Below are 57,671 nucleotides of genomic sequence, written 5' to 3' on the forward strand. Positions count from 1 at the left end.
TATCATATGTTTGAAAGACTTGTTTGTTCTATATAAACCACACCTTTTAACCTTCTTTTTATATTTAAAGAATGTAGTATATACTTCATATCAGTCTCCCGATTGAAGAAACTTTTGTGCATAAATCGCATGAATTTTTTGATTTCTTCTCAAGACGGAAGGCTTGACAAATGCCTGTCTTCTTTTGAGTTCTTTTGAGACACCAGTTCTTTCAAATTTTCTTTTGAATTTTTTTAACGCTTTCTCAAGGTTTTCGCCTTCCTTTAATGAGACAATAATCATGGCTTCTGAACTACTAATTTGAATTAATTGATTAATTGAAGGTTAAAACTTCTTCATTATCTCAAAGATAATGAAAAGTTTTTGATTATAGGAACTAAATTTATAATTCTATTTTTGGTTTTGTAACTATATAATTTTGTACGAATAATATTGTTTTCAAAACGGCGTGAATTGGATAAACTTTATCTTTGAATGGCGAAGGATATGTGTAGGAAATTCTATTGTCACAGAAGACAAGTTGGAACTCTTATCGTAAGAGGTAAGATGATCATTTCTAATGGCTATAATGGAATATCCTCCTGTTTTGAAAACAATTGTGAAGACGAAGGGGGGGGGAACTAAACTATATGTTTTATATATGTTTTACACGACACGCAAATGCAAATGCAAATGCAAATGCAAATGCTATTGATTACTCGTTCTAGTAATAGTAATAGCAGTAAAAATGCAACTTTGTATGTTACAATATTTCCTTGTATAGAATGTGTTAAACTGATTATATAAGGAAAAATCAAGCGGGGGTTTGGTTGTTCATTCTGATAAGTACAGTTTGATAGATAGTATAGATTTACTCAAAGAAGTAAATATTGGAGTTGTTTTGTATAGATAAGGTAAAGTTTTAATTCATAATGTCATATCATAATGGAATTGAAAAAAAGAGTTTGCTTAGTACTAAGCTTGGTTACAGGTTCGTTAATTATAGGTATTATTATCGGCAATTTTATTTCCGGAAGGTCTCTGGGTAGAAAATTATTTTTAACCCCCTATAATAAGTTTAATGTTGTTTTGGATATTCTTAGTAAAGAATATGTTGATCCTATTCGCATGAAGGATGTTACTGAAAGTGCTATTTTACATATTATAAATGAACTTGACCCTTATTCTATTTATATTCCTAGTGAAGAGCTGAAACAATTTGATGAAGATATGGAAGGATACTTTGGTGGAATTGGAATAAACCATCTTCTTTTTAAAGATACTGTTGTGATTGTAAATGTAATAAAGGGGAGTTCAGCTTCGCAAGCTGGGCTACTGCCGGGAGATAGGATTGTTTATATCAATGATTCTATTTTTGCCAGCAATGGTATTACAGAAGAAAAAGTTGTGAAAGCCTTACGAGGGGGAATAGGTACTTGCCTAAAGTTAGGTATTTGTCGAAATTCTTCTGATCAGATTATTGAGTTTCGCGTCAAGAGGAAAAACATTTTGTCAACCACTGTTAAATCTTTTTACGAAATTGAAAAGGGAATTGGATTTATTAAAATCTGTGACAGATTTACTCATTCTACCTATAATGAATTTATGCATGCTATAATGAATTTATTATCATTAGGTTGTAAATCGTTCATTGTAGATTTGAGGATGAATAGAGGTGGAGCGTACGATTCTGCGATTAAGATTGTTAATGAATTTTTACCTGGAAACAAAGTGATTGTTTATGCTAAAGGTAAATCATTCCCCCGTATGGTGTCTGTTTCTAATGGTAATGGCATTTTACAAAATAGTCAAGTTGTGATTTTGATAGATAAAATATCAGCTTCAGCAAGCGAAATTGTTGCTGGTTCTATTCAAGATAATGATAGAGGACTTATTATTGGTCAGTGTTCTTTTGGTAAAGGGTTAATTCAAAATCAGATTGGATTATCTGATGGATCCGCTATTAGGCTTACCGTTGCTCGGTATTATATTCCTTCAGGTAGGAATTTGCACCGTGAGTATGAATTAAAGAAATTGGGGGATCAAATTCATAGTGATAAGAGTTATTACGGAAATAATGCTAAAGTAGATTCAACTTTTGTTTATCATACTTTGCATGGAAGAAGTGTGTATGGGGGAAGAGGTATTATACCTGATATTTTTTTTCTTTCTTCTAATGCTTCACGTCTTTCTTCTTATTATCTGGATTTGGAAAAGAAAAACATTTTCAATCAGTTTGCTTTTGAATATTCAGATGAAAACCGTAGTATGTTGAATCAATTTAAAGATTATTCATCTATGTTAGAGTATTTGAAGAAACAGCCTATACTTGAAAAAATTGTTAATTTTGCCTCCAATAATGGAGTAAAGAAAAGAATTTTATTAATCAACTATTCTGCTACTCAAATTCTTAATACTGCTTATGCTTGGATAGTGAGCAATTTTTTGGGGGATGATGCTTTTTATCCGGTTTATTTGAATAACGATCCTGTCATTATTCAGGCAATTGAAGCTCTTAGAAAAGGATATGCCTATCCTGAAGCAGTTGAAACAATGAAGTATAAGGAATTAATTCGATATTAATACAAATGGTTTGTTATGTACAATAGGGCATGTTTTTCTTCCCATTAAATCTTAATTATTTCACTCTAGATCTCTTTAATTTGCTTTTGAGGGGATAAATTGTATTGTCCTGTCCTGTCCTGCTTTTCCCCTATGATTTGGGATGAATTTGTACTCACAAATATTTGAAGATTACTTATCATATTTTCTCTCTATTTATTATTGTTAGTTACTTGATTAAGAGTAGTGTGTATATAGGACTTAAAGTTGAGTTATGAGTGAAATAGAAGATAAAAGAGTACAGAAAGCTTACGAAACCTTATTGAACAGTTATGCTCATTCGGTACACCGTAAGAAATTTGATATTATAGATAGAGCTTTTAGGTTTGCTAATGAAGCTCATAAGGGAGTTCAGCGATATTCAGGAGAACCTTATATTTTGCATCCATTAGCTGTTGCTTTGATTGTAAGCAAAGAGATTGGTTTAGGTTCCACTTCTATTTCTGCTGCTTTATTACACGATGTTGTGGAAGATACGGATTATACAATAGAAGATGTAAAAAAACTTTTTGGAGAGAAAATCGCTCAGTTGGTAGAAGGACTAACTAAGATTTCTGGAGGAAATTTTTCTAAAAAGGTTTCTATACAAGCAGAAAATATGCGAAGGTTATTATTGACTATGTCGAGTGATATCCGAGTAATTCTCGTAAAAATTGCTGATAGACTTCATAATATGAGAACTTTAAGTTCACTTCCCCCTGTTAAGCAGTATAAAATTGCAGGAGAAACTTTGTATTTATATGCCCCTATGGCACATCGTTTGGGTTTGTTTTCAATTAAAACTGAATTAGAAGATTTAAGTTTTCGGCACGAATATCCGGAAGAATACAAGCAAATAGAACAACAATTGGAGGCTAGTGCTCAAAATCGGGAAAAGATATATGAACAATTTACAGCTCCCTTGAAAAAAGTGCTTACCCAATTGGGATATTATTATAAGATACAAGGAAGGACAAAATCTGTCTATTCTATTTGGAATAAAATGCAGGCTAAAAAAGTAAATTTCAGTGATATATACGATATCTTCGCTGTTAGAATTATTTTTGAGCCTAGGAATGATCAAGCAGTAAAGAAACAGTGTTGGGATATTTATTCTATAATAACGGATTTTTATCAGTTACGCCCTGATAGGCTTCGTGATTGGGTTAGTCATCCAAAAGCCAATGGTTATCAATCGCTTCATTTAACTGTAATGGGTCCAGATGGACAATGGATAGAGGTACAAATTCGTAGTTTTCAAATGGATGAGATAGCAGAAAGAGGATTTGCAGCTCATTGGAAATACAAAGAACAAGTTGGTAATGCTGCTTCTCATCAAAATGAATTAGACCTTTGGTTGGGGAAAATACAGGCAATTTTACAGTCTCCAACTCCGAATGCCATGGATTTTTTGGATACAATTAAATTAAATCTTTATAATGATGAAATATTTGTTTTTACACCGAAAGGTGAAATTAAAACTTTACCACAAGGTTCAACTGCTTTAGATTTTGCTTATGAAATACATTCAGATATAGGTCATTATTGTATTGGAGCTAAAGTCAATCATAAATTAGTCCCTATTAGTTATGAATTGGTTAGTGGAGATCAAGTAGAAATATTGACATCTGATTTTCAACAACCTAAAGAAGAATGGTTCAATTTTGTTACAACAGCTACTGCTAAAACAAAAATAGAATCTGCTATAAAAAAACGAAAAAAAAGTCAGATACAGGTGGGAGAAGAGTTATTGAATAAGTATTTTACTTCTTTTAGTATTGAAGTTACTATTCGAGTTTTAGATAAACTTTGTGCTTTTTATGGATATTCAAAAAAAGAGCTTCTATTCTATGCTTTGGCAGAAAAGCAGATAAAATTGCCAGAAAATCCATATTCAATATTAAAAGATAAAACTAATAGTTTCTTTTTCCATTATGTAAAACAAGCTCTTAGTACGGTATTGCCTTTACAAGAAATAAGCAATTCATCTGAAAATTCTTTGAAGAAGATAGACCCGAAGGTAACTTATGTATTAAATGAAGAAGAGTTTCAACAAAATTTTATCACGAAATCTTGTTGCAATCCTATACCTGGAGATGAGGTTTTTGGTTTTATTTGCGATGACGGACGATTAGAGGTGCATAAAAGATTATGTAAAAAGACACTGGTATTCAAAACACGCTTTGGCAATCGTCTTATTTCTTGTAATTGGGCAGGACATAAAATTTCTTCTTTCCTTGCCACAGTTGAGTTAAAGGGTATTGATAGAATAGGAATATTGAGCGACATTATACAAATTATTACTCATAATCTAGTTATGAGTATACATAAAATATCCCTTGCTGCTAAAGATGGTATTTTTGGAGGAACAATTGAAGTCTTCACCCATAATGTAGATGATATTAATACTCTTTCTACCAAATTGCAAAAAATAAAAGGAATAGAAAATGTTGTTCGTGTTGACAATTAAGTAAAAACAATACGGTTAATAATATTCCTTCCTGCCACTTTGTTAAGTTCTACAACTTTTTTTTCTCGTTGCATCATCAGCTCGTTTTTTAGTACTGATGAATTTATTTTGACATAAAAAACACGATTTTTGATAAATAAATTACACGTGTAGCGACTGATATTGGGGGTTGTATTACTGTTCCAATAGTCTATTATACGAGCTTCAGCTAGTTTATCTGCCATTTGAAGATTAGCTTCAAGGAACTTTTTTAATATTTTTCCTATTGGTTGAGGATCTGTTCGTTGCATATATGCCAAATATAAAAAAGTTTTTTTGTTTAAATGGGCTATGAGTATTATTTTAATCAATTGAGTATTTTTTATGTCATTTGCGATATGAAAGGAATTATTCTATTCGTACGTTAAAGACATATTGTGATGATTTGGTTCAATTCGAGCGATTTGTTTTTTGTAGTGAGGGATTTGATATGAGAACGATTACTTCTTCTGTTATTCGTGAGTGGATTGTTTTTTTGATGGATAGGAATTATTCTCCTCGTTCTGTCAATAGGAAATTAAGTACATTAAGGTCATTTTTCGATATTTATATCGGAATGGACAGATAGAAAGTAATCCTGTCAAGGGGATTGTTGGAGTAAGGCCTGGTAGGCCACTTCCTTATTTTGTCAGAGATAGAGAAATGAATACGCTGTTGTTGGATTTATCTAAAGGAGAAGGCTTCGAAGATGAACGGGGTAGGACTATTCTTGAGGTTTTTTACTCGACGGGTATTCGCTGTTCAGAGCTAGTAGGATTGAATGATGAAAGATATTGATTTTGAATCATGTTTGATAAGAGTGACTGGTAAGGGAAATAAACAGCGATTGATACCATTTTCAAAAACATTAGAGAAGTGTCTTTTTGTTAAAAACAAAGTAATTTTTTTAACAAAGTTTAAACAGGGTTATTGTTTAGGATCGTATTGTAACAATATTTGGAACTTATTGCATAAGGATTTTGTAAAATATTCATTTTTAGTTATGAATTCTTTTTATAGGAGATTATAGAAGACAGCTAGTACTTTTGAGGAATCCATTAACTGTTTTGTAAGATTGGAAGTGACGAAATATTAGTGTAGATTAGGAATTTTAATTTCTCTTTCAATTGAGAATAAGAGTTCTAGTTTTTACATGAAGGAGTTTCTCTGTCGTATGGCTTCAAATGTAATGATTGCAACAGAAACTGAAACATTCAATGAATCTATAATACCTTGCATCGGAATTTTGATTCGTTGGTGAGCGTTATCCAGCCAAAAATTGGTCAGGCCATTCACTTCTGCTCCTATTACGATAGCTGAAGCAGAAGTAAAGTCTGTATTGTAGTATTGTTTAAAAGCAGTAAGCTCGGCAGCAAATATTTGAACAGATTTGCTTTTTAGGTAAGCAAGTGTTTCTTCATTTGAAGCTACAGCAATTGGATTGCTGAATAAGCATCCTATACTTGAGCGAACAACATTTGGGTTATAAATGTCAGTAGAGGGGTTGCAAATTATTGTCGCGTCAATTTTGGCAGCTTCGGCTGTTCGAAGTATAGCTCCAAGGTTACCAGGTTTTTCTATTGATTCTAATACAATAATAAGAGGATTGTTTGATAGATTTAAATCTGCTAATAGGTGTAATTTGGGTTTAGCCAGTGCTAATATTCCTTGGTGATTCTCTCGGCAAGCAATTTTTTGGAAAACAGCTTTACTGACTTCGTAAATTATATTTGAAGGAATGATATTGATGATTTCAGAACTATTAGACTTTTCAAGTAACTCGAAGCAAATATATACTGAATCCAATATATAGTTACCAACTAAAGATAAATTGAATTCACGGATACCTTCAATAATGAAAAGTTTTTGCGATTTCCGTTCATATGCTTTTATTCTCAGTTTTTGAATATTTTTAATGCGGGGATTATGAGTACTTGTGATAATTCTTGATATTTTATTGTTGTAAGATTTCATTTAAACTATTATTTATGATGGGAAGAGGTCAATTAAAATAAAATAATTTTTTAATATTTATATTTTTTATCTAGGATCATTCACAATCTAGGATCGTTCACATAAAAATCTATATATCCCTGTCACACATAGGTATGATCTTGTTATTATAAACAGGACATGTGCTTGTGTTTTGTAAAATTTGAAAAGGTAAAATTTTGTTATTGTTTTTATATTTATTCTTGCTTATTCTGATTAGAATCACATAATTGCTCAACTGGATAATTTCTTCCTTCTTTTCTTTCCATAGTAGAATGTCTTTAAAGGATTACAAAATTTTATTCTTAACTATTTTTTACTCCTAAATAATTTGGTTTTATTCCACTTTATGCGTTTAAGCACCATAGCCGTTCTTGCTGGCAAATATAGTTTTAACCATTCTTTTTTTTCTTTTTCATAGAGTTTGTCATAAGTGGTGAAATGTTCAATTTTATCATCTATTAATCCAAAACCTCCGAATTGAGGAGAATCAGTATTAAGGATTGTTTGATATTTACATGGTGCTACTAAAAAACCATAATCTGTAAATGATTGAACAGGATTAAAATTGAATACGAAAACTAAATCGTTACGACAGAAAGCTAATACTTGATCTCCTTCACTATCCCATATTTTTTGAAGTGGAGTTGCCTGAAAGTCTTCTATACTGTTAATTAGAAGGATCATGTCTTTATCAAAATTATATAGATACTTATATTTTAAGTTGTTATCATCAGCCAAATGCCATTGTCTGCGTGCATATTTGTATGACCAACTATTACCTTGACGAGGGAAATCTATCCACTCTGGATGTCCAAATTCATTTCCCATAAAATTCAGGTAGCCTCCGCATATAGTAGATGCCGTAACTAATCGGATTATTTTATGTAAAGCTATGCCTCTATCTATCAACAAAGAATCTACTTTATGTATTTCACTCATTCCATTATACATTTCTGCATCTATCAGTCTAAAAATTATTGTTTTGTCTCCTACTAATGCCTGGTCATGACTTTCTACGTAACTAATAGTTTTTTCATCTGTCCGGCGATTAGTTAATTCCTCCCATATATTTAAAGGATGCCAATCTTGGTCTTTCTTCTCTTTGATTAACTTAATCCAATAATCCGGAATATTCATTGCTAAACGATAGTCAAATCCATATCCGCCTTGATTTATTTTAACTGCTAAGCCAGGCATTCCGCTTACTTCTTCAGCAATGGTAATAGCATGTTTGTTGATTGTATGTATTAAACGATTGGCAAGTGTGAGGTAACAAATGGCATCACCATCTTGGTTGAGATTAAAATAATCATTATAACTAGTAATTGTTTCTCCTATTCCGTGACTTTTGTACAACATGGAAGTTACTCCATCGAATCGAAATCCATCAAAATGATATTCTTCTAACCAAAACTTGCAGTTGGATAATAGGAAATGTAAAACTTCATTCCTTCCATAATCGAAACAAAGAGAATTCCACACAGGATGTTCTCTTCTTTCTCCTTGATGGAAATATTGGTTGTAAGAGCCATCAAATCGCCCTAATCCTTCCACTTCATTTTTTGCTGCATGAGAATGAACAATATCCATAATTACTGCTATATTCATGGAATGAGCCGTGTCAATCAGTTCTTTTAAGTCATCTGGAGTTCCAAAGCGTGAAGAAGCAGCAAAAAAATTTGACACTTGATAGCCAAATGAACCATAAAAAGGATGTTCTTGTATTGCCATAATTTGAATAGCGTTGTATCCATTTGTTTTTATACGTGGAAGAACATTTTGTATAAATTCTTGATAAGTTCCAACTCTTTCTTTATCAGTTGCCATACCGATATGACATTCGTAAATTAACAAAGGAGTAGTCTTAGCTTGGAAGGACTTATTTTTAAATTGATAAGGATTATTAGGTTCCCATACTTGAGCATTGAAAATGTAGGTTTCTTTATCTTGGACAACGCGTTTTGCCCATGCTGGAATACGTTCACCTGCTCCATTTTCCCAGTATAATTTTAATTTATAAAGATCTTTGTGTCGGAGAGTATCTTTAGGTAAATGAAGCTCCCATGTTTCATTATCTAATCTTTTGAGTTGAAACTCTTCTTTTTCTTGCCAGTTATTGAAATTGCCTATTAGATAAATTTTTGTAGCATTTGGTGCCCATTCTCTAAATACCCATCCTGAAGACGCATTATGTAATCCAAAGTATAGATATCCCGATGCAAAATTACTAAGAGTCATTTTATGATTGTTTGTTAATTCCTTTTCTCTTTGAAGGAAATACTCATAACGACCTTTTATTGCTTGCTGATAGGGATTAAGCCAAGCATCGTTTTTAATAAGTTCAAGCGATTCCATAATTTTTAAAATTATTGTGGGTAAATTTATATTGTGCTATTCCTGTTTTGCATAATTCAAGCAGGTAGCACCCTAATGTTTTTAATATTGCTTTTTTCTTTCACTTTTAATAAATATCAACTCTAGAAATCTTCTTTTCGTTTGGCTTGAGTTTTCTTTTGAAGAATAACATTTTAAAATATCATTTGGGTTTGAAATTTACACAATTGCTGTTGTTTTCTTACCTTGCAGGTAAGGTTCTTGTAAGTTTCGTATTTTGAACGGTTGTATAGCCAAGAACTTCGCGATTCATGTGAATCACAAGTGAATTAGAAATTAGTTCAGACGATGGGATTAAATTGACTGTTGGCTTTTGCTAAGGTGAATGGCATCATCTCAATAAAAGTAATTTTTTATTTCAATTTTTATTGTTGGTTGTATCATTTATATAAATAGCTTTCACAAAAAAAGATATATGGATTACTTTTAAGGTGGAGTGTCATCTTTCTTTTGGTTATTTTTTGTTTTCTCTTTTAAAAAAAATCGGGATTTTTTATTAAAAAGTAAGTTGGGAAATCAATATTGCTAGTCATAAATATTACTAGGAAGACTTCTAACTTTTATTAATTTTTTAGTTCTTCATTAATGTTCATTATGTCGTTATTTATCTTGTAGCTGCCGCCTATAACGGGAAACGACATGGCTTCAAAAGTTGCCTAAAAGATCCCAAATCGGCAAACAATCCAAAATATATTGTACATGAATCCTGGTCACAAATGTAGTATTTTTCATATAACGAGGAAATATTTTTTAATTTGAAAATATTAGTTGCTATATTAGAGGACAGTATTAAAGCTGGACAATTGACAAATTGATTGACAAATTGACTTAAATGATCTACAAGGATTTAGATAGTAGCAAGGCTTCTATATTCAATGTTCATTTTGTTTTTCTAAATAACGAGTTGTACATTCGAGCCATAGGGTTTTATAAATCCTATAATTTTAGAGGAATATGACTAATTCTGCTTTGTTTGTTGTTGTCTTTCTGACAGCCATTTTTATGGTATTAGCTGCACTGTTTATTGCAAGGTTATTATCTCCAAAATCTACCAATCCCGTAAAAGGGGAACCATATGAATGTGGTATTCCTACGAGAGGAGTTTCATGGTCTCAGGTTAAGGTAGGTTACTACCTTTTTGCTATTTTATATTTGGTATTTGATGTTGAAACTATATTGTTGTTTCCTTGGGCAAGTATTGTAAGAAGTTTGGGAATAAGAGGTTTGGCCTGTATGACATTCTTTTTTGTTATACTGGCATTTGGTTTGATTTATGCGTGGAAGAAAGGAGCTTTGCAATGGAAGTAAGAGATATTTATATTCGGAATATGAAAACTGAAGATTTTAGGGATAATGAATATCTTGAGGAGTATCTAAAGGAATTGTGGGGGAATGGTGCTAATATTGCTATAGCCAAATTAAATGATTTGATAAATTGGGGCCGTTCTAACTCGGTATGGCCTTTAACATTTGCGACGAGTTGTTGTGGTATAGAATTTATGTGCTTAGGTGCTGCTCGTTATGATTTCGCTCGTTTTGGTTGGGAAGTTACTCGTAATAGTCCGCGTCAAGCAGATGTGGTTTTTTGTTGTGGTACTATTGTTCATAAGATGGCACCAGTATTAAAGCGTTTATACGACCAAATGTCTGAACCTAAATACGTTATAGCTTTGGGCAGTTGTGCAATTAGTGGTGGACCATTTAAGAGTTCGTATCATACGATTATGGGGATAGATAAAATTATTCCTGTAGATGTATATATTCCTGGCTGTCCACCTCGTCCAGATGCTATGATTTATGGAATGATACAGTTAGCACGCAAAATTAAAGTGCAGAACTTTTTTAAATTGCCGAATCTGTCTCATATAGAAGGAAATAGCCTTAAGAAAGGAGAAAGGCAATGAAAATTATTGATGAGTTGTTGCTGCAACTTTCTTTTGTTACGATGGAAGTGGTCGGTAAAGCTTATATTGTTTCAATCCCAAAAGAAAAACTTCGCCATGTAGCTGTTTTATTAAAAAATAATAGCAGACTCTCATTTAATTTCTTGATAGATATTGTTGGAATAGATTATATAGATAGTTTGGCAGTTATTTATTATTTGTCTTCTACTCAGTTTCCTACTTATATAATTGTTTTAAAAACTTATACGAACGATAGAGAAGATCCACAAATTGATTCTGTGTGTGACCTGTGGCAATCGGCAGGATTGTATGAGCGAGAGGTTCACGATTTTTTTGGTATCCGATTTATAAAAAATATGGATATGCGTCGTTTGTTTTTGCGGCAAGATTGGAAGGGATATCCCTTGCGAAAAGATTATAATGCTGATATGGAAATAAATCCTATGCCACTTCTTAATGAAGATTTGATTGTCATGGAAAAGATGGATGGTGGTAGTAGTGTGTTTGAGAAAGATGATTATGTAGTAAACTTCGGTCCACAGCATCCGTCTACGCATGGAGTACTTCATCTTCGTGTTGCATTAGATGGTGAAATTATTAAGAAAGTAGATCCAAATTTTGGTTATATCCACCGGGGTATTGAAAAGATGTGTGAGACTTATACTTATTCTCAAATTCTGCATTTAACAGAACGTTTGGATTATCTTTCTGGGACTATTAATCGTCACGGAATGTGTTTGGCCATAGAAAAAGGTTTAGAATTGGAAATTCCTAGACGAGCACATTATATTCGTACTATTATTGATGAGTTGACGCGGATTGCCTCCCATTTGTTAGGGTGGGGATGTATGGCAATGGATATGGGTTCAATTACAGCTTTTGTCTATGGAATGAGAGATCGAGAAAAGATCATGGATATTTTTGAGGAAACTTGCGGTGGTCGTTTAATGGCTAACTATAGTGTAATTGGTGGTGTAATGAATGATATTCATCCAAATTTTCAACGAAAGGTAAAAGAATTTATTCTTTATATGCGTAAAAGGTTAAAGGAACATCACCTATTGTTTACAGATAATCCAATTGCAAGAGGTCGTATGGAAGGTGTAGGTTTTTTAAGTAAGGAACAAGCTATTTCATTAGGAGCAACTGGTCCTACAGGACGAGCTTCCGGCTGGAGTAATGATATTCGTAAAATAGAACCATATGCTGCTTATAAATATGTTGAATTTAATGAAATACTTCGTACAGATGGATTAACTTTTGATCGTTATATCATTCGTTTAGATGAGATAGAGGAATCTTTAAAAATTATAGAGCAATTGATAGACAATATACCAGGCGGTGCTTTTTCGACGAAAATAAAAGCTATGATTAGACTTCCTGAAGGGGAGTTTTATCAGCGAGTGGAAAGTGCAAGAGGGGAATTTGATGTATTTATTTATAGCAAAGGGGATAAGTATCCCTATCGTGTTAAGTTTCGTTCTCCTTGCATGACTTTGGTAAATACTTTGGGAGTCATTGCTATAGGTGTAAAAATAGCAGATTTAGTTATGCTAGGTGGTTCTTTGGATTATGTTGTCCCTTGTATTGATCGGTAATTTATGAAGAGACTAATACATATTTAAAATTTATACATGTTAGTCTAACATAGTCTAACAATTTTATTTATATAGTCTAACAATTTTATTTATACTCCTCTTCTTTATTTGTATCCCTCTTCATTTTCAAGCTTTTTGTTTATGGAGCTATGATGTTGGAATGTTTAGAAGAATTCAGGATAATAAGAACAATAGATAAATAAAAAATAATATTAGTGGGGTTTCGTAACTATATCCTTTGTTGATGTCTAGGATCTTATGGTATGTAAATATTTGTTATGTTTCAAGTAAATTTCAAAATACACATGATGGATATAGTGTTTGATAAACAAGGGGAATGATAAAATATTAAAATTATGTTTCATTTGGATTTTGTGACAAACTGGATAAATAAGTTTCTTCAGAAATATTTGATAGATGGGTGGGTATTGCTTGTTGAGTTTGTTTTGATAGCTTTTGTCATTTTGATAGCTTATGCTGTATTAGCTCTTTTGCTTATTTATTTAGAACGAAAAGTTTGTGCATTTTTTCAATGCCGTTTAGGGCCGACACGTGTAGGTCCTTGGGGGATTTTTCAATCGGTAGCTGATATGATTAAAATATTGTTAAAGGAGTTAATCAGAATAAATAAAGTTGATGTTTGTTTATTTCATTTGGCTACTTATATAGTGATTATTGCTTCTATATGTACATTTGGAGCTATTCCCTTTGATAAAGGGTTGCATGTGGTGGATTTCAATATAGGGGTATTTTATTTATTATCAGTTTCTTCGATAGGGGTGGTCGGAATTTTGTTGGCAGGTTGGGCCTCTAATAATAAATACACGATAATTGGCGCAATTCGTTCAGGAGCACAGTTAATTTCTTACGAGCTGTCTTGTGGGTTATCATTAATGACAGTTGTTATGCTTTCTGGCTCTTTACAACTGTCCTCTATTGTGGAACAACAGTCTTGCGGATGGAATATAGTTAGAGGTGGTATCCCTGCAATTATTGCTTTTATTATTTATCTGATAGCAGGACATGCTGAAACTAATCGCGGACCTTTTGATTTGCCGGAAGCTGAATCAGAATTAACAGCTGGTTATCACACAGAATACTCTGGTATTCAATTTGGATTTTTCTATTTAGCTGAATATTTAAACATGTTTATTATTGCTGCTATTGCAACTACATTATTTTTGGGAGGGTGGATGCCATTGCATATTCCAGGTTGGAATTTGTTTAATGAAGTTATGGATTTTATTCCATCAATATTGTGGTTTTTTGTTAAAACATTTATTTGTATATTTTTAGCTTTATGGGTACGATGGACAATGCCTCGTTTAAGAATAGATCAACTCTTGAACTTGGAATGGAAGATTTTAATGCCTATTAGTCTAATTAATATTATATTGATGGCTTTTTGGATAATATATTTATGAATCAAATTAAAAATATAATTAAAGGTATCTGGCATTTAGTACAAGGGATGTATATCACAATGCTTAATTTTCTTCGTAAGAAAGTAACAGAACAGTATCCTGAAGATCGAGCGAAAGTATTTCGTTATGAACGAATGCGAGGACAATTAGTGATGTCCCATAATGAAAAGAATCAGCATAAATGCACAGTTTGTGGTATTTGTCAAGCAAATTGTCCGAATGGAACTATTCGAATAATCACGAAAAAAGAATTAGATGAGGTTACAGAAAAAGAAAAAAAAACTTTGGATAAATATATATATGATATTGGAAGTTGCACTTTTTGTTCTATTTGTACCATTTCATGTCCACAAAACGCAATTTTATGGACAACTAATTTTGAACATGCAACTTTTACTCGCTCTAAACTATATATGAAACTAAATAAAGAAGGTTCTACACTAACTAGGGAATAAAAATATGAATCCAGTTGTTAATTTGATTATATTTATTTGTTTAGGCATAGCAAGTTTGCTATTCTCCATATTAGCAGTTTCTTCTAACAGTTTATTGCGTTCAGCTACTTATCTGTTTTTAGTATTGTTATGTACAGCAGGTTTTTATCTATTTCTGAATTATCATTTCCTTGCTGCTGTCCAAGTATCAGTATATGCAGGTGGAATTGTTGTATTATTCATATTTGCTATTTTTCTTACTAATGATAAAAGTGAAGTTTTAATAAAAAAATGGTGGCAAAGATGTACGATGAGTGTATTGGTTATATTGGGTGGAATTGCTACTACTGCATTTGCTTTATTAAAACATAGATTTATTTATATAAATAAATCTATGTTAGAAGGTGATAGGGAAATCGATATGCATCTAATTGGCAAGGCTTTAATGGGAACTGGAAAATATCAATATCTTTTGCCTTTTGAAATTTTGAGTCTACTTTTATTAGCTTGTATTATTGGGGCAATATTGATTGCGAGAAAGAGATGAAATAATGAATCTTGATGTTTAAAAAGTTGAAGTCAAAGTTGTTAACTGATTTTGGGAAATTAGCTTCGGAAGCTTCTAGGTATAAGGTAAATAATTTCAGAAAGAACAAGCTTTTCAATATGGGATTTTAGATTTTTAGTATGGAAATGTGTAACAGAAATCAATATAAAATGATGTTTACGTGTACATGTGATTAAGCTTTTTGGTAAATTATTGAATGAATTTAAAATGAAATCAGTTTTTAAAAAACTACAACTACTGAAATTTATAATCAATGTTAAAATTGCTGATTACTCAAAGTGATGAAAAGGGCAACAACTCTGAAGTTATTTCAAAGATGTATTTAGATGTCATACCTGAGTAAGTATGGAGTGTTTAAAAAATCTTTTAACGACTTGCGGAATTTTAGTAGCAGTTATCATTGGAATTATTGTCTTAGATTTTAATCTAAAAAATTATTTCGGAAGAACTTTGATCGGGAGGTAAAACTGTGGATAAAAGAGAAGCTAAAAAATTCTATTCGTCCGATCTAAATATGTGAATAGGCTCTTCATCTAAGAAGAATCTATCGCAGATTTTATCTTTAGAGATATCTGTGTGCGGTAAATAGTTTATAATGGTGTAAAAGAAAAATTTTATGATACGAATGGAATATTATTTGGTAGTCAGTACATTGATGTTTTTCCTTGGGATTTACGGATTTATTACTAGGAAAAATATGATTGCTATTCTTATTTCGTTGGAATTGATATTAAATGCGGTTGAAATAAATTTTGTTGTATTCAATCGGTATTTGTTCCCTGAACAATTTGAAGGGATGTTTTTTACCCTTTTTGGAATAGTTGCTACTGCTGCTGAAACAGCAGTAGCTTTGGCAATAATTATCAATGCTTATCGTGCAATTGGTAATATTGAGATTAAAAATTTCAGTAAAATGAAAAAATAGAATACTACAAATGTTCTTTTTTGAAGAAAAAATTTTATCCAGTTCTCTAGCTTCCAATTGTTGGAATTGTGGGTATTCAGTTGGATTGATATAGAATATACTTTTTCGTAAAAAGAAAGATTGTGTTTTGCAATGGTGATGGTGTGCAACTATAAATATTCTCTGTTTCCCTTTCCTCTCTTTTAACTATGGCGGCTGTCCAGCTTTGATTAGTCTAGAGCTGTCCCCGGCTTAAAACAATATTCCTTTCCCAAAACTAGCTAATGCTAGCAACATATTCGTTTTTTATCTTTTGTCTACTTGTTTTTTTTATCATTCAGCACAAACTTGGTTCAAGTTGATTTTATTAAATTTGTGTAATAGAATGGAAATGGTCGAAAAATCGTGTAAATTTTGCGAGGTAAAATAGAGTGATGATAGGAAGAAGCAGAGAGAAGTTACACTTTCCCATTTTAATAAAGTTGATGAAATCATCACCTAATAATTTCAATTTAAATGCTTTTTGTACTTTTGCCAAAGTATGCTGTTGTTTTCACAACTATTATAATTAGTCAAATTCGTAATTGACCATTGTCAATGTATTCCTATACCCTTTCTAGGAAAGTACTCTATATGGCTTTAATATTAAAAATGGTTAGAAATATTTGTTCAAGTGATGTTTATACTCTGTTTTATTCTTTAAGAGAATAGCTTTTGGTTTGGAATACTTTTGTAAAGAGATTTATGATGATGAATTTTGATTTAGTTATACATATATTTGTTTATAGTACGTAAAAGATGTGTATGCCGATTAATTTTATAGAAGAGTTGAGATGGCGAGGTATGATTCATAATATAACGCCAGGCACAGAGGAGCAATTAGAGAAAGAGATGACCGTGGCTTATATGGGCATTGATCCGACTGCTGATTCTTTGCATGTTGGTCATTTAGTGGGAGTGATGATGTTAAAGCATTTTCAACAGGCGGGTCATTGTCCCATTGTTTTGATAGGAGGAGCTACAGGGATGATTGGTGATCCGTCAATGAAATCACAAGAGCGTAATTTATTGAATGAAGAAACTTTACGAAAGAATCAAAATGGAATAAGAATCCAATTAGCTAAACTTCTTGATTTTGATTCTAATATTTCTAATATCGCCATTTTAGTTAATAATTATGATTGGATAAGAGACTACTCTTTCTTGAATTTTATTCGTGATATTGGTAAATATATTACAGTAAATTATATGATGTCGAAAGATTCTGTTAGAAAACGATTAGCTGCGGATGCAAAAGTTGGTATGTCGTTCACAGAGTTCTCTTATCAATTGTTTCAAGGCTATGACTATCTTTTCTTATACGAAAACTATAATTGCCGTTTGCAAATGGGAGGAGCTGATCAGTGGGGAAATATTACAACGGGAATAGAATTAATTCGAAAAAAGGTAGGGGGTAAAGTTTTCGCTTTAACTTGTCCTTTAATTACAAAAACTGATGGCAGTAAATTTGGTAAGACAGAAGCGGGGAATATTTGGTTGGATAAACGATACACTTCACCTTATAAATTTTATCAATTTTGGTTAAATGTAAGTGATATTGATGCAGAAAAATATATTAGAATTTTTACAGTTTTATCCAAAAAAGAGATAGAAAATTTAATTTCAAAACACAAATTGGCCCCTCATCTCCGCTCTTTACAGAGGAGCTTGGCAAAGGAAGTAACTATTATGGTTCATTCGCAGGAAGATTATGAAATGGCAGTAAAAACATCGACTATTCTTTTTGGGAATGCTACTTCTAGCTTTTTAAAGCAATTGGATAAGGATACATTAGAAAATATTTTTGTAGGTATTCCCCAATTTGAAATATTCAAAGAATCATTATCATTAGGAATAAAAGCAGTTGATTTATTAGTGGACAATATTCATATTTTCTCCTCCAGAGGAGAAATGCGTAAATTGGTTCAAAATGGTGGAGTGAGTATCAATAAAGAAAAATTACCTATATTTGATCATTTAATTGATTGTTCTTACTTGTTAAGAGGAAGATACATACTAGTTCAGAAAGGGAAGAAAAACTGCTTTTTATTGAAAGTAAAAAGCAGTTGATTATTTAGGAATTTATATAAAAGAATGCTTGGATAGTTTTAGAGGAGTTGTGTATTTGTCCCATGGTGTAATGGTAGCACATCTGATTTTGGTTCAGCCAGCCTAGGTTCGAGTCCTGGTGGGACAACGACGGGGGTGTTGTCGAAATGTTAAAGAAAATCATTGGGTGATACGGATAAAGGTTGTTATATATTATCTGTAATGTGGGAGGTTTGTTATTTAGTGGGCAGTCCAACACAATATGGTTGCTCCAAGTTCCTATCATCTAAACAAATTGGAATAATTATGCAATAGTTGTTGTTTGTTTTTTCCGTGTTTGCATGTTCACTCAAATATAAAAAAGTTTTTTTGTTTAAATGGGCTATGAGTATTATTTCAATCAGTTGAGTATTTTTTTATGTCATTTGCGATATGAGAGGAATTATTCTGTTCGTACGTTAAAAACATATTGTGATGATTTGGTTCAATTTGAGCGATTTGTTTTTTGTAGTGAGGGATTTGATATGAGAACGATTACTTCTTCTGTTATTCGTGAGTGGATTGTTTTTTTAATGGATAGGAATTATTCTCCTCGTTCTGTCAATAGAAAATTAAGTACATTAAGGTCATTTTTTCGATATTTATATCGGAATGGACAGATAGAAAGTAATCCTGTCAAGGGGATTGTTGGAGTAAGGACTGGTAGGCCACTTCCTTATTTTGTCAGAGATAGAGAAATGAATACGCTGTTGTTGGATTTATCTAAAGGAGAAGGCTTCGAAGATGAACGGGATAGGACTATTCTTGAGGTTTTTTACTCGACGGGTATTCGCTGTTCAGAGCTAGTAGGATTGAATGATGAAGATATTGATTTTGAATCATGTTTGATAAGAGTGACTGGTAAGGGAAATAAACAGCGATTGATACCATTTTCAAAAACATTAGAAGAGATTTTGTCATATTATAAGACTATTAGGGATGAAACGATTTGGGATGTAAGTAAAGCTTTTTTTGTAAGAGAAGATGGACGTTCATTGAATTATAATATCGTATATCGCATTGTTAAAAAGAGACTATCTGATATTCCAAATTTACCTAAAAGAAGTCCTCACGTATTAAGGCATACATTTGCGACAAGCATGTTGAATAACGGAGCGAATTTAAACGCTGTCAAAGAATTGTTGGGGCATTCGAGCCTTGCTTCCACTGAGATCTATACCCATCTAACCTTTGAAGAACTGAAGAAAACGTATAAGCAAGCCCACCCAAGAGCTTAAAATTGTATTAGTTGAGAATCGTATTAAAAAATACCTTGTGAACCACAAGGTATAACAGCATAGCTCCTGAGTTTTTGTTTTGGTGAGATTTTTGTCTATTTCTATTGATTATAGTTTTTTGTACTATAATTTTCCGCTTTTAGATTTAACTTTTGCCTCATTTTTACAACATAGATACATTTATATATATAAATTATTTTTCTTTCAAAGAAGTTCGCTTGAAAACTTTTGAGAGAGGAACATTTGAGTATACTTTTTATATATTTTATCATTTACAATTTTGCCTTCTATTAATGATATTTTCTAGAAAAAAGATTTTGTCGGTGTTGGTAATTCTTTTTATTGAATTATTTTTTATGGTCGTAATAACTTATTTTGTGCTTTGTAAAAGCATTACAAATAGCTCTTGCATATCTTTTTTGTCCATCTTCACTCAATAAATACATTTCGGCCTCTGGATTGGTTATAAAATCAAGTTCTATTAGTATGCGTGGCATACTCGTTTTTCTTAAAACTAAGTATTCAGCTTGTTTAATTCCCCTCTCTGGCCATGGTACACAAGATTTCAATTCTGATTGGACACTCAGAGCAAAATCAAGACTTTGATAAACAAATTTGTTTTGCATGAATTCAAAAATAATATAAGATTCAGAAACGTTTGGATCAAAGCCTTCATATCTTTCTCTGTAATTACTCTCGTAATAAATGACAGAATTTTCTCTTTTGGCTATTTCCAAATTTTCTTTGGTTCTCGAAACTCCAAAAGCATACACTTCCGAGCCATGAACATTCGTATTGGTTGAAGCATTAGTATGAATGGAAATAAATAGATTAGCTTTAGATTTGTTGGCAATTTCAGCTCGTTTCCATAAATCGACGGACTCGTCTTTGTCTCGTGTATAGATAACTTTCACATTTTCGTGTTCCGCTGTAATATACTTTCCTGTAAGCAGAGCTACGGCGAGTGTAATGTCTTTTTCTTTACTTCCTTTACCTTTACTAATTGCACCTGGATCTTTCCCTCCATGGCCTGCATCAATGACTAGTATAAAACTTTCCTTTTTAGCAGCAAAAGATAAGGTAGCCATCGAAAAAGTAAAAAATAAAAACACTATGCAAAGTGATTGTTTCGACGACATTGACGATTGTCATGATTTGACGATCAAAATTACAAAAAATGTTTTTTAAAACAAAATTATTGTCTCTTTGATTCAAAAAGATAGATTCTATTGCATATTGAATAAGTGGAAATTTGTATGATATTTCTTAGTTCAATAAGCCATGTATGAACGATTTAATTAATAATTCAAATAATGATGTAAATATTGTTATGTAAATATTTGTTAAAAACAAAAAGCTTTTTACTCACTTATAGAGTATAATAGAATTATAGAAATATGAGTCTTTTCTTGAATGGCTTGTATAATTTTCTACTATTTTTTCATTGAAGTAGGTCTTTGCAAAAACATTTAAAGTGGGAAATATGTTCACAAAGAAACTATAGTGGGTAGAATTAGTTTTTTTCATTTTAAACGTTAAACGGTAAAATTTAACTTGTCTTCATTGCATTTCGTATAATTTCTTGTAGAGGCTTCATTACAAAGTCTCTTTTTCTGTAAAGAGGATGAGGAATAGTTAGTTCTTCAGATTTATAGACAATGTTGTCGTACAGTATAATATCAATGTCAATGATTCTGTCTTGATATTGGTGTTGTTTTACTCTTCCCATTTGTCTTTCTATTTCTTGCGAGGCTTTCAATAATTCAACAGGTTGGAGACTTGTTTCTACTCTTAGAGCCATATTTAGAAATAAATTAGCAGATTGAAATCCACACGCTTGAGTTTCATAGACAGATGAAATAGCTGAAAGATTCCCTATTCTTTCAGCTATAAGGGCAATAACTTTCAGTAGATTTAGTTCCTTATTCCCCAAGTTGGTTCCTAATGATAGATAGGTAGTCATTATATTATTAGCATAGCATCTCCATAGACCCCGAAACGGTATTTTGCTTCAATAGCTTGTTTATACACATCCATAATCAGATCAAATCCTCCAAATGCTGCCACTTGAAGTAGCATAGAAGAAAGTGGTAGATGGAATCCCGTAATCAAACTCGTTGAGGTAATGAAATTATAAGGAGGGAAAATAAATTTATTTGTCCAACCGGTAAATGGATTCAAGTATCCTTGAGAGGTTACTACATTTTCTCTATCTTCAATTGTTCGGAGTACAGATGTTCCTACTGCACAGATTTGTTTGCGGTTTTGCTTAGCTTGATTAATTTTAGTTGCCGTTTCCGTATTGATTACGATTCGTTCAGATTCCGATTTGTATTTGAATAAGTCTTCTACATCAATGGCACGAAAATTTCCCATCCCAGAATGAACAGTAATAAAAGTCAATTCGCAGCCTTTGAGTTCCAAACGTTTCATCAATTCATGGCTAAAATGTAATCCTGCCGCCGGAGCGACTACTGCACCTTCATTCTTTGCATAAATTGTTTGATATCGTTCACGATCTTCTTTAGTCACTTTTCTATCCAGATAGTCAGGAATGGGCATGTTTCCCAAATTGTATAATATTTTCTTGAATGATTCATAAGGTCCGTCGTATAAGAAACGTATGATTCGTCCTCGTGAAGTTGTGTTATCAATTATTTCTGCTACGATTGTGTCACTATCCTCATTTTCGAAATACAATTTGTTTCCAATACGAATTTTGCGGGCAGGGTCTACTAAAACATCCCAGATACGTTGTATTGGGTCTAATTCTCGCAATAAAAATACTTCTACTCTTGCTCCTGTTTTTTCTTTGTTCCCATTCAAACGTGCTGGAATAACAGAAGTGTCGTTGAAAATGAAAGTATCCTTTTCATTAAAATATTGAATAATATCTTTAAAAATTACGTGTTCTACTCTGCCTGTTTTATGATAAACAACCATCAACCTTGATTCGTCTCTATCAACTGAAGGGAATAGGGCAATTAGTTCCTGTGGAAGGTGGAATTTGAATTTTGAAAGTCTCATTTTAAATTATTAAACTACAAGCATTTTATCTAAATTCTCTATTTTTAAGCAATCATCTAGTGTTATATTACCTATTCTTGTTCGTGTGAGTTTTGTTAGATATGCACCAGAATGTATTGTAATTCCGATATCACGAGTTAAAGCACGGATGTAACTTCCTTTACTGCAAACTACGTGTATTTGTATTTCTTTAGGTTTATATGAGAGCAGTTCTATCTTTTCAAAAAAGACCAACTTGGGTTTTAACTCTACTTTCTGATTTTTTCTTGCTAATTCATATGCTTTGCTACCATTAATTTTACACGATGAAAAAGTTGGTGGAGTCTGCTCTATATTGCCAAGGAATTTTGACAATGTTTGTTCTACTAATTTTCGGGTAATATGCGATGTTTCGAAGATATTGTCTATTGGTGTTTCCAAATCAAAAGAGGGGGTTGTCGCTCCTATGTGAATTGTAGCGATATATTCTTTGGTTTGATGCTGAAATGCTTCAATTTTCTTGGTTGCTTTTCCTGTGCAAATAATCATCACTCCCGTTGCGAGTGGATCTAATGTACCTGCATGTCCTACTTTTATTTTTTTTAGACCTAAAAATTTAGAGATTACATGCCTAACTTTGTTTACCAAATCGAAAGATGTCCAATATAGTGGCTTATCCAAATACAGAATCTCTCCTTTTTGAAAATTCATATCCAAAAAGTTTCTATTTTGGTTTTTTAAGAATAGCACAAATCACCAACCCAAAACCTGATATAATTATGACAGGAGCTATTAAAATTCTTCTTGTACTGAATATGCTTGGATCAAATCCAGTCTCTTCTGAAAATTTCCCTTCTGCCATTACAATAAATCCGATGACAATAACAATAATGGAAATAAATAGAAGTATGAAATTTTCTTTCCCAAATGCTAATCGCTTCTTATCCATTTCAAGAATTTATTATGTTTTATAAAGTTCGTTTATATCAGCACTTATATATTTACTTACAGAGAAATAGGTAGCAATGGAAGAAATAAGGATTCCAAATACAAATACACTTCCAAATGTAAGTGATAAGGAATTTGAATTTAGTAATTCATTTGTATTTAGAACATTATTTCTTGTATAATCAATTAACCAATATAACAATCCACAAGCGATAACTGATGCGATAATTCCGACAATAATATTTGATATTATGAATGGCTTGCAGATAAATCCTTTTTTTGCACCAACCAATTGCATAGTACGGATGAGAAAACGCCTGGAATATACTGTCAAGCGAACAGTATTACTAATAAGTGCAAAAGAAATAAATAATAATCCACAAGCGATATTCAAAAGAACAAAACTTATTTTAGTAATATTGTTAGTTACCGTTTTTAATATTTTTTCGCGATACTCTACTGTTTTAATGTTACTATTAGAGATTTTCTTAAGGTAAGTTTTTATAAACTTCAAACTATCAGGGTTAGCATATTGCCATTTTAAATGAATAACAATTATGTCAGGCAATGGATTAAAGCCTAAAAATTCTTCGGGATTTTCCCCCAATTCTATTGATAACTTTTTGATGGCCTTTTCTTTTGGAACATAATTGACTTTTTTGGTAAAAGGAGATTTTTCCAATGAGTTTTGTATACATTGGATTTCTTTTTTATTTGTATTGTCCTGTAACACTATATCAAAAGATAGATTTTCTTTTATAAAATTGGACAGATCATTCGCAAATAAAGATAGGAAAACAACTAAACCTAGTAAAACTAGTACTAATGACATACTAATCGTGGTTATGACTTTGGAGTTTATAAACGTACTAGGGAAAAACTTGTTATTTTTTCTCATTTGTATTTGTATGAGCTCCACTACTAGTAGTAGTGGCTAGGATAGATTGCAAATCTAGAGATTTTTTTGCAAATTTTTGATTAAAATTGGAAAATTTTATCTGTGAAAATTTTGTATATTCAGTTTCTTTTTAAGCACTAAAAAAGTTGAAGCCCGAGTGGTGGAATTGGTAGACACGCCACTTTGAGGGGGTGGTACTGGGTATTTATGGTGTATGGGTTCAAATCCCGTCTCGGGCACTGATCTACAAATATTTGTGCATGGGAAGTCTTTGTTAGAAATAGTGAAATTTTAATATCATTAGAAAAAAAATCATGTGATGTATGAAAAAATTGACAAATTCTAATGTCGATAGGTAGATTTTTCTATTTCTTTACTACTACTCCCAAGTGGGAGTGTAATGCTCATATTGCTTGAAAATGTATATTGTAAGTGATTGAATTAATAATGAGTTATAGTATAAGAAATAAAGAAAAAAAACTTTTTTTTAAACTTTTAGAGTTTATGAAATAGTAAAATTATTTCTTTAAAGATTACAGAACAAGAAAAAACAATTAAAGAATTCAAAGAAATCAGTACGAAACTCTCAACTTTTTGGATTTATTCTACCGGAAGAGTAGGGATTTTTTCCTTTTGTCAGACTTTATCGAAAAAGAGTTGAAAAACAAGTATTACGATTTAATCGTTTATAATAGTCAGATCGAAAAATAGGGAGAGATCATTACGAATATGTTTTTGGGCAAGATTCAAGGGGGGGGGGGGGATATCAGAATACGAAAGTATATGACTTGATTTTGCGTCTAAGCTTATGCCTGATCATCATCAGGTTATAGTCGAAGAAGTTGTTGTCTATTGTTATAGACATATTTGTATACAAAGTTGGCCAGTGCGATACAGGTGACAGCGAATGCTTTTTCGCAAGGATTTCGTTGTGTATCAGCCGCACTTTTCTCTCGCTTTGCTTCAAGATGTCTTTTGGCTTTTGTTGGTTTTCAGGTTATGTTTAATCTAGTTTTCTCCTCCCTTCATTTGGTAGGGAGGTTCAGGTCTATACTTAAAAATAGTAACTTGTAGACAAATAAATTCTTTTTGTAACAATTTTCGAAACAAAATGAAATTTTTGACAAATTTAAATAAATCGTTTCAACTGAAAAAAGATGAAAAAGACTCTTATATTCTGTATGGGTTTTTTGATATGTTTTGTCTGCTTTTTTGCAGAAAATGGTATTGCAACAGGGTTACTGGTACTGTTACTTTCGTATGTGTTAACTTTAAGTGAAATGTAAGAACACTCAATCTCAACAGATTGTTTCCAACAATAGAAAGAATTATTCTTGCATCGATTTTTCAAAAAATAGAAGCACCCTCATTACTTTATTATTAAAGTATTACTTTATTATTAAAGTACTTAAATTAGACAGGAGAAGTTAGCATTTTGTTTGTTCTTTTTTGTTTATATCACAAGGTAGAAAATCCGCTATGAATCCGCTATGAATATGAAGAGGCTGATTAAAAGACTGATTATATTGCTTGGACTCTGGAGTTGGAGTAGCTTTGGCTTTTTTCTGATATTGGCCTAACTGTTAGTGAGGGACATACGGCTTTCTGGTTTATTCTGGGTGTATCGTCTCTCACAGGTATTGCATAAATAATGCTAGTATGAAGATAGCAAATAAAGAAGAATGATATGTAGTGGAAATTGCTGATAATATGTGGATAAATAATAGATTGTAGAGATAATGGATGTAAAACGATCAGATAAAACAAATAAACAGGACTTACTGCATTATTAAATAATGCAGTAAAAAATGAGAGCATTGAGAAAAGTAAAGGAGATGGAACTCAGAATGGATTTTGAGGACAGTAAGTCCTGCGACAAATCCGAAGAACTATAACTGGCTCTTTAAGGTTGGGCAAGTCTCTTACAGGAGGAAGTAAACGTCATACAAAAGAATGATGGAAACGATTAAAAAACAATGAAACTAAACTGGGTTCAAGTTTGAATGAGAATCCTATAGTAGAACGGAAAGATCTGTACCTGTATTCGGTTGGAGAATTAGGTTGGAAAAACAAGAAAGAAGAGAATGTAAAACCATCCCTTTTGATGAAGTTTTTGAGGAAGAAATGAGACAGTTGTGAAGAATATGTAAAAAGTGGGAAGGAAATATAGGCATTAAATTAGGTATGTTTACACTATAAATTATTTCCTGAAGTGAAAATGGATTACAAGAAGTATATTAAAGCTGCAATTTTCTTGCGGATAAAAATTGATTCCTTGTTGAGTATGAACTGGGTGCAATAGATTCATGTAATGAAATAGAGAAAACTACACCCCAATGTACGAAACTGGGAAAGTTTAGTCGTGAAAGACCAGAGATTGGTATCGTAGTCTCTGAAAGCAGAGGAAGACAATGGTTATGACTACGGCTATTACCCTGTAAAAAAGTATGGAGACAGATAATTTTTCAATTTTATTCGAAATATTTTGTTTTTATTTTTCGTTTTCTTTTTTTCTTTTTGAATTTGGTAGAATTCCAGTTCTACCCCCCCCCTTATTAGTTATAATAGTAGAAAATAATTCAGTATAAAAATTATTATCATAGAGAAATGTAAATTGTTGTCAATTCATGGAATTGATACCATTTCCTGAATAAAGATAGATAGATTGAATAAGAGTCTCTCTTTATAATATCTAGGGGGGGGGGAAATGGCTGGGAATCTGAAAAAACCGTGAAGTTACGCATAATATGAATGCTGGAATTTATATTCACATCCCCTTTTGTAAAAATCGTTGTATTTATTGCGATTTTTTTTCTACTACGCATTTAAATTATAAGACACATTATGTTAATGTCTTATGTAATGAGTTGGAGCAGCGAAAAGATTATTTGAATAAACATAATATTGGGACAATTTATTTTGGTGGAGGAACTCCATCGCTTTTGTCATTTCCAGATTTTGAAAAAATATTCAGAACAATTCAAGAAAATTTTCTTATTGAAGGATTTGAAGATAAAGAGATTACTATTGAGGCAAATCCAGAAGATGTAAATGATAGATTTTTAACTTTGATAAATTGTTTTTCTTTTAATCGAATTTCGTTGGGGGTGCAAAGCTTTCGAGATGAAGAGTTGATATTTTTGGGTCGAAAGCATGATGCTTATTCTGCAGTGAAAGCGGTCGAAAATTGTCAAAAAAAAGGTTTTCTAAATATAAATGTTGATTTAATTTATGGTTTACCTGGTCAGTCTTTGAAGGCATGGGAAACAACAGTTCAACAAGCTATTTCGTTAAATATTTCGCATATTTCAGCTTATCATTTAACCTATGAGCAGGGGACAAAACTTGATTGTATGCAACGACAGGGACTTATTAGACCTGTAGACGAGTTGGAGAGTTTGGAAATGTTTGAAATTCTAATAGATAAATTACTTACTGCAGGCTTCGAGCACTATGAAATTTCTAATTTTGCTAGTCCTACTTATTATTCCATGCATAATATTGGTTATTGGAATGGCAGTCATTACTTGGGTGTTGGTGCGTCGGCACATTCTTATAATGGGAAAACGCGTCAATGGAATCGAGTAGATTCTGGTAGAATTTTCAATTATCTCCCCGAGATAGAGATTATGAATGATAAAACTACTTATAACGATTTTATCATTACACGTATAAGAACTATGAAAGGCATTGATTTAGATGAATTATTATTACTCTGTGGAGAAGAGAAAAAACTTTATTGTTTAAATCGAGCAGAGAAATATATGAATAATCACTTACTACAAATTATCTCTAATCATTTACAGTTAACAAGAAAAGGCTTGTTTGTATCTGATGGTATTATGTGCGATTTATTAAGTTGACATTACAGTATTTCGGATTTTTTGTAACTTCCCTACCTAACCATTCAGGTAGCTCAAAAGGTGTGTTTTCAGATGGGAGTTCAAGCTCGGCAATTATCAATCCTTCGTTTTGACCATGGAATACATCTACTTCAAAAATATGATTTTTGAATGGGATATGATATCTGTCTTTTTCAATCTTTCCGGGTAAGCATAGCTGAATTAATTTTCTTGCCTCGTCTACTGGGATAGAGTATTCATATTCATAATGAGAAAAGTTATTAATATTATTTGCCCCTTTGATGGTAAGAGAAGCAGATGTATCTTTTATTCTGACACGAATGGTTCTTTGTGGAGAGATCATTAAGTATGCTTGAATAATTCTTTCTTTTTTTGCTACATAAGGATAGAAATTTCCAGCTACTAAAAATTTTCTTTCTATTTCTATATTGTTTTCTTTCATTACTTATCGTTTAAGTGTATTCGTTTTTTTGTAAAAAATGTTAGCATTGTTATGACTTATTGAGTTAGTAGGCTGATTATAAATTGTAAGATTAATTGTAAATGTAATAATAGCTATTATAGAAATAGCTATTATAGAGAGTATAAATATTTAGTAAAAAGTATTTAGTAAAAAGACCCAAATGCATGATCAAAGTCAATTTTCTCCAGCACGAAAACTGGAGGGTTCTAAAAAACTATAGGGAAGGTGGTAATCGATTGTGAATTCCTATTCATTTTCATTTTTTGTAAGGTCAAATTCTGATTTCAAATAAATAAATAAATAAATAAAAGGCGAATAAGCTTATCACTTAAATTTATGATTATATTCGTATAGATCTGTGTTGTGAAGGGTTATAATTAGTGAGTCAATTTTTACCCGAAAGTAAGGAAAAAAAACAGTAGTTGTAACTTGTTGTCTTATCCTTTCCTTTCTTTTCTTTCGATAAAGGTACATATTTGGAAACTTCTTTATTTATCATCAAAATTACTGAATTTTGTTTTTGAATGGATACTGATTTTATTGATACACTTATACTTACAGGCAAATTAGCGTCTATTACTACAGTATGTCTTTTATTAATAGGTGTATGGATCGCTTATGCCTTAGCTTATTCGAATTCACGTTTCAAAGTAGTTTTCGAGGCACTCATTTGTATGCCAATGGTTTTGCCTCCTACTGTAATTGGGTATTATTTGTTAGTAGCATTTGGTCCTAAAAATATATTTGGAAAATTTTTAGAAAATTCATTTGGCATTCGTTTAGCATTTTCCTTTGAAGGTGTTTTGATAGCAAGTATTATAGCTGGCTTACCTTTTATGATACAACCTTTACAAAATGGATTTTCTGCTCTTCCTGTTAGTTATCGTGAAGCAGCTTATACTTTAGGTAAATCCAAAATAACTACTTTCTTTAAAGTCCTATTGCCAAATATTAAACCTTCTATAATTACAGGTATCGCATTGACTTTTACACATTGTATAGGAGAATTTGGGATTGTATTGATGATAGGTGGAAATGTATCTAATGAAACTCGTATCGCTTCTATTGCTATTTATGATGAGGTACAGACCTTAAATTATACAACTGCAAATCTTTACTCTTTGATATTATCTTCTGTTTCATTCTTTTTTTTAATACTCATTTATAGTATCAATAAGAAATTTACAATCAGTTCAGGAATATGATTTATATAAATATAGAGCAGACGTTGCTTACTTCCGAAGGAAAACATAAATTAATATTAGATGTTAAAATTCCAAGTAGACAACTTGTTTCTTTATTTGGAAAATCAGGTAGAGGAAAAACTACGATACTTCGTACAATAGCAGGACTATTGAAACCAGAAAAAGGTATTATTCAAATAGATAATACAATTGTTTTTAATTCTTTTCAAAAGATTAACATCAATCCACAAAAAAGGAATATCAGTTTTATGTTTCAAGATTATGCTCTTTTCCCTAATATGACTGTAGAAGAGAATATTCTTTTTGCTCAAAAAAAAGATAAAGCATTCATTAATCGTTTGATAGATGTTTTTGAGTTAGGGACACTTCGGAAACAAAAACCTGATAAATTGTCTGGCGGACAAAAACAAAGAGTGGCATTAGCTCGTTCTTTAGTAAGAAAGCCAGTTGTACTATTGCTCGATGAGCCGCTTTCGGCACTTGACGAAGAAATGCGTCGATCCATGCGGACAGAAATATTAAAAGCACATCAGATGTTCGATTTTACTACATTGATGGTTAGTCATGATGAAGAAGAAATCAAACAAATGTCAGATTATGTTTTATATATCGGTGAATGTTGTAGACTTGTTAAAAATGAAATCTTTTAGAAAAAATATTATTTTTGTATCAACTCTTATAGAGTTGTTGTTTTTTCTTGAATAAAAGGTGAGTGTTTGCCAGTTTTATTTATCAATATTGCTCAATGATGATATGTTTTATAGAAAAATAACGGCGGAGGAAGCTGCAAGCTTGATTAAAAATGATGATGTGATTAGTTTGAGTGGTTTTACCGCAACTGGTTGTCCTAAGGCTATAACGAGAGCTTTAGCGGCAAGGGCGGAGGTAGAACATGTTAGAGGGAATCCTTTGAAAGTGGGATTATGTACTGGAGCTTCTACAGGAGAATCTGTTGACGGTGTGTTATCACGTGTTAATGCTATCAAATTTCGTACTCCTTATCAATCTAATGTAGATTCAAGAAAGGCATTGAATGACCATGATATTCATTACTTTGATTTGCATATTTCGGAACTTGCGCAATATTTGCGCTATGGTTTTCTTCCTAAACCTGATTATGCTATTTTGGAGGTTTGTGATATTACTGAAAGTGGTAAAATTGTTCTTACTTCTGCTGTTGGGGTTGCTCCTACTATCGCTCATTTAGCCGATAAAATTATTATAGAATTCAATCGGTATCATCCCAGAGAATTGGTTGGTATGCATGATATTTATGAACCTATTGATCCTCCTTATCGTAAAGAAATTCCAATATATTCTGTAAGTGATAGAATAGGTGTTCCGTATGTGCAGATAGATCCTAGGAAAGTAATGGGGATTGTTGAAACCGATCTTCCTAATGAGATATGTTCATTTACCCCATTAGATAAATTAACGGAACAAATAGGTAAGAATACAGCTGATTTTTTACATGGTGAGATAAAGATTGGCCGCATTCCTCTTTCTTTTTTACCGATACAATCAGGGGTAGGAAATGTTGCCAATGCAGTCTTAGAAGCTATGGCTTTGAACAAAGAAATTCCTGCATTCGAAATCTATACGGAAGTAATCCAAGATGCTGTTATTGGATTGATGAAAAAGGGGAGGGTTAAATTTGCAAGCGGTTGTTCATTATCGCTTACTACCCCTGTGTTAAATGAAGTATACGCTGAACTGTCTTTTTTCAAACAAAAATTTTTGCTTCGTCCGCAAGAAATATCCAATAATCCAGAGATAATTCGTCGTTTGGGATTAATTTCTATTAATACAGCTTTGGAAGCAGATATATTTGGAAATATCAATTCTACACATATAGCAGGAACTAGAATGATGAATGGCATTGGTGGAAGTGGCGATTTTTGTAGGAATGCTTACCTTTCTATTTTTACTACACCTTCTACAGCTAAGGGAGGCAAAATATCTTCTATTGTACCTATGGTGTCGCATGTAGATCACAGTGAACACTCTGTTAAAGTTTTGATTACAGAACATGGTGTAGCAGACCTACGAGGACTTTCTCCTATTCAGCGAGCAGAAACAATTATCAGTAATTGTGTGGATGACCAATACAAGGATGTTCTATGGAGGTATTTAAAACTTGGGCAAAGAGGGCATACTCCTCAAAATATAGATGTTGCTTTATCTTTCCATGATGCTTTCAATAAAACTGGAGACATGAGAAATGTACAATGGTAAATCTCTTAAAAAGAGAAAATTAGTTTTTATTTATTTTTAGTATTGAGACAATTGCTTGTAATATCCCATTGATGAAAGAAGTACTTTTAGGAGTACTGTAATAGCGTGCTAGATCGATATATTCATTTAAAGTTACTTTCAAAGGGATAGCAGGGAAGTTGTTGAGTTCGGCGAGTGCCATTTGCATAATGATAAGGTCTAACAAAGCTATACGTTTTTTATCCCAGTTTTTCATTTGAGTATCGATTAGATCGGAATTCTCTTCTGCTTCTATGATTGAAGAACGTAAAAGTTGTATAGCATACTCCTGAGTTGTATTATCTTTAAATAAAGGGAGTAAAACGGGTTCAGCAATAGATCTGTTTTGAAATTGTTTGAGAGTTTTTAGTACGAGCATGGTAGTTGCCTCTAAATCGTCATTCCAATAGATACTTTTTTGTTCTAGCCATTCGGATACTATTTGGCTTTTTAGAATAATTTGTTTAAAAATAGCTTCCCAAAATTCGTAATTATTTTTATAGGCGTTATCGGAAGAAATATATTTTGTATAATTATCAGACTGCTTAATTTCATTGAGCAAAAGTTCAATAAAATCGGTTTCACTATTGGTTCGTAACCAATTACTATGTTTATTGGCAAATTGTATGAGAGCAATATGATTTCGTAATTTTTTTGCTAAAAAATTATCGGCAAATTTTCTATTTATATATTGTTCCTTAAACAAAAGAGAATGTTTATGTTTTTGTTTATCTAATTTTTTTTGTTCAGCATTGGTAAGTTCAATGATGATTAGAAGAAGATAATAATATAAGTAACGTGTTTTTTGCAAACTAAGATTTAATTCATTCTCTGCTTCCATTAAGTCTTCATTGCCTTTTTGGTGGTAAGCGTATAAAATTTGAAGTACTTTGGTACGTATAAAAGTACGATTGATCACTGTATAGAGTTTTTTTTTAGAAACGAGAATAAAAGATATTATTAGAGATAATAAAGAGAAATTATTTTTATGAGTGTTATTAAGAGCTCTTCCATATTTCTATGGCAATTCGTTTAGTAACAGAATTGAGTGGAAAATCTCTTTTCATCAGTAAAAAACAATTTAAAAAACCTTTCGCAAAAATTATACTAAAAATGGTGGGAATTAAACTTTCTTCACCAATTCTGAAATTTATTGTAAGACGTTTTTTACTCTCTGTATTGCCTCGGTCAATCTGTCGTCATTGATAGCATAAGAAAATCGGATATAATTAGGAGCACCAAAAGCATCTCCGGCAACAGAGGCTACATGTCCTTCTTCTAAAAGATACATTGCCAAATCGACAGAGTTTTCTATTTTCTTCCCCCGAAGAACCCTACCTAGATATTCTGAACAATCAGGGAATAAATAAAAAGCACCTCGTGGACGATTTATCTTGAACCCTGGAATATCCAGACAAAGCTTTATCATCAAATTGAGACGACGTTCGAAAACTTTACACATAGTTTTTACACAATCTAAATTTCCGTTATACGCAGCTTCAGCTGCTTTTTGGGCAATGGAACTTGCCCCGGACGTGTATTGTCCCTGTAATTTGTTACAAGCAGAAGCTATCCAGGTAGGAGCAGCTATCCATCCTAATCTCCAACCAGTCATGGCGTAAGCCTTGGATACTCCATTGACAATTACCACTCTTTCACGAATGTTTTCAAATTGTGCAATACTTTCATGTTTCCCAACATAGTTTATGTGTTCATAAATTTCGTCAGAAATGATGATTATATTTGGATATTTTATTAGTATCTCAAATAAACCTTCTAGTTCTTCTTTTGAATAAACACTTCCAGTAGGATTGGATGGAGAACAAAGAATAATGGCTTTGGTTCGATTGGAAATAGCAGCTTCTAGCTGAGCAGGAGTAATTTTAAAGTCTTGTTCAATATTTGTATGGATGATAATATTAATCCCCTCAGCCAATTTGACCATTTCTCCATAACTAACCCAGTAGGGTGCAGGGATAATTACTTCATCCCCTCTATTGATAATAGATAGTACTACGTTGCATATAGATTGTTTTGCTCCATTGGAGCAAACAATCTGTTCTGGATTGTAATTCAGATTATTTTCACTTTTCAATTTTCCAACAATTGCATTTCTTAAAGAGAGATAGCCTGGGACAGGAGAATAAAAAGAATAATTTTCATCAATTGCTTTTTGAGCAGCTTTTTTAATAAAATCGGGAGTAGCAAAATCAGGTTCTCCCACACTTAAGTTGATAACATCAATGCCTTGTATTTTTAATTCATTGCTTTTTTGGGACATTGCCAATGTCTCAGAAGGAGACAGGGCAGTTAAACGTTTAGATACCATGGATTAAGTCTTTAAATATTCAATTAATAATTATTAATGTTTCATTTCATTTAAATATCTTTCTACTTCAATTGCTGCCATACATCCTGCTCCTGCTGCTGTAATAGCTTGCTGATAATTAGGATCGGAAACGTCCCCTGCTGCAAATACTCCTGGTAAATTAGTTTTAGTAGTACCATGTTGTGTTTTAATGTAGCCGTTTGAATCGGTAGAAATATAAGTTCTAAAGATTTCCGAGTTCGGTTTGCGCCCAATAGCTAAAAAGAATCCATCAATGGTCATATCTATTTTTTCTTCATTAGCTTCTCCCCTATATTTAATTAAGTGAATGCCTTCTACAAATTCTTCTCCAAATAACCCTATCACATTTGTATTAAAATACACTTCTATTTTAGTATTACTTAATACTCTGGTTTGCATAATTTGAGAAGCACGTAAGTGATTTTTTCTTACAATTAGATATACCTTATTTGCTATACTTGCCAAGTATAAAGCTTCTTCACACGCTGAGTCGCCTCCACCTACTATAGCGACTATTTTTTTTCGGTAGAAAAAACCATCGCATACGGCACAAGCAGAAACACCTCTCCCAATATATTTTTGTTCATCTGATAAACCTAAATATTTGGCTGTAGCTCCTGTGCAAATAACCAATGTATCTGTTTCAATTGTTTGTTTATTGTCAATAACAACTTTATACGGTTGTCGAGACAAATCGCAGGCAGTAACTGTTCCTTTACGAACATCAGTACCAAATTTTTGGGCTTGTTTCTTAAAATTTTCCATCATCTTAATACCGGTAATTGCATCAGGATATCCGGGAAAATTTTCAATTTCGAAGGTAGTGGTTAATTGTCCTCCCGATTGAGTTCCTTCATATAAAATTGGAGATAAACTGGCACGAGCCGTATAAATAGCCGATGAATAACCGGCAGGTCCAGAACCAATTATCAAGCATTTTACTTGCTCTTCATCTTGAAGAGATGATTTGTTATTTGTATTGTGTTTCACAATTTTTGTTTAACTAATTTTATTATCCAAGAATTTTTTTTATGTTTTTTGCGTGTATCTTACATGGATTGTCATAAGCTCACATTTTTCTATTGAAAAATCATTTAATAATTCAAGAGTCTTTTTTAGAAAAAAAGTTAACAATTCCTTCTAAATATTTCTCATCGAAATTAGGTATGGGATTTGTTTTATACAAAAAAATACAAGTAAAAATATTATCATATCATAATATCATAATAGAATAGGGTGCCTTTAATGGCATTTGATTGATAATCCTAATATCAGTTTATTGATTTGTCTTGGATTATACCAATTATGCAATTCCTATTGAGATTAAACTTATCATCCTATATTTTGATGTTTGATTTTTTGTCAAAAACAAAATGTTTACCGTTGAAAGTGAACATTTGTTCTGTATTTATTACATCACAAGCGATGCTTTTCAGCTTTTTTTTGAAAAAATGTGAATTTGTCACAGACAAAAGAGATCTTCAAAAATAATCTGCATTACAAAATTTTATTAATATTTTTGTTTTTCGTTTGTTGTAGTATTAGCTCTATCTCATGTATCATTCTTTTATTTATTCCTAATATTATCTTCGTACTTCCAATTTTATTATGATTCTTCACTGATTCTTTCCATCGAACCATATTTTTATACCTGATGATATTTTTTGTTAAATGACAATTTGTTATCATCGCATGATTTTCATTATTCTAATTCTAAAATTTTATCTAAGTGATATTCATCACTGATCAGTACTTCACGTGCTTTACTTCCTTGTGCCGATCCTACAATGCCTGCATCTTCTAATTGATCCATTAATCGTCCAGCACGGTTGTATCCAATTTCGAATTTACGTTGAATAAGAGAAGTAGAACCCTGTTGATGAGTAACCATTAATCTGGCTGCTTTGTTAAACAGAGGGTCTCGATTAGATAAATTTGTCGTATCGCGTTTTTCAATATTGTCTTCACTGGTATATTCAGGTAATATTTCAGCATTAGGATATCCTTGTTGATTACTAATGTATTCAGTTATTTTTTCTACTTCTGAAGTATCTACAAAAGCACATTGGATACGAGTTAAATCATTGCCTTGCGAAAATAACAAATCGCCCTTTCCAACCAAATGATTAGCTCCTGAGGTGTCGAGAATAGTACGAGAATCCACCATTGCTGAAACACGAAATGCTATGCGAGCAGGAAAATTCGCTTTGATAATTCCTGTAATAATACTTGTGTCAGGCCGTTGAGTTGCGATAATCATGTGTATCCCTACAGCACGTGCCAATTGAGCTATACGGGCAATAGGTAATTCTATTTCTCTCCCGGCCGTCATGATTAAGTCACCAAATTCGTCTATAATCACTACGAAATAGGGCATATATCGGTGTTTTTTTTGTGGGTTAAGCTGACGATTTACAAATTTTTCATTGTATTCCTTCATGTTACGAACATTTGCTTTTTTCAATAGATTATAACGTTCATCCACCTCTTTAGTTAAAGAATTAAGTGTTTGAACAACTTTGGTGACATTTGTAATAACAGGATCTTCTTCATTTGGTAGTTTGGCAAGGAAATGTTTTTCTATTTCAGAATAAATATTAAACTCTACTTTTTTAGGATCGATCAGAACAAATTTTAATTGAGCTGGATGTTTTTTATAAAGTAATGAAGTTATAATAGCATTCAATCCAACAGATTTTCCTTGTCCTGTAGCTCCGGCTACGAGTAAGTGAGGCATTTTACAGAGGTCAAAAACAAAAGTTTCGTTGGTAATCGTTTTACCCAAAGCGATAGGCAAATCTAACTTAGTTTCTTGGAACTTCTTGGATGTAATGACCGATTTCATGGAAACAGTTTGTGATTCACGATTAGGCACTTCTATGCCTATTGTTCCTTTCCCTGGTATGGGAGCAATAATACGAATTCCCAAAGCTGATAATCTTAATGCAATATCATCTTCTAAGTTTTTTATTTTTGAAATACGGATTCCTGCTTCAGGTTGAATTTCATATAGAGTAACAGTTGGTCCTACAGTAGCCTTTATCATAGCTATTTTTATACCAAAACTATCAAGTGTGGAGAGAATTTTGTTTTTATTAGTTTTTTGCTCTTCCATGTCAATTTGTAATTCGGAAATACCGCATTCCTTCAATAAATTTATTGGAGGACAGAGGTAGTTAGGCAATCCTAAAGTTGGATCATATTCTCTTACTTTTTCCAAGTTATCTTTATTTATTTTCTTGGAGAATCCCCTGTTTTTTTCTTTTATTTCAGAAATAATGGTCTCTTCTTCTTTTGGCTTAACTACTTCGAAATGTTCTATTCCGTTCGAAAAGTTTTCTTCTGTTTGAAACGGTGGAATATGTGAAGCATTTTCTATTTTCTTTTCTTTTGAAAAACCTATCTTATTCTTGTTTTTTTGTTTAGGGGTTATTAGAAAATAAATGATTTCTATGTTGACAATTGCTATAGAAATAATGAATAGCAAAACTATAATTAAGAGAGTCCCAGATGTGCCAAAATTATAGACTAAAATATTGGAAACGATAAATCCATGTTTCCCTCCTATGTATAGAGCTGTTTCTTGAAAGAATTTTCCAAAGAAAAAAGTAAGTGTTATAGATAACCAGATAGTTAATAAGGAACATAGGATAAAATTACGAATTAAACGTACATAGTACACTTTCATTAGTCGCAGAGCTACGAAAACAGTAAATAGTAATAGAAAAAACGTTGATAGACCAAACCCTTCGTTCATCAAAATGCTACTTAAAATAGCACCCCGTAAACCTGCCCAATTTGCAATTTCTTCTGCTTCTATATTTTTGAATTGAAACAAGGAAAGTCCTTCTATCTTACTTTGGTCAGTATTACTAGTGAAAAAGAATGAAAATATTGAAATACTAGTATAAACTACAATTATTAAAATAATTAATCCTACAAAATAATGTGTGGTACTACTTTGGAAAAATACTCTGATTGTTGAAAATTTGGAGTTAGTATTCGTTTTTGTTATTGTGGATTTCTTTTGCATTATAAATACAAAATTTATTATAATTTGGTAATTATTCGCTCGCGTAAACGTAAAGCAATAACCTTTTTTGTTTTCAACAATCCACTAAGCTGTGAAATCAGTTCTTTTTGTTTATCGAAGTTATTCCCTTTTTCGGCCAATTTAATTTGCTTGTTTATAGTTTCTACACGATGTTTTAATATTGCATTTTTGTAATTTAACATTACGTAAGGGATTTCTTTTAGCAACATTTTATTTATTTGCGACTGTTTTGTGGTCTTTAATTTTTCTTCGTTGACTTTTGTCTCTTTATACTGGGAAAAAACTTTGCTTTCAATATACTTGTCAGTTGAAATATCAACAGCAAAATGACTTATTTTGATATCCGAATGATTTTTATAATATTCTTCTGCAATAAAATTATTTTTTTTACACCATTCGTATCCTTCTTTTAACATTTTTCTATATAATGGATAGTGCAACTCTATTTCATCTTCTTCCAGATCGGAGACAATGAATTCAATTACGTTCAAATTAGCCGAAATCAGTTCATTCGTACCCTCATCTTCATATTCGTAATAAAAATATTGTTCTCCGTAACGAACTACATAATACATGATGTTCGTTTCGTATTCGTAAAAAGGGAATGATAGATTTAAATTATGTTCAAGAGATGGTAGGTTGTTGATTGTATTTTGTTGTTCTGTTTTCTGTAGTTGCAATTTATCATTTTTCTTCTTTTGAAGAAATAGTTCTTCCCTTTTCTTTTCAACGTTATGCATTAAAAGACGTTCATCTATATCGAGTAAATAGGAACACTCCTTTACATAAATTAAGCGGGTAATTTCTTCAGGAATTAATGCAATGGTATATACTGTTTCAGTAAGGATTTGTACTTTTTTGATAGGATCATTACCTGCATCTTGCATTAATAACTCAACTTTAAATCTGACGAAATCCGTTTCATTCTTTTTGATATAATTATTGAATGAAGTAGCTGATTGTTTTTGTGAAAAAGAATCTGGATCTTCCCCTTCTGGAAGTAATACAGTTTTGATATTTAAACCAGTTTCTAACAAGAGATTAATACTTCTCAAGGCAGCCTTGATTCCTGCAGTATCCCTATCGTAAAGTACAGTTATATTTTTGGTAAAACGTCGAATCAGTCGAATTTGTCCTTGTGTTAAAGCTGTTCCAGCAGAAGCAACCACGTTTTCTATGCCTGCTTGGTGCATGGAAATGACATCGGTATATCCTTCTACCAAATAACATTGATCATATTTGACTATTGCTTGGCGAGCAAAATAAATACCATAAAGTTCATTACTTTTATGATAGATTTCGCTTTCTAGGGAGTTAACATATTTAGCTACTTTTTCTTCTTTTTTTAAAATACGTCCTCCAAAAGCGACTATTTTTCCTGATAAAGTATGTATAGGGAAAATAACCCTTTCTCTAAAACGATCAATAGTATAATTTTTTTCTATAATACTCAATCCAGTTTTTTTAAGATATTCTTGTTTGTACCCGGCTCTTATAGCTGTCTGTGTAAATGAATCACGTTGAGAATCAGCATATCCAAGTTGAAATTTTTGTATAATATCTTTTCGAAAATTTCTTTTTCGAAAATAGGAAAGTCCTACTGATTGTCCTTCTTTCGTATCGAAAAGATTAGTAGAAAAGGTCTTCTGGGCAAAACTATTAAGAATAAACATTGCCTCACGGATATTTTGAATCTGTTTTTGTTCATTGCTCATTTTTATTTCACGAAATTCGATACCATATTTTTTTGCTAAATATTGCAAGGCCTCTGGATATGAAAGTTGTTCATACTTCATTACGAAATGGATGGCTGTACCGCCTTCTCCACAGGCAAAACATTTATAAAGATTTTTGGCAGGTGAAACATAAAGAGAAGGTGTATTATCCTCGTGGAAAGGGCATATCCCCACATAATTGACTCCTCGTTTTTTTAGAGTAACGAAATCTGAAACAACTTCATAAATTTGTGATGCGGACTGGATCCGCTCTATGGTAATAGAGTCAATCATTGTTAAATAATAGATTTGTTCAACCAGTTATTCACATTGGTGTCGTAATGGATGAGATGTTGCTCGTATATCATCTTCTTTATAGAAGCATGTTTTACTTTCATGCTACTGCGCAAACGCATGTAGACTTCACTTGTTGCGAGTATCCATGCTTCCTCTATCTTAGATAAAAGAGTAATGGATAGAATTAGTTTTTTCATGACTATAGTTTTTTCATGACTACCGTTTAATTTGATTGTTTATGTAAGTAGAAAATGTAGAAAACGGCCATGGTCGTTGTAGTCGAATTTCAGTTCTTTAGACTTTCATTTTAACTCTACTTTGTCTATGTGATGAGTTATTTTTTTTCTCCATTTATCCTTGTCATTAATTTTGTTGATAATGGTACGTATTGGAATTCTTCTTTCTTTCCTACGTAAACTTTTATTGCTCTTCAATAGGAAGAGAGGAAATTTTGTTTCCTTTGCTATTCTCTTTAGGCTTGAATTTTTTATGTAAGTAAAATCAATATATACTTAAGAAAAGAAAGCTCGTTTTTTTCATAAAAACACCCTTCTTTTTTATATTATGTTTGCTTCTCTATGATGAGAAAACTTATTCCTAGGTCAAATTTTTCGAGCCTTTCTCTAATTGTCGTTCAAATCCTATGTTGGCATTAATTCTAATTAGCATCATTAGCCTTTTCTTTTAGTTTCAATTTTTTTCATATTTTTCTTGTTCCGATTTTCGAAAGTTTTCATTTGTTAAAATGCACCTTTATTTTTTTAGGTAATGCTTTTATTATTTATCCTCAATCATGAAAACAATAACGTAATAATGATATATTTTATATATAATAATTACCAATTAACCATGATTTAATCATGATCAGATTTTTTTTAAATATCAAAAGAGCTTTGTGACTTTTTTTAAAAAATGTGTTTTCTCTTCAGGAGAGAAATGTTTTATAGCATACCTCAGCATTGTACGGGGCATCCGTTTGTAATTTTTTTCAAGGAAACTAACTATTATCGGATAATTTCTTTTGCTGACTTCCCGTAACATCCATCCAACTGCTTTGTGTATTAAATCGTGTTGATGATTCAATAATTTTTCTGATATAGCTAAGGTATCATCAAATTGTTGATTTTTGATGAATGTCCATGTAGAGACAATAGCTATTCGTTGTTCCCACAGATTATTGCTTCTGCAAAGCTTATAAAGCACATCTCTATCCTCTTTGTTTAACAAATATGATCCTATCACATCACGACAAGTAATATCTACCAAGTCCCAATTATTAATTCTATGAATATTTTTCAGATAGAAATTAAATATTTTTTTTCTTTCTTCCTCTTTTTTCGTCTCCTTAAACTGTTTGACTAAAAATAGTAATCCTGCTAATCGGACTTCGTGATACTTGGAATCTAGTAGTATTTGTATTTCTGAAAAAGGGAAGTTAGGACTTTTTTTAACGATATCTCTAACCATTGGGACAGACAAACCTAACATAATATCACCTTCTGCATAATCACCTTTTTTTGTTTTAAAATATTTTTGGAGAAATTTTGCTTTTTCGATGTCGGAAACAGACAAAATTTTATAGAGAAGAGATATAGCATTCATTTTTCTCTTAATTTAAAAATAAAGTCTGTTGAAAAATATACATAAAACATCCACTCAAATAACCTATTAATGTCAACCATGATATTTTTTTCAAATACCAAATGAAATCAATCTTTTCCATACCCATTACAGCTACACCTGCAGCAGAACCAATAATCAAAATGCTTCCTCCTGTTCCTGCAGTGTAAGCAAGAAAAGCCCAGAAATAGTGATTAATTGGGAAATGATACATTCCTATTATTCCAGCTACCAAAGGAACATTATCTACTATAGAAGAAAGAATTCCTATAATTACAGAAATCAAGTAATATTTATTTGGTTCTTTCATCGAAATTTTTTCCAAAGAACAAGAAAGTAGATCCAATTGTCCACAAGTCTGCAAAGCACCTACTGCCATTAGTATACCTAAAAAGAAAAGAATACTAGGAGTATCAATTTGTTTTAAAATATTATGTACAGATAAATAATCATATTTGTTACTTAATTGCTTTTTATGTATGAAGCCAGTTACAATCCAAAGAATGCCTAAACCTCCCAACATTCCCAAATAGGGGGGAAGATGAGTAACCGTTTTGAAAATAGGAACAAATAGTAGAGCCCCAATACCTAAAAAGAACACAAAATTTCTTATTCTACTTGAAAAAACAACTTCTTTCTCTGAATTATTTGTTTTCAAACGAGTAATAGATCCTTTCATCGTAAAAGAAAGTATTCCAAAAGGAATAATTATGGATGTCAACGCAGGTAAAAACGTGTTAAAAATAATATAACTCGAACTAACTTTGTCTGCAATCCATAACATAATAGTTGTAATATCTCCAATAGGAGACCATGTTCCGCCAGCATTCGCTGCTAGAACAACCATACTTCCGAAAAACCAACGTTCTTTCTTATTAGAAATTAATTTTCGTAACAAAGCAACTATCACGATAGATGTTGTAAGGTTATCCAATACAGCTGACATAACAAAAGTCAAAAGCCCAATAATCCACAACAAAGAGACTTTTTGAGTTGTGTTAATTTTATCTGTAATTAATCTAAAACCTCCATATACATCGACTATCTCAACAATTGTCATTGCCCCCAAAAGAAAAAATAAAATCTCTGATACTTCCCCCAAACGTTCAACTAAAGGAACATGAGCAAGCCAAGTTGCAAAATTTGGACAAGAATAATGCTCACAATAAGACAGAAAGCTACCATAAACTGGAGAGGACGACCAGTCTCCTAATGCAAAAAATATCCATAAAAGTATCGCCAATAACAATGCCGTAGCTGTCTTATGAATATGCAATAAATTTTCTAGGGCAATACACGCATAACCTATTATAAAGGTTACAATCATCAAAATGAACATAATAAATAACTGATATCAAGATTTAATGGAGATCAAAGATAATTAAGAAGAGTGGATTTTTTGAATATTCCTTCGTAGACTATGAAACTTATTAAATTAAGGAAACAACGACATGTAGACAGTGTGTTTTTTGTATCAAAAAGATATTGTTATATATAATATGACAAGATTATCCAACTCCTCGTATTAAAATTTATATATATAAAAACTTTATATATATAATTATAAAGTGTATTTAAAGATATTTATGAAAATCAATTTTTATTCGTAAGAAGTAAGAATTGTTCATAAAATTTATAGTGCGTTGAAATTTGGATTATTGTCTTGAGTTTTCTCATCGATCTAGCAAAAATCTTTAGCTTCATATATTATTATTTTTAACTTATTTCTTAATTTTGGTAAAAAAAAATTGTTAGGGCTTTGAAACTTCGGTTTAATATACATTTTCATACATCCTCGGGACAAAAATTATTTATTATTGGATCTATTCATGAACTGGGGAAGTGGGATATGGAACAAGCTAAAGAAATGTTCCACTTGGGTGATGGAATATGGTACGTTGAGTTAAACATACCTAACGAGGTTTTTCTTCTTTACTACCGTTATTTTTTAAAATCTGGGGAAGGCAAGTTAACTTTTGAAGAATGGAAGCATCCTCATTATGTCCGTCTTAACAATCATTACAAAAATTACTATATATGGGATTTTTGGCAATTAAACCCTCAGTATAGAGTTTTTTATTCATCTGCATTTACCAAAAATTGGTTTGCACGTCATGATGAACATATTATTGTTCCAATATATAAAAGAACGATTCGTATTAAGATATCAGCTCCGTTGGTTGCTCCTAATGAACGTGTAGTACTTTTAGGGAACAGTGAAGCGCTTGGAAATTGGATTCCAGAAAAGGCATTATCTCTTTCGTGTGAAAAATTTCCAGATTGGCAAATTGACTTAGATGCGGACAAGTTACCAAAAACATTTGAATATAAATTTTGTATCATTGATGAAGAGAAAAAAAGCTTCCTCCGTTGGGAACTAGGAGAAAACCGATGTGTTAATGTTCCTATTCTAGAGAAGGATGAAACTTTTATTATTTCAAGTTTGTATTTTAGGGACAAAGACCCTGAATGGAAATGTGCAGGAGTTGTTATCCCTGTTTTTTCATTGAAAACAAATAATAGTTTTGGAATTGGTGATTTTGGTGATTTGCTTCAAATAATTGATTGGGTAAGAATAACTAATCAAAAAATCATTCAAATTCTGCCTATCAACGATACAACAAATGGGCATACGTGGAAAGATTCTTATCCTTATAATATAATTTCTGCTTATGCCTTGCATCCGATTTATCTGAATTTGAAAGCTATGGGGACATTGAAAAATTCAGAAAGAGATACTTTTTACAAGTCCAAACAAGCAGAATTGAATAAATCTCCCGTAGTGAATTATAAGGAGGTAGATAAATGGAAATGGGAGTTTTTTCGTGAAATATTTCGACAAGATGGAGAGGGAGTATTGTCTTCGTGTGAGTTTGTTTCCTTTTTTAAGGAAAATCAAGAGTGGCTGATCCCTTATGCTAATTACTGTCATATAAGAGATGAACGTGATTCAACTTTTTCTCAACAAGAAAGATACATTCCATGTCACGACTTTCAATTACCCCAATATAAATTTTATTATTATTTGCAGTTTCATGCACATAAACAACTAAAAAAAGTAAGCAATTATGCCCGTCAAAATAAAATTGTATTAAAAGGCGATATTCCTGTTGGTGTTCATAGAGAAGGGGTTGAGACATGGATAAAGCCAGATTATTTTAATATGCATTTTCAGGTTGGAGCTCCTCCAGATACTTTTTCTGATGAGGGACAAGTATGGGGTTTTCCAGTTTGCAATTGGAAAAAAATAGAACTTGATAATTATAGTTGGTGGAAAAAACGCCTCCAAAAAATGGCAGATTATTTTGATGCATATCGAATCGACCATATCCTTGGTTTTTTTCGTATTTGGCAGATTCCTGAAAATTTTAGTAATGGATCACTGGGTTATTTTAGCCCCGCTTTGCCTCTCTGCATAGAAGAAATAAAAAGGTGGGGATTACCTTTTTGTAAAAACACCAAGGAGTTATTCATTGAAGATTTGGATAAAAAAGGGTACTACCACCCTCGTATTCTTGCTCGCCATACTCTTATTTATAAGCAACTTAATCAAAATCATCAAAAATCTTTTGACCATCTTTATAATGATTACTTCTATCAACGAAACAATGAACTTTGGAAGTTGATTGCTTTAAAACATTTAACACAAATCGTTGATTTTACTGATATGCTGGTTTGCGGCGAAGATTTGGGGATGATCCCTCACTCGGTACCAGAAGTGATGAATACATTGCAAATACTAAGTCTAGAAATAGAACGCATACCCAAATCATCGGGACAAGAATTTACTGACTTAAATTGTGTTCCTTATTTTTCGGTTTGTACAACATCTACCCATGACATGGCTCCTATCCGGTTATGGTGGAAAGAAGATGAAAAGCAAACTCAACACTATTATAATCGAGTTTTGAAAAAGGAAGGGACTGCTCCCAAAGACTGCACCCCTAAAATAAGCGAATCTATCATTTGTAACCATTTGAACGCAAAATCTATGTTGGTTATTATTCCCCTACAGGATTGGCTTTCCATAGATGCTCAATTACGTAATTCAAACCCCGATACAGAACGGATTAACAATCCAACTAATCCTTGTCATCATTGGCAATATCGTATGCACCTTACTATTGAGGATTTACTGGAAGCAGAAAACTTGAACACTAAAATATGTAGTTTAATTCATCGATCGTATCGAACCCAACCTTAAAAAAATATTTTTAACTCAGAAACGAATAAGAAAAATCAGAGAGATCCTCAAAGTTTTTCTTACTCAGGGATCTTTGAGCGGAAGACGGGACTCAAACCCGCGACCCTCAGCTTGGAAGGCTAATGCTCTATCAACTGAGCTACTTCCGCTTGTTGAGAAGTAAGTGGGTAGTGATGGATTCGAACCACCGAAGGTATACACCAGCTGAGTTACAGTCAGCCCCATTTGACCTCTCTGGTAACTACCCTTTGAGCCTCTCTTGTGAGCCTCTTGTCGGATTCGAACCAACGACTCCGAGATTACAAATCACGTGCTCTGACCAACTGAGCTAAAGAGGCAATATGCCACAACTAACCGTGAATTAAAAACAATACTTTCTTGAAAGTATGTGGGTATAGACATGACTTGAACGAACATTGCTTCATATGTATTGTTCTATAACAACACATTATCGACAGACTGCTTCCATTTTTTTTGTTTGCATTTTAATTGATTTCATAAACTTTAATCACCAACGTCCCAATAGTTATTGTAGCTACTATCTGTAGTAGGCAATCGATCGATCAATCAATCGCACAGCCCCAACTATTCACCCGAGCGAAAAACGGGACTTGAACCCGCGACCCTAACCTTGGCAAGGTTATACTCTACCAACTGAGCTATTTTCGCAACTCCATGAGTGCAAATGTAAAATCAATTTTTCTTTTATGCAAAATATTTTTTAGTGATAAAAACTTTAGAGCAACTATATATTTATTATGGTCGAATAGTATAGATAATTCGTTTTACTTTTGTACGTGATTTCATTCATGAGATCTCATACAAAAGTAAAATAGAAAAAGTTTAGATACAACGACAATTTTTGAATTAACCTATTCAGATCGTTTGGTTAAAAAATGCTTTTATCATCATATGATATTAAAGAAATTTATTATTTACTTGTTGAGATTATTTAGACTTTTTTCAACCAAGAATGTTTATTTATACAAGAATGTTTATTTATAATAGAATATAATAGAATATAAAAAATCATGTTGGAAAAGTTAAAGGAAACAGTATCATGGCTTAGACCAAAGGTATCTGCAGAAACGAAAATAGGGATTATTTTAGGCACAGGTTTGGGGGAATTAGCAAACAGCATTACGAACAAAACAGAGATTCCTTATGAAAAAATTCCACATTTCCCCATTTCAACAGTCGAAGGACATAATGGAAAATTACTTATTGGTCAATTGGGTGAGAAATCCGTAGCCGTTATGCAGGGAAGATTTCATTACTATGAGGGATATGATATGAGTCATATAACTTACCCTGTAAGAGTAATGCAATTTCTTGAGTTCAACTATCTAATTATAAGTAATGCAGCAGGTGGAATAAATGCTACTTTTCAAATAGGAGATATCATGTTAATAGAAGATCATATTAATCTTTTTCCTAAAAATCCTTTGAGAGGGAGAAATTTCCCAGAATTTGGAGTTCGTTTCCCAGATATGAGTCAAGTATATGATAAAGAATTAAGAAGTTTAGCAATTTCTGTTACAAAAAAAAATAATATCAAACTGCAGTTCGGGACTTATGTAGGCGTTCAAGGGCCGACGTTTGAAACCCCTGCGGAATACAATTATTTCAGAATAATAGGAGGCGATGCTATTGGTATGAGTACTATACCTGAAGTAATAGTCGCACGACATGGAGGGTTGAGAGTACTAGCATTTTCTATAATCACTGATTTGGGAATTTTGGGAAAAATCATAGAGGTAAACCATAAAGATGTGCGGAAAGCAGGAAATAGTGCACAACCTCAAATGGCTTTTATTATAAAAGAAATAATCAAATATTTATGATCGATCGTTTAGAGAATTTGGGTTTATTACTCACCATTATAAACTTCAAATGATCCATTCGTCTACAATTATTAGGAATGGGAAAAAATTATTCATAATTGGAGAAAAGTAGATTTACTCCAGATTTTGCAGGGAAAGAATATTTGTTAGAGAGAAACCTCGTTTTGAGATCTGTAAAGGTATTGTCGAAATTTTAATAAAAAAAATAATTGCATTATTCCCACTTTTATGATTGTTATTTCGAGTGCTTTAGAATCTGATATCATTGTTTGTTGTGTTGTGAACAAAACAATATGGGTTGTATTCTTTATTAAGAACGCATCCAATTCTTAAGAAAAATGGATATCAAGGGTATTCATTATTATTTTCAATTTACACTAAACGATTATGAAAGAGAATGTTTTGAAACCCATTACTATTAGTAGAATTGAGAGAAATATTGTATCGTTTGTCTAAATTAATTGAAAGAGAAAAAGTAATTTGATATGGGGCTGACTAGCTTCCGATTGTCTATCCAAAACTTGATCCTCGTGATTTTTTGAAAAAGATTTGGTACGTAGGAGTCAATTTAAAAGGATATACTGACATAAGTTGGTTTTTAGTTTTGTGGATATAAGGAATTATCGAAAAGTAAAAAATAATTTGCTTAAGTATTATACAGTGCTTTATTCAGAAGACAGCATTTTAGGAAAGTCAGAATTGAATGAAGAATAGCAGCTGAGAACCGCTGATGAAGGACTTGTTGGAATTGGGGGAAAGTGGAACACTGAAGGTTGGAATATCATAATAGCAACTTGTTGCTGAAAAGGTTGATTTAGATAAATACGAAATTGAGCATAATCAATGTATCGACGTTGATCTAATTCAGCGAATTTTTTCTGATAGAGAAGAATTATATTGTTTTCTGTCGCAGAATAATAGTGGTAAAAAGGATAATGAAAAAGATGTGCTCATATAATGGGTATTTGGTATTGGTACGTACAACACTTGCCAACGTTTCTGTATTTATTGTTATGCAATTATTTCAAAAGAGGAACTAGAGGATAAAATTGAAGGACGTTTTTTCTCTGAATGAAAGCCATTTTTGAAAGATTAAGAATACTTGATGATAGTTGTAAATCATACCTAAGGTTTCAGTTATTTTTTATGGTTTTGTTTTTTTAATTTTGATCCTTTATATATAAACCATATTCCCGCAATAATGAATGGAACACTTAGTAATTGACCCATGTTTAGTAACATGTTCTCTTCAAACGACTCTTGTGTGTTTTTACAGAATTCGATAAAAAAACGCGGAACAAAAATACCTGTTAAAAATACACCGAATATGAGTCCATGATATCTATAGTCTTCTTTTTCCCAATACATCCAGAGACAAACACAGGCGGTAAGCATGTAGAAGAATGCTTCATAAAGTTGTGTAGGATGCGAAGGAGGTGTAAAAATAAGATTTGCACCACCTTGTTGTACATTTTTTATAAAGCGAAACGCCCAAGGTACATTTGTTGGATGACCATATATTTCGTGATTCATTAAGTTGCCTAGGCGAATTAATGCAGCTACAAAACCTACAGGAACTACCAGTCGGTCGAATGTCCATAACATACTCTTATGAGTTATTTTTTTTGAATAAATCCAAACTGCAATAATGATTCCGATGGTTCCGCCATGACTGGCTACTCCTCCTTCCCAAACTTTAATTATTTCAAAGGGATGAGATAAATAATAATTTGGGCTATAGAATAAACAATGTCCTAATCGAGCACCTATAATAGTGGAAATTACTACATAAAGAGATAATTTATCAAGCCATGCTTCATCTAATTTTTCTTGTTTCCAAATTTTTTGAACGATCCATCTTCCTATTGTAAATCCTACCGCAAAGGCAATGCCATACCAACGCACTTCTTTGTCAACAAGAGGAATAGTAAAGGCAATTGGATTTACTTTCCATGTGATAAAAGATAACATAAAATTCAAGATTCTAGATTCTGCTTGTAAAGTAATGGCAATTAATTTTTATATAAAAACATACAGTGTGATTTTTTTATATAGAAAAAATTAGAAGGTTTTTGACTCGAAAAAAAATATCAGTTCCCAATTTTTTTTGTATCGAAATAAGTATTTCAAAGAACATTTTTGGATGAGTTATCATATTGATATAACTTTACACTTATTATGAAGCAGATTCTTTTTTTTATCTCTTTATTTTTTCTGTCAATCACAAAAATTTCCGCATTAATGCCAAAAAATGAAATTCGTGCTGTATGGTTGACAACTAATTATGCATTGGATTGGCCTACAAAACCATTTACAACACTTGAGGATATTGATAAACAAAAAGAAGAATTAGTGAATATTTTGTGTTGTTTGAAGAAAACCAATTTTAATATAGTTTTTTTTCAAACCCGTTTAAGGGGAAATGTTGTCTATGATTCTAAAGTAGAGCCGTTAAGTCCTTTTATAAGAAATAAAGGATATAAAGTAACATATGATCCATTGGCTTTTGCTATTGAAGAATGTCATAAATTGGGATTGGAATGCCATGCTTGGTTTGTAACTTATCTTTTAGGAGCAGCAGAAGTAAAAGGAGAGGACAATTGTTCGCTTGTGGTAAAATGTAATCAGTTGCAAACAAGAATATATAAAGGAGAGATTTACCTGGATCCAGGTGATCTTGAGACAGATAGGTACCTTCTTTCTATTGTAGAAGAAATAGTAGACAAGTATGATGTAGATGGTATTCATATGGATTACATTCGTTACCCGGAAAAACCTACAGAATTCCCTGATGATATTACTTACAAGTATTATGGTAAGGGGAAAAATAAAACTGAATGGCGAAAAGATAACATTAATCGGTTTGTGAGTAGATTATATGATATGGTAAAAGGGAAAAAACCTTGGGTACAAGTAAGTAGTGCAGTAGTGGGGATATACACTCGAAAGCTTGGTGATAATAAAAAATATTGGACTGCAAATGAAGTATATCAAGACCCAGAACAATGGTTGCGAATGGGGAAACATGATTTTATTGTCCCTATGATGTATTATTCTGGCAATTTGTTTTTCCCATTTGTTCAAGATTGGCAAGCGAGAAGTTATGGACGTTTCGTTGTTCCAGGCATAGGAATTTACCGAATGGACGAAAAAGATTCCAATTGGGACGTGCAAACAGTAACGGAACAAATCAAATCTTCTCGCCAGCATAATACAGGAGGGAATGCTTTTTTTCGTGCAAATTATTTAATTGGTAATAAAAAAGGAATTAGAGATGAGATAAAGAATAATTTTTACGTTTATCCTGCTTTACTTCCACCTTTAACATGGTTAAAGAGAACTATCCCCGCTTCTCCCAAGCACTTGCAATTGACTACTTTAAATGATTCTGTATCGTTAAGCTGGGAATCTGTTGAGTGTTTTGAAAAAGAGAATATGTTTTATAATGTATATTACTCGAAAAGTAAGTATATAGATATTTATGATGTTAGCAATTTAGTTGCTACAAGAGTTTCAAGTAATACATTATCCATCCCAATAGATACTTCTCAAATTGATGGATGTTATTATGCTGTTACTTCTTATGACCGATATCATAATGAAAGTGAGATTTCGGAACCGGTTTATTTCAAAGCAAATTTTGAAAATTAACAAGTTTTCAGTGATTTGCTTTTTGAAAATGTATCTTTATCTTTATAGGGGTAAAGATGAAGTTGATAATCGTTGTAACTTTGATACAATTACGTAGATTAATGTAATTAATGCTAGGCTTATGTGTAAAAATAGTAAAAATAAAGGGTTTTTGACTTGTGATGGCAATCAGGCGGCAGCCCATATTGCTTATATGTTCAGTGAAACTGCATCGATTTATCCCATTACTCCCTCTTCTACTATGGCAGAATATGTTGATGAATGGGCAGCTTCTGGGCGGAAAAATATTTTTGGAGAAACTGTTCGTGTGGATGAAATGCAATCAGAGGCAGGTGCAGCGGGTGCTATGCATGGAGCATTACAAGCGGGAGCGTTATCTACTACATTTACAGCTTCACAGGGTTTGTTATTGATGATTCCTAATATGTATAAGGTAGCAGGAGAGTTATTGCCGGGGGTTTATCATGTTTCAGCCCGTGCTTTGGCCTCGCATGCTTTGTCTATCTTTGGTGATCATCAAGATGTAATGGCTGTTCGTCAAACGGGTTGTGCTATGTTTGTTACTGGGTCTGTACAAGAAATAATGGATTTGTCAGCAGTGGCTCATTTGTCTGCGATCAAGACTCGTGTTCCTTTCGTACATTTCTTTGATGGATTTCGTACTTCGCATGAAATTCAAAAGATAGAACAATTGAATAATGAGGATTTAGCTCCATTGATTGATCAAGAATCCTTGGTAGCGTTTCGTAAGCGGGCATTAAATCCAGATGCTCCGGTAGCGCGTGGTATGGCTCAAAATTCGGATATTTATTTTCAAGCTCGTGAAGCCTGTAATAAATATTACAATAGAGTAGTAGATGTTGTAGAAGATTATACAAATCGGCTTTCTAACTTAGTAGGACGTAAATATGGCTTGTTTGATTATTATGGGTCGCAAGATGCCGAGTGTATAATTGTTGCTATGGGTTCAGTTACTGAAACTATCAAGGAGACAATTGATTATTTGATTTCTAAGAATAAAAAAGTGGGATTGGTGTCTGTTCATTTGTATCGTCCATTTTCTGTTAAACATTTCTTGGCAGTTGTTCCTAAATCAGCTAGATGCATAGCTGTTCTTGACCGTACTAAAGAACCAGGATCTACTGGAGAGCCACTTTATTTGGATGTAAAAAATTGTTTTTATGACTCAAAGGAACATCCCCTAATTGTAGGGGGGCGCTATGGTTTGTCTTCGAAAGATACAACCCCAGCTTGTATTCTTGCTGTTTATGACAATCTGTCTTTATTCGAACCAAAAAATAATTTTACTGTTGGGATTACAGATGACGTTACTTTTACGTCTCTTCCACAAAGGGAAGAATTGTTTCTTGAAAATGGAACTTTTGAAGCTAAATTCTATGGATTGGGAGCAGATGGTACAGTAGGTGCTAACAAAAACTCAGTAAAAATTATTGGGGATAATACCAATAAGTATTGCCAGGCTTATTTCGCTTACGATTCTAAAAAATCGGGAGGTTTTACTTCTTCTCATTTGCGTTTTGGAGATAAGCCTATTCGTTCTGCTTATTTGGTAAATACGCCTGATTTTGTAGCTTGCCATATTCAGGCATATCTTAATTTGTATGATGTAACTAAAGGTCTGAAGAAGCATGGTACTTTTCTTTTGAATACGATTTGGAACGAAAAGCAAGTAAAAGAAAATCTTCCGGATAATGTGAAGAGATATTTATCTAATAACCATATTAATTTCTATATCATTAACGCAACTGATATTGCTCATGAGATTGGCTTAGGTAATCGTACTAACACAATTCTTCAATCAGCATTTTTCAAAATAACAGGTATTATTCCTTACAACTTGGCAGTGGAACAGATGAAAAGATTTATTGTGAAGTCGTATGGAAAAAAGGGAGAAGATGTTGTAAATATGAATTATGCAGCGGTCGAACGTGGTGGTGATGTGCTAAAAATTGAGGTACCTATTGAATGGTCAGATATTCAATTGAAAACAGAAAAAATAAAGGATGATATTCCCAATTTTGTTTCCAAGATTGCTTATTCTGTTAATGCACAAAAAGGAGATGATCTTCCTGTTTCTGCTTTTGTAGGGTATGAAGATGGTACTTGGGAACAGGGGACAGCTGCTTATGAAAAACGTGGTGTAGGAACCCATGTTCCTACTTGGATTTTAGATAATTGTATTCAGTGTAATCAATGTTCATATGTTTGTCCTCATGCATCTATTCGTCCGTTTATTTTGGATGAAAGTGAACAGTCTGAAGCACCTGTAGATTTGGATACATTGAAAGCTGTGGGGAAAAAATTTGAAGGAATGAATTTCCGAATGCAAGTTAATGTATTGGATTGCTTAGGATGTGGTAATTGTGTGGATGTTTGTCCAGGCAATAAAAATGGTAAGGCTTTGCAAATGTCCCCAATTGAAAATGAATGGAATAATCAATCCAATTGGGATTTTTGTACGGAAAAAGTAAAAACTAAACAGCATTTGGTAGATGTTTCATTAAATGTGAGAAATTCACAGTTCGCTACTCCGTTATTTGAGTTTTCTGGAGCTTGTTCTGGTTGTGGTGAAACTCCTTATATAAAATTGATTTCTCAGTTGTTTGGTGATCACCAAATGATAGCTAATGCTACAGGGTGTTCTTCTATTTATTCCGGTTCTGCTCCTTCTACTCCTTATACTAAAAATGCAAAAGGACATGGTCCTGCATGGGCGAATTCTTTATTTGAGGATAATGCTGAATATGGATTTGGTATGAGGATCGGTACTGAAAAAATGCGTGAACGTGTAGAACGGTTGATGATGCAAGGGTTATCTTGTTCTCGTTGTTCGAAAGAAAAAAAGGCTTTATTTCGTGAATGGATTGATAATCGCGATGATTATGCAAAGACTCGAGAGATAGCTGATAGTTTGGTCCCTATGATAAGGGGTAGTGCTTGTTGTAATATTTGTAAACAACTGACTGAGCTAACACACTATTTTGTAAAGCGTTCACAATGGATTATAGGAGGTGATGGATGGGGATATGATATCGGTTTTGGGGGATTAGATCATGTAATTGCTTCTGGACAAAACATTAATATTCTTGTATTAGATACGGAGGTATATTCTAATACCGGTGGACAATCATCCAAGTCTACTCCTGCAGGTGCCGTGGCTAAATTTGCAGCGGCTGGTAAGTGTATTCGTAAAAAAGATTTAGGTATGATGGCTACGACTTACGGTTATGTTTATGTGGCTCAGGTAGCAATGGGAGCTAACCAAATGCAAACTTTGAAGGCAGTTTGTGAAGCAGAGTCATACAGTGGTCCTTCATTAATAATTGCCTATTCACCTTGTATCAGTCATGGTTTGAAAAAAGGAATGGGTAAAGCACAGAAAGAGCAAAAGTTGGCTGTTGAATGTGGTTATTGGCATCTTTGGCGTTTTGACCCTCGTTTGGAAACTGAAGGGAGGAATCCTTTCCAGTTGGATTCTAAAGAACCAGATTGGAGTAAATTCCAAGACTTTTTGAAAAGTGAGATTCGTTTTTCATCTTTGATGAAACAATACCCTGAAAAAGCTCAAGAACTGTTTCGTATAACACAAGCTAACGCTAAGTGGCGCTTAGATGGCTATAAACGTTTAGTATCTCAGATATATTAAGGATTATGGAACCCTCATAATCATACATACCATTATTCATTGTGTCTGCCGGTGCATTGGTTGTGGCACTGTCCAACGGTAGGAATCTTTGGAATGAAAAAGTAGTTGATCAACTTATGATATTTTTTATGTGATGTAGTTTTGTAATGTTGTGACCGTTTTTTTTGTTTGCTAAAGATTTCAAGGGGACTCTGCGCATGCTATTTTTATTTTAGCACTATTCCGGGGGAGTAATATTAGATGTACGTTAAAATTTTATACTGATAGCACTGTTTTGATTTTTACATGCTGTTCTAATTGAAAATGAATTGTCTTGCGACAATTAGAAACAATGAAATCGTAAGAGGTTAGGGAGGGCCGAGTGTTGTGCTGTAAATAATTTGTACCCTGAGCTTAGTTCTGTTATAGGTACTGTAATGCGTATGGAGGCATAGTTGTCTATATCTATAAAATTTATAAATGAACAGAGTTAAGTAGTACTTTCATCGTACTACTACTTTCCAATGTATAAAAAAAGAAATGTGGATTTATTGGCAATTATTCTATACTTATTTTAAAATTGGTCTTTTTGGATTTGGAGGGGGGTATACTATCTTGTCTTATATCCAGCATGTAACAGTAGAGGAATATAAATGGTTAACTATTAATGAGTTTACTGATATTGTGGCGGTTTCTCAGATGACGCCCGGTCCAATAGCTATTAATTTGGCCACATATACAGGCTATATGATTACCGGTACTACTTGGGGTAGTATAGTTGCTACACTGGCTGTTTGTTTTCCATCTTTTGCGATTATTTTTTTAATTTCCAGAAATTATCAACATTTTCGTTCTAATTGTTATGTTAATTATGCTTTTAAGGGATTGCGTCCTGCTGTGATTGGATTGATTGCAACAGCAGCTCTTTTTTTGATCAACAAAGAAAATTTCGTCGATTATCGAAGTTGTATTATTTTTATTGTAACCTTCTGTTTTGCCTTTTTTAGGAAATTTCATCCTATTTTGCTGACTTTGTTTGCAGGTATTGCTGGGTTGCTTTTATATTAAAAAAATAAGTAATTGAATGGTAGAAGTTTTTCAGATAGATGTTTGGGAGATTTTTTTGAGAAAATTTCCCGATTTGTATATGAAAACGCCAGCATTTATTATCAAATGGTTTGCTCGACTTGTTTGTCAGAACCAATTGAATGCGTATTTTCGGTCGAATGCATATTTTACAGATATAGCATTTATGGAAAATGCTGTTTATAACAGTCGTATTACTCTGCATTTAAAAGGAATGGAGAACTTACCGGTTGACAGCAAGCGATGTGTTTTTGTATCCAATCACCCATTGGGTGGATTGGATGGTATTTGTCTATCTGCTATATTGGGAAGGAAGTATAATGGAAATATTCGTTATTTGGTTAATGATATTTTGTATTTTATAGAGCCGTTACGAGGTATTTTTATACCTATTAACAAGTATGGGACACAAACTAGAAATGGAGTTAATAAGTTGAATGAGGCATTTGATTCTGACAATCAAATTATTACATTCCCAGCGGGAATATGCTCGAGAAAGATTAAAGGAAAAATTAGAGACATTGAATGGAAAAAAATGTTTATTTCGAAAGCTATTAAATACAATAGAGATGTTGTTCCAATATATTTTGAAGCTGCCAATTCTTGTTTGTTTTATATCATTGCAGGTATTCGGAGACGGTTAGGAATAAAGTTCAATGTGGAAATGTTGCTTCTGCCTCGTGAAATGTTTAAATCACTGGGAAGTGAATTTGCTATTCACTTTGGACAGCCTATTCCTTGGCAAACATTTGATTCATCTAAAACAGCGTTACAGTGGGCAAATGATGTAAAAAATAGAGTTTACGCTATGCAAAGCTATTAAGAAACAGATTTTATGGAAAAAATAATACCTAAAGTTGATCGCATTGCTATTAAATCTGAGCTAACAGCAGAAAAATTTTTTCGGAAGACTA

General features: G+C 32.5%; 44 protein-coding genes, 6 tRNA genes and 1 pseudogene (1 of these 51 cut by a window edge). 27 read left to right on the forward strand and 24 right to left on the reverse strand.

Features of this window, described 5'->3' with window-relative positions:
- Window positions 1–90: 90 nt before the first annotated feature.
- The gene (gene rpsU, locus CFPG_RS02355) at window positions 91–282 is read right to left on the reverse strand and encodes a 30S ribosomal protein S21 (RefSeq protein WP_012573435.1); all 192 of its coding nucleotides are present in this window, start codon (window positions 280–282) and stop codon (window positions 91–93) included.
- A 192-nt stretch (window positions 283–474) separates the two neighbouring features.
- Here rpsU and CFPG_RS05330 point away from each other — a divergent pair.
- The 3 genes and pseudogenes from CFPG_RS05330 to CFPG_RS02365 all read left to right on the forward strand — a co-directional run bounded on the left by CFPG_RS05330 (window position 475) and on the right by CFPG_RS02365 (window position 5,050).
- A pseudogene (locus CFPG_RS05330) lies at window positions 475–892 on the forward strand (deaminase).
- A 32-nt stretch (window positions 893–924) separates the two neighbouring features.
- The gene (locus CFPG_RS02360) at window positions 925–2,562 is read left to right on the forward strand and encodes a S41 family peptidase (protein ID WP_012573436.1); all 1,638 of its coding nucleotides are present in this window, start codon (window positions 925–927) and stop codon (window positions 2,560–2,562) included.
- 253 nt (window positions 2,563–2,815) lie between these two features.
- A complete protein-coding gene (locus CFPG_RS02365; protein WP_012573437.1) occupies window positions 2,816–5,050 on the forward strand; it encodes a RelA/SpoT family protein in 2,235 nt (744 codons plus the stop codon).
- On the opposite strand, the gene CFPG_RS02370 is transcribed toward CFPG_RS02365, so the two are convergent.
- A complete protein-coding gene (locus CFPG_RS02370) occupies window positions 5,047–5,340 on the reverse strand; it encodes a DciA family protein (protein ID WP_012573438.1) in 294 nt (97 codons plus the stop codon). The genes CFPG_RS02365 and CFPG_RS02370 overlap by 4 nt on opposite strands.
- A gap of 80 nt (window positions 5,341–5,420) precedes the next feature.
- Here CFPG_RS02370 and CFPG_RS05335 point away from each other — a divergent pair, with 80 nt between their 5' ends.
- Together CFPG_RS05335 and CFPG_RS05510 are read left to right on the forward strand one after the other, a co-directional pair.
- A complete protein-coding gene (locus CFPG_RS05335; RefSeq protein ID WP_265347952.1) occupies window positions 5,421–5,657 on the forward strand; it encodes a site-specific integrase in 237 nt (78 codons plus the stop codon).
- Between the two features lie 74 nt (window positions 5,658–5,731).
- The gene (locus CFPG_RS05510) at window positions 5,732–5,866 is read left to right on the forward strand and encodes a hypothetical protein (protein WP_265347953.1); all 135 of its coding nucleotides are present in this window, start codon (window positions 5,732–5,734) and stop codon (window positions 5,864–5,866) included.
- Between the two features lie 351 nt (window positions 5,867–6,217).
- Here CFPG_RS05510 and CFPG_RS02380 read toward each other — a convergent pair whose 3' ends face one another.
- Both CFPG_RS02380 and CFPG_RS02385 read right to left on the reverse strand, forming a co-directional pair.
- Complete coding sequence (locus CFPG_RS02380; protein ID WP_012573439.1) at window positions 6,218–7,042, reverse strand: TrmH family RNA methyltransferase; 825 nt, start codon at window positions 7,040–7,042, stop codon at window positions 6,218–6,220.
- A gap of 327 nt (window positions 7,043–7,369) precedes the next feature.
- A complete protein-coding gene (locus tag CFPG_RS02385) occupies window positions 7,370–9,418 on the reverse strand; it encodes an alpha amylase C-terminal domain-containing protein (RefSeq protein WP_012573440.1) in 2,049 nt (682 codons plus the stop codon).
- A 993-nt stretch (window positions 9,419–10,411) separates the two neighbouring features.
- Between CFPG_RS02385 and CFPG_RS02390 the strand changes: the two genes are divergently transcribed.
- From CFPG_RS02390 to CFPG_RS02435, 10 genes are all read left to right on the forward strand, one after another.
- Window positions 10,412–10,765 carry an NADH-quinone oxidoreductase subunit A gene (locus tag CFPG_RS02390; protein ID WP_012573441.1) on the forward strand — a complete coding sequence of 118 codons (354 nt, stop codon included), beginning with the start codon at window positions 10,412–10,414 and terminating at the stop codon, window positions 10,763–10,765.
- Window positions 10,756–11,361 carry an NADH-quinone oxidoreductase subunit B gene (locus CFPG_RS02395; RefSeq protein WP_041572398.1) on the forward strand — a complete coding sequence of 202 codons (606 nt, stop codon included), beginning with the start codon at window positions 10,756–10,758 and terminating at the stop codon, window positions 11,359–11,361. The genes CFPG_RS02390 and CFPG_RS02395 overlap by 10 nt, the downstream gene beginning before the upstream one ends.
- Window positions 11,358–12,959, forward strand: a complete 1,602-nt coding sequence (locus CFPG_RS02400; protein ID WP_012573443.1) for an NADH-quinone oxidoreductase subunit D — start codon at window positions 11,358–11,360, stop codon at window positions 12,957–12,959. Before CFPG_RS02395 ends, CFPG_RS02400 begins: the two co-directional genes overlap by 4 nt.
- Before the next feature lie 356 nt (window positions 12,960–13,315).
- Window positions 13,316–14,383 (forward strand): NADH-quinone oxidoreductase subunit NuoH, encoded by a 1,068-nt coding sequence (gene nuoH, locus CFPG_RS02405; RefSeq protein WP_012573444.1) that lies wholly within the window; start codon window positions 13,316–13,318, stop codon window positions 14,381–14,383.
- Window positions 14,380–14,838, forward strand: a complete 459-nt coding sequence (locus tag CFPG_RS02410; protein ID WP_012573445.1) for a 4Fe-4S dicluster domain-containing protein — start codon at window positions 14,380–14,382, stop codon at window positions 14,836–14,838. Before nuoH ends, CFPG_RS02410 begins: the two co-directional genes overlap by 4 nt.
- Before the next feature lie 4 nt (window positions 14,839–14,842).
- Entirely contained in the window at window positions 14,843–15,364 is a 522-nt protein-coding gene (locus CFPG_RS02415; protein ID WP_012573446.1) for an NADH-quinone oxidoreductase subunit J family protein, read from the forward strand.
- Window positions 15,365–16,001: 637 nt separating this feature from the next.
- Window positions 16,002–16,310, forward strand: a complete 309-nt coding sequence (nuoK, locus tag CFPG_RS02420; RefSeq protein WP_012573447.1) for an NADH-quinone oxidoreductase subunit NuoK — start codon at window positions 16,002–16,004, stop codon at window positions 16,308–16,310.
- 789 nt (window positions 16,311–17,099) lie between these two features.
- Entirely contained in the window at window positions 17,100–18,398 is a 1,299-nt protein-coding gene (gene tyrS, locus CFPG_RS02425; RefSeq protein ID WP_041572522.1) for a tyrosine--tRNA ligase, read from the forward strand.
- A 56-nt stretch (window positions 18,399–18,454) separates the two neighbouring features.
- Window positions 18,455–18,525 (forward strand) — tRNA-Gln (locus CFPG_RS02430).
- A 229-nt stretch (window positions 18,526–18,754) separates the two neighbouring features.
- Complete coding sequence (locus CFPG_RS02435) at window positions 18,755–19,654, forward strand: tyrosine-type recombinase/integrase (protein ID WP_012573449.1); 900 nt, start codon at window positions 18,755–18,757, stop codon at window positions 19,652–19,654.
- Window positions 19,655–20,001: 347 nt separating this feature from the next.
- Here CFPG_RS02435 and CFPG_RS02440 read toward each other — a convergent pair whose 3' ends face one another.
- The 6 genes from CFPG_RS02440 to CFPG_RS02465 all read right to left on the reverse strand — a co-directional run bounded on the left by CFPG_RS02440 (window position 20,002) and on the right by CFPG_RS02465 (window position 24,506).
- A complete protein-coding gene (locus CFPG_RS02440) occupies window positions 20,002–20,793 on the reverse strand; it encodes an N-acetylmuramoyl-L-alanine amidase family protein (RefSeq protein WP_012573450.1) in 792 nt (263 codons plus the stop codon).
- 410 nt (window positions 20,794–21,203) lie between these two features.
- Window positions 21,204–21,617: a 2-amino-4-hydroxy-6-hydroxymethyldihydropteridine diphosphokinase gene (folK, locus tag CFPG_RS02445; protein ID WP_012573451.1), complete on the reverse strand. Its 414-nt coding sequence runs from the start codon at window positions 21,615–21,617 to the stop codon at window positions 21,204–21,206.
- Window positions 21,617–22,681: a tRNA preQ1(34) S-adenosylmethionine ribosyltransferase-isomerase QueA gene (gene queA, locus CFPG_RS02450; protein ID WP_012573452.1), complete on the reverse strand. Its 1,065-nt coding sequence runs from the start codon at window positions 22,679–22,681 to the stop codon at window positions 21,617–21,619. Before queA ends, folK begins: the two co-directional genes overlap by 1 nt.
- A 9-nt stretch (window positions 22,682–22,690) precedes the next feature.
- Window positions 22,691–23,371 carry a tRNA pseudouridine(55) synthase TruB gene (truB, locus tag CFPG_RS02455; protein ID WP_012573453.1) on the reverse strand — a complete coding sequence of 227 codons (681 nt, stop codon included), beginning with the start codon at window positions 23,369–23,371 and terminating at the stop codon, window positions 22,691–22,693.
- Between the two features lie 13 nt (window positions 23,372–23,384).
- Entirely contained in the window at window positions 23,385–23,609 is a 225-nt protein-coding gene (locus tag CFPG_RS02460) for a DUF3098 domain-containing protein (RefSeq protein ID WP_012573454.1), read from the reverse strand.
- A gap of 12 nt (window positions 23,610–23,621) precedes the next feature.
- Complete coding sequence (locus CFPG_RS02465) at window positions 23,622–24,506, reverse strand: cell division protein FtsX (RefSeq protein ID WP_012573455.1); 885 nt, start codon at window positions 24,504–24,506, stop codon at window positions 23,622–23,624.
- Window positions 24,507–24,657: 151 nt separating this feature from the next.
- Here CFPG_RS02465 and CFPG_RS02470 point away from each other — a divergent pair.
- Together CFPG_RS02470 and hemW are read left to right on the forward strand one after the other, a co-directional pair.
- Window positions 24,658–24,745, forward strand: a tRNA-Leu gene (locus CFPG_RS02470).
- 2,508 nt (window positions 24,746–27,253) lie between these two features.
- Window positions 27,254–28,369 carry a radical SAM family heme chaperone HemW gene (gene hemW / locus CFPG_RS02475; RefSeq protein WP_012573456.1) on the forward strand — a complete coding sequence of 372 codons (1,116 nt, stop codon included), beginning with the start codon at window positions 27,254–27,256 and terminating at the stop codon, window positions 28,367–28,369.
- Here the strand turns inward: hemW and CFPG_RS02480 are convergent.
- Complete coding sequence (locus CFPG_RS02480) at window positions 28,347–28,811, reverse strand: CYTH domain-containing protein (protein ID WP_012573457.1); 465 nt, start codon at window positions 28,809–28,811, stop codon at window positions 28,347–28,349. The two genes, hemW and CFPG_RS02480, sit on opposite strands and share 23 nt — an antisense overlap.
- Before the next feature lie 545 nt (window positions 28,812–29,356).
- On the opposite strand from CFPG_RS02480, the gene modB reads away from it, so the two are divergent.
- The 3 genes from modB (at window position 29,357) to CFPG_RS02495 (ending at window position 32,272) form a co-directional block, all read left to right on the forward strand.
- A complete protein-coding gene (gene modB, locus CFPG_RS02485) occupies window positions 29,357–30,037 on the forward strand; it encodes a molybdate ABC transporter permease subunit (RefSeq protein ID WP_012573458.1) in 681 nt (226 codons plus the stop codon).
- Window positions 30,034–30,687: an ABC transporter ATP-binding protein gene (locus CFPG_RS02490; RefSeq protein ID WP_012573459.1), complete on the forward strand. Its 654-nt coding sequence runs from the start codon at window positions 30,034–30,036 to the stop codon at window positions 30,685–30,687. The genes modB and CFPG_RS02490 overlap by 4 nt, the downstream gene beginning before the upstream one ends.
- A gap of 103 nt (window positions 30,688–30,790) precedes the next feature.
- Entirely contained in the window at window positions 30,791–32,272 is a 1,482-nt protein-coding gene (locus CFPG_RS02495; protein ID WP_012573460.1) for a succinate CoA transferase, read from the forward strand.
- Between the two features lie 19 nt (window positions 32,273–32,291).
- Here CFPG_RS02495 and CFPG_RS02500 read toward each other — a convergent pair whose 3' ends face one another.
- The 8 genes from CFPG_RS02500 to nhaD all read right to left on the reverse strand — a co-directional run bounded on the left by CFPG_RS02500 (window position 32,292) and on the right by nhaD (window position 43,665).
- Window positions 32,292–33,209 carry a transcription antitermination protein NusB gene (locus tag CFPG_RS02500; RefSeq protein ID WP_012573461.1) on the reverse strand — a complete coding sequence of 306 codons (918 nt, stop codon included), beginning with the start codon at window positions 33,207–33,209 and terminating at the stop codon, window positions 32,292–32,294.
- Between the two features lie 231 nt (window positions 33,210–33,440).
- Entirely contained in the window at window positions 33,441–34,619 is a 1,179-nt protein-coding gene (locus tag CFPG_RS02505; RefSeq protein WP_012573462.1) for a pyridoxal phosphate-dependent aminotransferase, read from the reverse strand.
- A 33-nt stretch (window positions 34,620–34,652) separates the two neighbouring features.
- Window positions 34,653–35,630, reverse strand: a complete 978-nt coding sequence (trxB, locus tag CFPG_RS02510; protein WP_012573463.1) for a thioredoxin-disulfide reductase — start codon at window positions 35,628–35,630, stop codon at window positions 34,653–34,655.
- A gap of 712 nt (window positions 35,631–36,342) precedes the next feature.
- Complete coding sequence (locus CFPG_RS02515) at window positions 36,343–38,673, reverse strand: FtsK/SpoIIIE family DNA translocase (protein ID WP_012573464.1); 2,331 nt, start codon at window positions 38,671–38,673, stop codon at window positions 36,343–36,345.
- 17 nt (window positions 38,674–38,690) lie between these two features.
- Window positions 38,691–40,703, reverse strand: a complete 2,013-nt coding sequence (gene dnaG, locus CFPG_RS02520; protein ID WP_012573465.1) for a DNA primase — start codon at window positions 40,701–40,703, stop codon at window positions 38,691–38,693.
- A gap of 2 nt (window positions 40,704–40,705) precedes the next feature.
- Window positions 40,706–40,903 carry a hypothetical protein gene (locus tag CFPG_RS02525; RefSeq protein WP_041572399.1) on the reverse strand — a complete coding sequence of 66 codons (198 nt, stop codon included), beginning with the start codon at window positions 40,901–40,903 and terminating at the stop codon, window positions 40,706–40,708.
- Between the two features lie 685 nt (window positions 40,904–41,588).
- Window positions 41,589–42,308 (reverse strand): DNA alkylation repair protein, encoded by a 720-nt coding sequence (locus tag CFPG_RS02530; RefSeq protein WP_012573466.1) that lies wholly within the window; start codon window positions 42,306–42,308, stop codon window positions 41,589–41,591.
- A 7-nt stretch (window positions 42,309–42,315) separates the two neighbouring features.
- The gene (gene nhaD / locus CFPG_RS02535) at window positions 42,316–43,665 is read right to left on the reverse strand and encodes a sodium:proton antiporter NhaD (protein ID WP_012573467.1); all 1,350 of its coding nucleotides are present in this window, start codon (window positions 43,663–43,665) and stop codon (window positions 42,316–42,318) included.
- Window positions 43,666–44,085: 420 nt separating this feature from the next.
- Here nhaD and CFPG_RS02540 point away from each other — a divergent pair, with 420 nt between their 5' ends.
- Entirely contained in the window at window positions 44,086–46,530 is a 2,445-nt protein-coding gene (locus CFPG_RS02540; RefSeq protein ID WP_012573468.1) for a 4-alpha-glucanotransferase, read from the forward strand.
- A 76-nt stretch (window positions 46,531–46,606) separates the two neighbouring features.
- Here CFPG_RS02540 and CFPG_RS02545 read toward each other — a convergent pair.
- The 4 genes from CFPG_RS02545 to CFPG_RS02560 form a co-directional block, all read right to left on the reverse strand.
- A tRNA-Gly gene (locus tag CFPG_RS02545) sits at window positions 46,607–46,679 on the reverse strand.
- Window positions 46,680–46,694: 15 nt separating this feature from the next.
- Window positions 46,695–46,777 (reverse strand) — tRNA-Tyr (locus tag CFPG_RS02550).
- A 17-nt stretch (window positions 46,778–46,794) separates the two neighbouring features.
- A tRNA-Thr gene (locus CFPG_RS02555) sits at window positions 46,795–46,868 on the reverse strand.
- Between the two features lie 258 nt (window positions 46,869–47,126).
- Window positions 47,127–47,199 (reverse strand) — tRNA-Gly (locus CFPG_RS02560).
- A 362-nt stretch (window positions 47,200–47,561) separates the two neighbouring features.
- Between CFPG_RS02560 and CFPG_RS02565 the strand changes: the two genes are divergently transcribed.
- Window positions 47,562–48,374, forward strand: a complete 813-nt coding sequence (locus CFPG_RS02565) for a purine-nucleoside phosphorylase (RefSeq protein ID WP_012573469.1) — start codon at window positions 47,562–47,564, stop codon at window positions 48,372–48,374.
- A gap of 1,137 nt (window positions 48,375–49,511) precedes the next feature.
- On the opposite strand, the gene lgt is transcribed toward CFPG_RS02565, so the two are convergent.
- Window positions 49,512–50,345: a prolipoprotein diacylglyceryl transferase gene (gene lgt / locus CFPG_RS02570; protein ID WP_012573470.1), complete on the reverse strand. Its 834-nt coding sequence runs from the start codon at window positions 50,343–50,345 to the stop codon at window positions 49,512–49,514.
- Window positions 50,346–50,615: 270 nt separating this feature from the next.
- On the opposite strand from lgt, the gene CFPG_RS02575 reads away from it, so the two are divergent.
- From CFPG_RS02575 to CFPG_RS02595, 5 genes are all read left to right on the forward strand, one after another.
- A complete protein-coding gene (locus CFPG_RS02575) occupies window positions 50,616–52,025 on the forward strand; it encodes a glycoside hydrolase family 10 protein (RefSeq protein ID WP_050720672.1) in 1,410 nt (469 codons plus the stop codon).
- A 121-nt stretch (window positions 52,026–52,146) separates the two neighbouring features.
- Window positions 52,147–55,692 carry a pyruvate:ferredoxin (flavodoxin) oxidoreductase gene (nifJ, locus tag CFPG_RS02580; RefSeq protein WP_012573472.1) on the forward strand — a complete coding sequence of 1,182 codons (3,546 nt, stop codon included), beginning with the start codon at window positions 52,147–52,149 and terminating at the stop codon, window positions 55,690–55,692.
- A gap of 519 nt (window positions 55,693–56,211) precedes the next feature.
- Window positions 56,212–56,739, forward strand: coding sequence for a chromate transporter (locus CFPG_RS02585; protein WP_012573473.1), 528 nt, complete (start codon window positions 56,212–56,214; stop codon window positions 56,737–56,739).
- 16 nt (window positions 56,740–56,755) lie between these two features.
- Window positions 56,756–57,580, forward strand: a complete 825-nt coding sequence (locus tag CFPG_RS02590; protein ID WP_012573474.1) for a 1-acyl-sn-glycerol-3-phosphate acyltransferase — start codon at window positions 56,756–56,758, stop codon at window positions 57,578–57,580.
- Window positions 57,581–57,592: 12 nt separating this feature from the next.
- Window positions 57,593–57,671 carry the start of a GNAT family N-acetyltransferase gene (locus CFPG_RS02595; RefSeq protein WP_012573475.1) on the forward strand. 944 nt of this gene lie beyond the right edge of the window, so the window shows 79 of its 1,023 coding nt (coding positions 1–79); its start codon is at window positions 57,593–57,595; its stop codon lies beyond the right edge, outside the window.

The sequence above is a fragment of the Candidatus Azobacteroides pseudotrichonymphae genomovar. CFP2 genome, from assembly GCF_000010645.1.
Classification (GTDB): domain Bacteria; phylum Bacteroidota; class Bacteroidia; order Bacteroidales; family Azobacteroidaceae; genus Azobacteroides; species Azobacteroides pseudotrichonymphae.

Coding starts and splice junctions, on each gene's coding strand:
- rpsU (WP_012573435.1), bottom strand. CDS start 282: ATGATTATTGTCTCATTAAAGGAAGGCGAAAACCTTGAGAAAGCGTTA.
- CFPG_RS02360 (WP_012573436.1), top strand. CDS start 925: ATGGAATTGAAAAAAAGAGTTTGCTTAGTACTAAGCTTGGTTACAGGT.
- CFPG_RS02365 (WP_012573437.1), top strand. CDS start 2,816: ATGAGTGAAATAGAAGATAAAAGAGTACAGAAAGCTTACGAAACCTTA.
- CFPG_RS02370 (WP_012573438.1), bottom strand. CDS start 5,340: ATGCAACGAACAGATCCTCAACCAATAGGAAAAATATTAAAAAAGTTC.
- CFPG_RS05510 (WP_265347953.1), top strand. CDS start 5,732: ATGAATACGCTGTTGTTGGATTTATCTAAAGGAGAAGGCTTCGAAGAT.
- CFPG_RS02380 (WP_012573439.1), bottom strand. CDS start 7,042: ATGAAATCTTACAACAATAAAATATCAAGAATTATCACAAGTACTCAT.
- CFPG_RS02385 (WP_012573440.1), bottom strand. CDS start 9,418: ATGGAATCGCTTGAACTTATTAAAAACGATGCTTGGCTTAATCCCTAT.
- CFPG_RS02390 (WP_012573441.1), top strand. CDS start 10,412: ATGACTAATTCTGCTTTGTTTGTTGTTGTCTTTCTGACAGCCATTTTT.
- CFPG_RS02395 (WP_041572398.1), top strand. CDS start 10,756: ATGGAAGTAAGAGATATTTATATTCGGAATATGAAAACTGAAGATTTT.
- CFPG_RS02400 (WP_012573443.1), top strand. CDS start 11,358: ATGAAAATTATTGATGAGTTGTTGCTGCAACTTTCTTTTGTTACGATG.
- nuoH (WP_012573444.1), top strand. CDS start 13,316: ATGTTTCATTTGGATTTTGTGACAAACTGGATAAATAAGTTTCTTCAG.
- CFPG_RS02410 (WP_012573445.1), top strand. CDS start 14,380: ATGAATCAAATTAAAAATATAATTAAAGGTATCTGGCATTTAGTACAA.
- CFPG_RS02415 (WP_012573446.1), top strand. CDS start 14,843: ATGAATCCAGTTGTTAATTTGATTATATTTATTTGTTTAGGCATAGCA.
- nuoK (WP_012573447.1), top strand. CDS start 16,002: ATGATACGAATGGAATATTATTTGGTAGTCAGTACATTGATGTTTTTC.
- CFPG_RS02435 (WP_012573449.1), top strand. CDS start 18,755: ATGGGCTATGAGTATTATTTCAATCAGTTGAGTATTTTTTTATGTCAT.
- CFPG_RS02440 (WP_012573450.1), bottom strand. CDS start 20,793: ATGTCGTCGAAACAATCACTTTGCATAGTGTTTTTATTTTTTACTTTT.
- folK (WP_012573451.1), bottom strand. CDS start 21,617: ATGACTACCTATCTATCATTAGGAACCAACTTGGGGAATAAGGAACTA.
- queA (WP_012573452.1), bottom strand. CDS start 22,681: ATGAGACTTTCAAAATTCAAATTCCACCTTCCACAGGAACTAATTGCC.
- truB (WP_012573453.1), bottom strand. CDS start 23,371: ATGAATTTTCAAAAAGGAGAGATTCTGTATTTGGATAAGCCACTATAT.
- CFPG_RS02460 (WP_012573454.1), bottom strand. CDS start 23,609: ATGGATAAGAAGCGATTAGCATTTGGGAAAGAAAATTTCATACTTCTA.
- CFPG_RS02465 (WP_012573455.1), bottom strand. CDS start 24,506: ATGAGAAAAAATAACAAGTTTTTCCCTAGTACGTTTATAAACTCCAAA.
- hemW (WP_012573456.1), top strand. CDS start 27,254: ATGAATGCTGGAATTTATATTCACATCCCCTTTTGTAAAAATCGTTGT.
- CFPG_RS02480 (WP_012573457.1), bottom strand. CDS start 28,811: ATGAAAGAAAACAATATAGAAATAGAAAGAAAATTTTTAGTAGCTGGA.
- modB (WP_012573458.1), top strand. CDS start 29,357: ATGGATACTGATTTTATTGATACACTTATACTTACAGGCAAATTAGCG.
- CFPG_RS02490 (WP_012573459.1), top strand. CDS start 30,034: ATGATTTATATAAATATAGAGCAGACGTTGCTTACTTCCGAAGGAAAA.
- CFPG_RS02495 (WP_012573460.1), top strand. CDS start 30,791: ATGTTTTATAGAAAAATAACGGCGGAGGAAGCTGCAAGCTTGATTAAA.
- CFPG_RS02505 (WP_012573462.1), bottom strand. CDS start 34,619: ATGGTATCTAAACGTTTAACTGCCCTGTCTCCTTCTGAGACATTGGCA.
- CFPG_RS02515 (WP_012573464.1), bottom strand. CDS start 38,673: ATGCAAAAGAAATCCACAATAACAAAAACGAATACTAACTCCAAATTT.
- dnaG (WP_012573465.1), bottom strand. CDS start 40,703: ATGATTGACTCTATTACCATAGAGCGGATCCAGTCCGCATCACAAATT.
- CFPG_RS02525 (WP_041572399.1), bottom strand. CDS start 40,903: ATGAAAAAACTAATTCTATCCATTACTCTTTTATCTAAGATAGAGGAA.
- CFPG_RS02530 (WP_012573466.1), bottom strand. CDS start 42,308: ATGAATGCTATATCTCTTCTCTATAAAATTTTGTCTGTTTCCGACATC.
- nhaD (WP_012573467.1), bottom strand. CDS start 43,665: ATGTTCATTTTGATGATTGTAACCTTTATAATAGGTTATGCGTGTATT.
- CFPG_RS02565 (WP_012573469.1), top strand. CDS start 47,562: ATGTTGGAAAAGTTAAAGGAAACAGTATCATGGCTTAGACCAAAGGTA.
- lgt (WP_012573470.1), bottom strand. CDS start 50,345: ATGTTATCTTTTATCACATGGAAAGTAAATCCAATTGCCTTTACTATT.
- CFPG_RS02575 (WP_050720672.1), top strand. CDS start 50,616: ATGCCAAAAAATGAAATTCGTGCTGTATGGTTGACAACTAATTATGCA.
- nifJ (WP_012573472.1), top strand. CDS start 52,147: ATGTGTAAAAATAGTAAAAATAAAGGGTTTTTGACTTGTGATGGCAAT.
- CFPG_RS02585 (WP_012573473.1), top strand. CDS start 56,212: ATGTGGATTTATTGGCAATTATTCTATACTTATTTTAAAATTGGTCTT.
- CFPG_RS02590 (WP_012573474.1), top strand. CDS start 56,756: ATGGTAGAAGTTTTTCAGATAGATGTTTGGGAGATTTTTTTGAGAAAA.